The sequence below is a fragment of the Mycolicibacterium sp. XJ870 genome (assembly GCF_053483975.1).
Window position 1 is genome coordinate 114,774 of sequence record NZ_JBEFTI010000002.1, and the last position, 53,930, is coordinate 168,703.

The following is a 53,930-nucleotide window of genomic DNA, read 5'->3' on the forward strand; positions in this document are numbered from 1 at the left end:
ACCGCCCGAGTGACCCCGCTGCGCGTCGTCACCGCCGCCTCGGCGATCTCGCTCATCCGCAATCGCCGCTGCGGCGCCTCCGACAACAATCCGAGGACCTCATAATCGGCGAACGAGATCTCGGCATTGACGTCCAGCTCATGGTCCAACGCCCGTAACAGCAGCCGAGTGCTGTCGAGGTATCCACGCCACATCTGCTGCTCGGACTCGCTCAGCCATTCCGCCTCCGCCATCAGTCGACGCCCATACTAGTTGATAACGCAACTAATGCAACAGCAACCATAGTTGCCAACGATATGACGGTCGGCCCCGCCGCACCCAACCTGCCACGCGGAGAATCGCACCCCTGGGCGATGAACGTGCTGTGATGACATGGACTACGCGGTCATTTGCCCCATTGCGACATGGCACCCCCCGCGTGGTTCGGCACCCGCCGATGCCACTTCCCGACGCCCGAGCTCACCTCGCGCGCATGAGATACAGTTTCGGTGTCAACTAAAAACTCACCCGATAGATCTAGCAGCCACCCGAGGAGAGTTCATGACCGAGGCCATCTCCCGCTTGATGGAACGCAACCTGCTGGCCGTGTTCGACGAGCGCGATCCGCAACGGCGCGCCGCGGCGATCGCCGACACCTACTCGACAGACGTGCAATGGATCGACGACGAGGGCGTCGCGACCGGCCACGAGGAGTTGAACACCAAGGCCGCTGAACTGCAGGAAAAGCTGTCTGGCCTCCATTTCGTGAAGGTCGGCCCGGTCCGCCAGACCCGCGGCCTGGGTTTCCTGGCATGGGAGGTTCGGACACCCGACGATGCCACTGTGGCGTCCGGCTTCGACGTGGCGGAGATATCCAATGAACGAATCGTCCGTATGTGGACAGTGCTCAACTCGCCGGAATAGATGGCCGGCATGAAGCAGCCCGCTACAGATCGCATGACGAACCTGCCGGCGGCAACGTGAGGTCGATCAGGTAGTCGGCGGCTATCTCGTTGACGCACTGGTTGGTTCCGGCCATGACGATGGTGTGTCCTTCACCCTCCACGGTGAGCAAGGCACTGCCGAGCGTCTCTGCCAGTTTGACGCCGCCGGCATGCGGTGTGGCGGGATCACCGGTGATCGACACGACCAGCGTGGGCGGTAGTCCCACGATGTCGGCCGCGTACGGGAAGCCAAGCGTCGGCTCGGTCGGCCACTGCTCGCACCCGTCGCGGGCGCCGGTGAGCGCGAATCCGGGATCCATGAACGGTGCGGCATCGAATATTGCGGCGCGTAACGCAGTGCCCTGCTCCTCGCTGAGCCGTTCCTCGTCCATGCAGTTGATCGCGTAGAGCGCCTCGGCGAGATTGGGCCAGCGGCCCTCGGCGTCGCGGAGTGAGAAGTCATAGCCGAGCTGTAGCAGTTCGTCGCCGCGTCCCTGCTGTAACTGTGTTAGCCCGTTGATGATTCGGGGCCACGCTGCCTCGGTGTAGAGGCCGGAGATGACCCCGCCGATCGCCTCATCGAAGTCCAGGTCGGAGTTCAGCGCCGGCACTGGCTGCCCGTAGAGCGGGCGCGCGATCTCGTGAAATGCCTCAGTAGCCTTGGCCGGGTCGTCGCCCAGCGGACAGTCGACCTGCGTGGCACAGAATTCGGCCATCTGCTCGAAAGAGCGCTGGAACCCGGCATACGCCCCGACCCGGCGCTCGACGGTGCCCTGATTCGGATCGATCGCGCCGTCGAGCAGCATCGCGCGCACGCTCTGCGGAAACTGTTCGGCGTAGACGGCGCCCAGTCGCGTCCCGTAACTCTGCCCCAGGAAGGTGAGCTTTTCATCGCCCAGCACGGCCCGTAGAACGTCGATGTCACGCGCCGCGTCGCGGGTGCCGACACTGGTCAGTAGGTCGATGCCACCCGAGCGCTCGGCACACCGATCGAGAATGTCCTTCGTATCCTGTTCTGTCCATTGCACAGTGGTGCCCTGCGTGCTCAACAGGAACTCACCGCGATCGGCCTCGGCATCGGTGAAGCACTCGATGGCAGGGTCGGAACTGCCCACGCCGCGCGGGTCGAAACCGACGAGGTCAAAACTCCCGGTCAGCCGAGCATCCGGTAGCGACATCGCCGTCGCCGCGGTGGCGAACAACCCGGAACCGCCGGGCCCGCCGGGGTTTATCACCAACGAGCCGATGGATTGGCCCCGGGCGGGCACTCGTGCGACGGCGAGGCGCGCTGTCTTGCCTTCCGGATCCTGATAGTCCAGCGGCACCTCCAGGCGTCCACACTGAATGGTCGGCGTCTGCGCAAAGACGGCACCCTCGATCGAGGTGTTGGTATAGCTCTCGCAGGCCTCCCAGGCGATCTGTTGAGAGTAGAACTGCGCCAGGCCCGATGATGACGGCGCTGCTGGTGGTTCTGAAGCGCAGGCCGTCATCGTGATGACCAAGGCGAGAACCATGAGTCCGCCGAATGTACTTGAGCCACTGCACTTCTTGGCCCTAGCACACGTGAAAACCCTTGACAGCGACGGACGATCAGTTCGGTTCGCAGTCATGAAGTCCTTGTCCGCCCGTTCCGCTGTGGATAGCCGAGATCAGAATTGGCTGGCGCCACCGTCGACGTAGATCTCTGAGCCGGTCATGAAGGTGCTGCCGGCGGAGGCCAAAAAGGTGATCACGCTACCGATCTCCTCCGGCTGGGCACGGCGCTTCATCGGCACAGTGGCGGTCACCCCTGCTAGGGCGTCATCGGCGCCGATGAAAAGGCCGTTCAAACCGGGTGTCTCCGTGAGTCCCGGAGCGACGACGTTGACGCGGATCTTGCGGTCGACGAGTTCTGCTGCCCAGCTGCGGGCCAATGACCGGATGGCGGTCTTGGAAGCGGCGTAGACGCTCGTGCCGGGAGACGCCTTCACATCGCCGGCGGAACCGCACAGGATGACCGACGCGCCTTCATTGAGTAACGGAAGGGCAGCCTGGACCGTGAAGATGATCCCGCCGACGTTGGTGTTGAACGTGTGGGTGTAGTGCTCCCAGGTGATGTCCCCCAGGGGCGCGACCTCGGCGATACCCGCGTTGGCGAAGACGATGTCGAGCTTGCGTCCCGTCGCCTCGATGGTGGACGCGACGCGGTCGAGATCGGACTGCTCGGTCACGTCGGCACGAATGAAGCTGGCCTGACCGGCTCCGATGGCGGTGACAGCCTCTTCGAGGGCGTCTTCGCGACGTCCTACGAGGAACACGTAGGCCCCCTCCTTGGCGAGAGCGCGCGCCCCGGCGAGGCCTATGCCCGACGTTGCTCCGGTGACGAGTGCGGTCATACCTGCCAATGACGACATGCGGGCCTCCAAGTTTTGTACCGTACGGTTGCGGCTGAGCTTACACAGTTTTGTACCGTTCGGTTGCGATGTGCGCTCGGGGACTAATATCGCGTTCATGAGCACCGATCGGCGAAGCGCAGGGGGCCGTCCGCGCGCCTTTGACGAAGATCAGGCTCTCGATGCTGCCATCGAGGTGTTCTGGCGTCTCGGCTACGAAGGCGCATCAATGGCCGAACTCACGCAGGCTATGGGTATCAACAAACCGAGCCTGTACGCCGTCTTCGATAGCAAAGAGAAACTCTTCGTCCGCGCGCTGGAGCGGTACGGCCTTTTATATCGAGGACACCTGAATGCTGTGCTGGCCAAATCCACCACCTACGAGGTCATCGAGTCCTACCTGCGGTCCATTGCGGAGTCGGCGACCGAGGGAAGCGTGCCGGGATGCCTGTCCATCCAAGGCGGGCTGTCTTGTGGCCCCAACAACGCGCACATACCGCAACTGCTTGCCGAGTATCGCCAGGGCCTGGAGGACACGGTGGCGAAGGCACTGGCCAAGACCGCGGACGCATCCCGGTGCGCCCATGACCTCGGCTCCGCAGAGCTCGCGGGATACGTCGTGACGATCGGACAGGGGCTGGCGGTGCACGCCGCCGCAGGAGCAGCGAAATCAAGGCTGGACGCGATTGTCGACGTGGCATTGGCGTGCCTCACGAGTCTTCTTGGCGCCCAATCGGTTACGAACGTCAAGCCCAAGTCGGGAACGAGATAGCTTTCACCGACCGCGTAAGGCGGCGCGCCGGGCCAGCCCGGGCTAATCCTGTCGACGATTACCCTTCTCATCCCAGTGTTCGGCCACCTTCTTGCTGGGCTGCACCCGGGGCGGCTCCCCCGGCATCTTCGGATAGCTCGGCGGGTACGGCAGGTCGCCGAGGCCGCGTTCCTCGTCGGCGGCGACCATCTCCAACAGTGGCTTGAGTGACTGCTTCTTGGATTCGATGTCAGCCCAAGGATCTTCGCGGCCGGCAAGGAAATCCGGCACGGTCGCGATCGTGTAGTCATCGGGGTCCGCGTCACGCAGTTCGTCCCAACTCAGCGGCGTGGAGACCGTCGCGATCGGAGTCTTTCGCACCGAGTATGCCGAGGCGAAGGTCCGGTCACGGGCGTTCTGGTTGTAGTCGATGAACAACCGCTCGCCGCGCTCTTCCTTCCACCACGAGGTGGTGACCGCGTCGGGAGCACGCCGCTCAACCTCCCGGGCCAGCGCGATCCCGGCCCGGCGAACCTCCACGAAATCCCACTCTGGCTTGATCCGCAGGAAGACATGCACGCCGCGGCCTCCCGAGGTCTTCGGGTAACCGACCAGGCCGAGTTCGTCGAGCAACGGTTTGAGCACGTCGCACGTAATCGTGCTGGCTTCGCGAAATCCGGTGCCGGGCTGCGGGTCCAGGTCGATGCGCAGCTCGTCGGGATGGTCGGTGTCGGGACAGCGCACCTGCCATGGATGGAGCGTGATGGTGCCCATCTGCGCAGCCCAGATGATCGACGATGGATGCGTCACCTTCAGCGCGTCGGCGGTGCGCCCGGACGGGAACGTCACGACGCAGGTCTCCAGGTAATCGGGATGCTTTTGCGGAACCCGCTTCTGGTAGATCTCCTCCCCCTCGATGCCGTCGGGAAACCGCTGCAGATGTGTCGGCCGGTCTCTCAACAGCGTCAGCATCGGCCCGGACGCAACAGAGAGGTAGTACTCGACCAATTTGCTCTTCGTGCCGGCCTTGCCCAGCTTCGGGAAGTACGGCTTGTCCGGACTGGTCAGCCGGACCTTGATCCCGTCGACGTCGAGTTCGGTTGCGGGCGTGGGCATCAGCGCTTCTCCAAGACGTCATAGAGGTCGTAGTTCAACGGTGCGTCCAGCTGGTCGAACGTGCAGCTGGACGGCTCCCGGTCCGGCCGCCAGCGCAGGAACTTCACCGCGTGCCGGAACCGTTGGCTCTGGCTTGATGTCGCCGGCAGCCCGGCTCCGTGCACCGCGTTGCCCTCCATCTGGTCGTAGGCAACCTCGCACACCTTCTCCGGACGCACCGGGATCCAGCGCTTGTCGGCTGCCGAGTTCCACCGGCTTGGATCACCCTCGCGCATCGCATCGCCTTCGCGCAGCGGTTCCAGATCGGCCAGCAGCTTGAGCCGGTCTTTGGCCGTGAATGACGCTGCGCCACCGACCATTTGCAGTTCGCCGTCGTCCCGGTAGAGGCCAAGCAGGATCGACCCGATCCCTTCCCCGCTCTTGTGGATGCGATAGCCGATCGCCACGCAGTCGGCATCGCGGTGGTGCTTGACCTTGACCATCTCGCGCTTGCCTGGCAGATACGGGCCGTCAAGCCTCTTGGCGATCACGCCGTCCAGCCCGGCGCCCTCAAAAGTCTTGAGCCACTGAGTGCCGAGCTCCGGATCTTCGGTGGTGCGGGTGACGTGGCACCACTGTTTGGCGTTGACGGCCTCGGCCAACGCTTCGCGGCGCATCCGGAACGGCTCGCCCAGTAGCGAGCGGTCCCCCGTGGCCAACGCGTCGAATCCGATGAAGTGCGCCGGCGTCTGCTCGGACAGCATCTTGATGCGGCTGGCCGCCGGATGGACGCGTTGAGACAGCGACTCCCAATCCAGCCGGATGCGGCCGCTGATCTCCCGCGGCACCACGACCTCGCCATCGACCACACAACGCTCGACAAGCTCGTCCTGCAACGCGTCGAGCAGTTCAGGAAAGTACCGCCCCAGCTCCTTGCCGCTACGCGATTGCAGCACCACCTCGTCGCCGTCGCGGAACGCCAGCGCACGGAAGCCGTCCCACTTCGGCTCGTAAGACCACACGCCTGCCTCGTCGGGCACCTTCACCTGCGCCTTGGCGAGCATTGGTTCGATCGGGGGCTGCACTGGCAAGTCCACGGGTTCCATCCTGCATCTATCGGCCAACGGGTATCTAGACCGCCGCGCCTTCGAGAAATCATCGGACGGGTCTCTGATGTCGCGAGGCGGCCCCTGTGGCGAGTGTGTCGCTTCTTGCGGTTTTTATCCTCGGTCAGGTCGATAACCTGCACGCTCGGCACAGCGCCCACAACCGGGTATCGTCCGGGACGCGCGCCAGAACCACGCGCCGGCTATTCGTTGGTGCGCTCCGACACCACGTCGCCGTAGTTGTCGTGAAGCCGCCACCACTCATAGGGCGGACCTTGCGGCCGCCCTGGCGGCACATCCTGCCAATCCTCCTGCCGCCCGAGTGGCGTGATGTCGAGGAACGACCATGCCGGGCCAATCTCCTCGATGCCCCGTCCATTGAGGAAATACGTTTGGTAGACGCGATCGCCGTCGCGAATGAAGACGATGAGCCCGAACATCTCTTCGACACCGAAGTCCCGAGTGAATTCATCACCGACGAGGGAGTAGAACGGCATCTCCCACCCCATCCGCGCCTTGAGCGCCGTGATGCGCTCCTGCGGGGCAGCCGACACGAATACCAGGCTCGTGTCACGAGCGGCCAGGTGCGCCGGATGGACCACGGTGTCCGCGAAGAACGCGCAGCCGGAGCAGGACCCGTCCGGCCAGTTCTCGACATCGGGTGCATAGAAGAAGCGGTAAACGATCAGCTGACGCCGCCCGGCGAACAAGCCCAGCAAGTCCACCTCGCCGTCGGGGCCGACGAAGCGGTAGTCGCTGCGCACGGGCGTCATCGGCAGCCGCCGACGCTTTGCAGCGAGACCATCCCGCGCCTTCATCAACGCCTTCTCTTCGGTCAACAGGTCGTCGCGGGCGGCCTGCCATTCGTCGCGCGACACGATCTCCGGCAGCGCGATGTCCTTGTGCTCCATCGACGGTGACGGAATGCCGGGTCCTTCCTGTTTTGTCATAGATAGGGACTACCCACTATCCGGGGACAATGGGCCGATGGACCTTCCCGTCATGCCACCGGTATCGCCGATGCTGTCGAAACCGGTGAAATCGATCCCGGCAGGCATGTCGTATGAGCCGAAGTGGGACGGCTTCCGCACGATCTGTTTCCGCGACGGCGACGACGTCGAGTTCGGCAGCCGCAATGAACGACCGATGACGCGGTACTTCCCTGAACTGGTCGCCGCGGCCACGGCGGAACTGCCCGAGCGGTGCGTGATCGACGGTGAGATTGTCATCGCAACCGACCGCGGTCTGAATTTCGAGGCACTGCAATTGCGCCTGCATCCCGCGGCGAGCAGGGTAAACATGCTCGCCGAGCAAACTCCGGCGGCCTTCATCGCGTTCGACCTACTCGCGCTGGGCGACGAGGACTACGCGGGCCGACCGTTCAGCGAGCGCCGGGCTGCCCTTGTCGATGCGCTGGGATCGGGTCCGTCCATTCACGTCACCCCGGCGACCACCGATCCAAAGACCGCACAACGCTGGTTCGACGAGTTCGAAGGCGCCGGCCTCGACGGTGTGATCGCCAAGCCGCTCGACCTCGTCTATCAGCCGGACAAACGCGTCATGTTCAAGATCAAGCACGAACGGACCGCCGACTGCGTCGTCGCGGGATACCGCGTTCACAAATCAGCGGATGACGCGATCGGGTCGCTGCTGCTCGGGCTCTACACAGACGACGGCGAGCTGGCGTCCGTCGGCGTCATCGGCGCCTTCCCGATGGCCAAACGGCGCCAGCTGTTCGATGACCTGCAGCCGCTGGTGACCAGCTTCGAAAACCACCCCTGGAACTGGGCCGCTCAGGTGGCAGCCGATCCGGACATGGCGCGCAGATACGGCGGCGGGTCGCGGTGGAACGCCGGCAAGGACCTTTCCTTCGTTCCCTTAAAGCCCGAGCGGGTGGTCGAGGTCCGCTACGACCACATGGAGGGCAGGCGGTTTCGCCACACCGCCCAGTTCAACCGCTGGCGACCCGACCGTGATCCACAGTCCTGCACGTACGCCCAACTCGAGCAGCCGGTCACCTTCAAGCTCGGCGACATCATTCCGGGGCTGGGCCGGGGAGGAGACGATCGATGAGGGTCTCGGTGACCCAACCCTCGTATCGCTCCGGTGGCCACCCCCGGTCGACGACAAGTAGCCGATAGACCTCGGGGGACATCAGGGCGTAGATGACGTCGGCGGCATCGCGTTCCCGCAGGCCGGCGCGCAACGACCCGGCACGCGCCAGCGACCGCGCGAGCTGCCCTTGACCGGCGAAGCGCTGGCGGTTCAAGTCCTCGAGCAGGGTGGCGGCGTCGGCATCCGAACTCGCCGCCCCGACGAGGATGCGGTAGCTCGGCGCGGTCCTGGAATTCACGTCAGAAGCGACGGCGACGAAGCCCGCCAACTGATTCTTCGGGTCCGACTCGCCGACGGCATCGCGGACCGTCGAACGATCCGGTAGCGACACCGGCTCGTCGTCACCGGCGATCGACACATCGAGGATCGCCTTGAGGATTCCACGCTTCGAGGTGAAGAGCCTGTACACAGTGGCTGCCGGCACGTCCGATTGGGCGCTGATGGCCTCGATCGTCGTGCTCCCGTATCCGCGTTCGACGAAAAGGGTGCGGGCGGCCTCGATGACGGCGGCCCGCGCCAAGCGGGTTCTGGCCTGGCCGGGTCTGCTCGGCGATGACACTCACTGAGGCTACAACTCTCAAATTGAGAGTGCTACTCTCAAAACTATCAGGGCCCACGACGAAGGGAAGCAAGCCATGAGCCGCATCGAATACGTCACCGTCGAAACGCCCGACCCTGCCGAGGCCGACGCATTCCACAAAGCCGCATTCGGCCAGGACTTGCCGGTGCGCACCCGCGCGTCGGAGGCGCCGACGGAGGGATTCCGTGGACTCACGCTGTCGCTCGTGGTTGCCCAACCGTCCGCGGTCGACGCGCTCGTCGGCGCCGCTCTGGACGCCGGCGCCACCGAGTTGAAGCCAGCCAAGAAATCACTCTGGGGCTACGGCGGCGTCGTCCGCAGCCCCGACGGCACGATCTGGACGGTCGCGTCGTCGTCGAAGAAGGACCGCGGCGCGGCCACCCATCAGATCGATGAGTTCGTCCTGCAATTGGGTGTCGCCGACGTGGCCGCGAGCAAGCGGTTCTACGTCGAGCGGGGCCTCGAAGTGGCAAAGAGCTACGGCCGCAAGTACGTTCAGTTCGCCAGCGGACCCGTCACCCTGGCGCTGTTCGGTCACCGCAACCTGGCCAAGACCGCCGGTGTGTCACCGGACGGCACGGGATCGCACCGCATCGCCATCGGCAGCTCCGCCGGGACGTTCACCGACCCCGACGGATTCGCCTGGGAGGCCTCATGAGCGGGCCGAAGCTGCTCTCGGGCGGCAACCCTCAAATACCCAAGGGCGAGGGCAATGGCCCGGTGCGGGACTACATCGCGGCGATGCCCGGCTGGAAACGCGGTGTCGGACAACGCCTCGACGAACTCATCGTCGGCGTGGTCCCCGATGTGCACAAGGCGGTGAAATGGAACCAGCCGTTCTACGGAAACGAGGGCGACGGCTGGTTCCTGTCGTTCCGGTGTTACACGAACTACGTCCAGGTGGCGTTTCACAAGGGATCATCACTGAAACCGATGCCACCGAAGGCGTCCAAGCACGACGAGGTGCGCTACCTCGACATTCGCGAGGACGATGACCTCGACGAGGACCAACTCCGCTCCTGGATCACCCAGGCCGCCAAGCTGCCCGGTGAAAAGATGTGACGGGTTTATCGGTCGCCCGGACCGGGCACGCCACCCACATGTCTGTAACCGCATTTCAGGACCTGCCGCTCGCTGATCGTGACCGGGAGTGGGACGGCGACGCCGCCGACAAGCGTGTCCGGAAGTGGGCTGATGCGCAGGACGAACCCCCGTGGGAGCGCGATTAGCTAGATTGCGGGCGTGACCCTCGCCCCCGCCGGACGGTTTGCGCCGAGCCCGTCGGCCGATCTGCACATCGGCAACCTGCGCACGGCGATGCTGGCGTGGTTGTTCGCACGCTCGACCGGGCGCCGGTTCCTGCTGCGCGTCGAGGATCTCGACGACCGCACCTTCGCCGACGTCGGGACGCGCCAGATCGAGGATTTGGCGGCGATCGGATTGACCTGGGACGGTCCGGTGGAATGGCAGTCCGGGCATCGGGCCCGCTACGACGCCGTCATCGAGCAGTTGACCGCCGACGGGCTACTGTACGAATGTTATTGCAGCCGAAAGGATATCGCCCAGGCACCGCAGGCCCCGCACGCGCCGCAGGGCGCATACCCCGGAACCTGCCGGGATTTGTCCGATGCCGACCGCGAGGAACGCCGGGCCGAGACCGGTCGGCCGCCGGCATTGCGGCTGAGGACCGACACGTTCGTCTATACCGTCACCGATCTGGTGCACGGTTCCTACACCGGCATCGTCGACGACTTCGTGGTCCGCCGCGGCGACGGCGTGCCCGCCTACAACCTCGCGGTCGTGGTCGACGACGCAGATTCCGGCGTCGATCAGGTGGTGCGCGGCGATGACCTGTTGAGCTCGTCGCCGCGGCAGGCGTATCTGGCCCGCCTGCTGGGCTACGCGGAGCCGACGTACGCCCATGTACCGCTGGTCCTCAACGAGGACGGGGCCCGCCTGGCCAAGCGGGACGGCGCCGTGACGCTCGCCGAAATCGGCGTCGACCGCGCCTTCGAACAGATCAGTACGTCGCTGGGCTGGCCGTCCGCGACGATGGACGACTTGTCGGCGCAGTTCGATCCAGCACAACTGCCGCGCCACCCGTGGATATACATCCCGGACTGACCAGAACCGTTCTCCGACGGGCGAGACCTTGTTAGCGTCCGACGATGCGCCCTCTACGAAGATCCCTGCTCGGGATCCTGCTGATCGCGATGGTCGTGCTGTCGGCGTGCGGAGGCCCGGCGGAGACCACCGAAGACCCGATCAAGTCCGCCGGGGTGCTGCGGGTCGGTACGGAAGGTGTGTACGCACCGTTCAGCTACCACGACGCAAGCGGACAACTGGTTGGATACGACGTCGATGTGGCCCGCGCCGTCGGCGAAAAGATCGGCGTACGAGTCGAATTCGTCGAGACTCCATGGGATTCGATCTTCGCCGCGCTCGAGGCGAACCGGTTCGACGTGGTGGCCAACCAAGTCACGATCACGCCGGAACGGCAGACCAAATACGACCTGTCCCAGCCGTACACAGTCGGTGAGGGCGTTATCGTCACCCGCGCGGACGACGACTCCATCAGCTCACTGGCCGACCTGAAAGGCAAGGTCGCCGCGGAGAACGCCACCAGCAACTGGTCGGAGATCGCACGCAACGCCGGGGCCCGGGTGGAGGCCGTCGAAGGATTCACTCAGGCCATCACGCTGCTCAACCAGGGTCGCGTCGACGTGGTGGTCAACGACAGCATCGCGGTGTACGCATACCTGGCCGAAACCAACGACACGTCGGTAAAGATCTCCGGCACTGTCGGGGAGAAGAGCGAGCAGGGTTTCGCCGCCCGCAAGAACAGCGGCTATCTGCCCGAACTCGACCGGGCCCTCGAGGAACTTCGGCAGGACGGCACGCTGGCCGACATCTCGCAGCGCTACTTGAAGGCCAACGCGTCCGGTGCGCCTGAGCCTGCTGACGTGCAACCACGTTCCACGTGGCAGCTCATCGCCGACAACCTGTGGCCGCTGGCGAAAGCGGCTCTCACGATGACGATTCCGCTGACGATCATCAGCTTCGTCATCGGTCTGGTGATCGCGCTGGCAGTGGCGCTGGCCCGGCTGTCGCCGAGTGTGGTGCTCAGCAATATCGCCCGGTTCTACATCTCGATCATCCGCGGCACCCCGCTGCTGGTGCAGTTGTTCATCGTGTTCTTCGCGTTGCCGGAGTTCGGCGTGCGGATCGACCCGTTCCCCGCTGCGGTGATCGCGTTCAGTCTGAACGTCGGCGGCTACGCGGCAGAGATCATCCGGTCGGCGATTCAGAGCATCCCGAAGGGCCAGTGGGAGGCGGCCGAGACGATCGGCCTCAACTATGCGGGTGCGCTGCGCCGCATCATTCTGCCGCAGGCAGCACGGGTGGCAGTGCCGCCGTTGTCGAACACGTTGATCTCACTGGTCAAAGACACCTCGCTCGCCTCGACGATTCTGGTTACCGAACTGTTGCGGCAGGCCCAGATCGTCGCGGCACCGACATTCGAGTTCTTCGCCCTGTACGGGACGGCGGCGGTGTACTACTGGGTGATCTGCCTGGTGCTGTCGTTCGGACAGAGTCGCATCGAACGCCGACTGGAAAGGCACGTGGCGCGATGACCACTGCATCGGAAAACCGGATCGTTGCCGAAGACGTCCGAAAGGCATTCGGCGACAACAAAGTATTGAAAGGCGTGTCGTTCACCGTGCCGCAGGGTACGGCCACGACGGTCATCGGTCCGTCGGGGTCGGGAAAGACCACGCTGTTGCGTGCGTTGAATGCCCTCGACGCTCCGGATGCGGGTGTCATCCGAGTCGGTGAGGTCGAGATCGATTTCGCCAAACCCGTTGCCAAGGAACAGCTGCGCCGTTACCGGGCACAGAGCGGGTTCGTCTTCCAGAGTCACAACCTGTTTCCGCACAAGACCGTGCTGCAGAACGTCACCGAAGGCCCGCTGGTGGTGCAGAAACGCCCGCGCGACGAGGTCGAGGACGAAGCCAACGAACTCCTGTGCCAGGTGGGGCTGGCTGACAAGCGCGACCAATACCCGTATCAGCTTTCGGGCGGCCAGCAGCAACGTGTCGGCATCGCGCGGGCCCTGGCGCTCAAGCCGAAGGTGGTGCTGTTCGACGAACCCACCTCGGCGCTGGACCCTGAACTGGTCGGCGAGGTGCTCTCGGTCATCAGGGATCTCGCCGTCGAAGACTGGACCCTGGTGATCGTGACGCATGAAATCCAGTTCGCCAAGCAGGTTTCCGATCAGGTGCTGTTTCTCGACCAGGGAGTGATCCTGGAGAAGGGGCCGCCGGCCGCGGTGATCGGCGACCCGAAAGAGGACCGCACGAGGCAGTTTCTGCAGCGGATTCTCAACCCGTTGTAAAACTTTCACGTCTGTTCGGCGGGGATGGCTGCCGCCCAGGCCACCAGCGAACGCAGGTAGGACAACACGAGGTCATCAGGGTGACCGGCTGGGTCCTCGAGATGTATGCGGGCCATTTCCTCGATGGCGGACAACAGGATTCGTACAGTGGGCCCGTCGGGATCGACTGCCACACCGGCGGCCGCAGACAACGGCCGGGCCGCCACCTTTCTGGCGTAGGCGCGGCCCAGTTCGATGCGCTCACGTACCTCGGGCGGTGCGCCGTCAGGCGGGCGCAGGATGATGCGCCAACTCGTCGGCGCGGCGTGCAGATAGGCCAGGATTCCGCGGCCCATGCTGTCGGGATCCGTGTCCGGCTGGTCGACACTGCTCATCCCGGCGAAGGCGATGGCCGATTCCCGGTCGAGCAACGCGGTGGTGAGTCCGGCCAGATCGGTGAACTGTTGGTAGATCACAGTCCGGGTGACCTGTGCCCGGGTGGCGACGCGGTCGATGGACAGCTCGGTGAATCCGTCGGCCGCCACGATATCGCGGGCGACGTCGAGCAATTGGGCGCGGCGCTGCGGGCCGGACATCCGCTTGGTCATGGCGCTTGCCCGATAAGCAGATCCACCGCCTTCGCGGCGCTTTGGACCGCACTTTCCATGGTGGCCGACCAATCGGTGGCGGTCCAGTCACCGGCGAGCACCAGTGACGGCACCGACGTGCGCTGCGGTGGGCGCAGCGCATCGGTGCCCACCACTTGCGAGAACGTAGCCTTCGGCATCTTAACGACCTGCGCCTCAAGCACTTTCGCATCGTGCGCGTTGGGATAATAGCGACGTAGCAACGCCATCTGCTCGTCGACGATGTCTTCGTTGGACTTATGGATCTGTTCGTAGGCGCCGCTGGTGGTCAGGCAGTACAGCCACGCCTTGTCGGTGCGGCGGCCGTGCATGATCTGGCGATCGAAGACCTCGTCGATGACCCCCGTGCCGCCGATCAGCCCTTCGAACGCCGACTCGGTGCCCAATGGCCGGTCCAGGTAGAGGTTGGTGCTGACGATCGGGGTGTAGCCGAGCTTGTCTGCAGCGGCATAGATTTCGGGATGTTCGGGCAGATCGTCCAACAGCCCGGCGATGTTCGAGTTCGGCACGGCGCAGACGACGGCGTCTCCCGGAATCTCAGTCCCATCCGCGAGCAGCACGCCTGCGACAGCACCGTTCTCGATCCGGATCCGGCGTGCGACGCTGCGGTACCGGACATCGACGCCGCGTTCCTCGAAGACTTTCACTGCGCCGGTGATGTAGAGGGTGTCGAGGTCGACGGTCGGATAGCCGATGGTGACCGGGACACGGTGCTTTATGCCGAGCCGGATTCCGGTACCCAGCACGTTGGCGAAGACCTTCGCCGATTCCCGCGACACTGGTTCGGCCGCGATGCCCAGAGCAAGCCAGTCCCACAACGCTTCTCGCGCAAGCGCGGGCATACCCACCCGCTCGAACCACTGCTCGGTGGTCAGGTCGGCGAGATCGTCCGGTTGCCTCAGCGCCTGCCAGCCCAGTCGCATGGTGGCACGCGCTGCCCGCAGGCGGTCGCCCCACCCCGCGTCGGGGTGCACGCCGAACAGGGTGCGGATCGCCCCGGCACCGGTAGTCTGCATGGTGACCTTCCGTCCGTCCTGCCAGCGCAGAGTCGAGGACTTCGGAAAGGCGATGTGTTGTCGGGTACCGACACTCGTCAGGTAGCGGTACAGGTGTTGATAGCCGCTGGCGATCACGTGCTGACCATTGTCCGGTATGTCGTCGACGGCATCGGCGTGCATCGCGTGCGTGCGGCCCCCGAGACTGCCGCGCCGCTCGAGCAGAGTGACCTGCTTGCCGGCCTCGGCCAACCACACCGCCGAGGCAAGTCCGGCCAGCCCACCGCCGATCACCACGAACCGTCTCGGATCTGTGGCCATGTCCATTGCTCCGCCCCCCGCCTAAATTACAAATTGTAAGTTAGGTTGGCTCCGTCACCCAGTCAACCCCACTGCATAGTCCGATTCCCGCCAGCGTTGGTACTCGGTGCGCCCATAGCGTCGCGAGCATGAAAACCGCAGCGGACACGCGCGTCACAGTCCTGCACCGAACCACCGTGTGGTTCATGGCATTCGCCGCCGCGCTCGGTACCGCGACCATCTATCCTTTGCAGCCTGCGATCGCGGAAGTCGCTGCAGCCCTTGATGCTTCCATTGCTCAGGTTGGTATCGCACTGGCCCTGGGGCCACTCGGCTACCTGTTCGGGCTTGCGGTGCTTGTGCCGCTCGTCGATCGCTTTCCGCCCAGGTACGTCCTGGCTACTCAATTCGGTGTGCTCGCGATTGCTTTGGCAGCCAATGCCGCAGCGAACACGCTGTGGCTGCTGGGCCTGGCCATCGGGGTGATCGGCGCCGGTTCGACAGTCGGGGCGCAATTGAGTTCGGCTGCTGGGCGGTTCTCAGCCGTGTCCCGGCGAGCCACCGTGCTCGGGACAGTGACTGCCGGGATCTCGGCGGGCATCATCGGTGGACGGGTCATCGGTGGGTGGCTTACCGAGGTGTTCGGTTGGCGCGGAACCGTTCTCATCTTCTCGCTGGCCTGCGCCGTGGTCGCATTCGGCGCGCTCAGCGTCTTGCCATCAGAGAGAGGCAGCGTCACGACGAGCTATCTGGCGACGCTGCATGGTCTGCCGGGCCTGTACGTGCGGTTCCCGGCGCTGCGGGTCGCGGCAGGACGCGGCGCGTTGTGGTTCTTCGCATTCTGTGCGGTGTGGTCGGGGATTGCGGTCGCCCTGGCTCAGCCGCCGTTCTCGTACTCACCCGAACGGATCGGCCTGTTCGCGGCGGCCGGACTTCTCGGCATCGTGGCGACCCGAGTCGCGGGCGTCTGGACGGACCGTGTGGGTGCGCGCAGGGTCATCCTGGTGGGCCTGACCATCGCTGCCCTGTCCACGGCGATCCTGGCGTCGTGCTTGTCGAACACCGCCATCACACTCATGTGCCTCGCACTTTTCGATGCGGGCTTGTTTGCGGCGCAGGTAGCAAATCAAAGCACAGTGTTGGCAATCGAACCCACCGCGCCCGCCCGCTTCAACAGTGCTTACATGGTGGTGTATTTCATCGGCGGCAGCCTGGGGACCGCGTTCGGAGCGGCCGCCGTGGGCTGGATGGGCTGGCCGGCGACCGCAGCCATCGCTGCTGCCTCGATTGCGCTCGCGCTGGTGCTGTCCCTCAGATACCCGACCAGCGCGTCCTAGAGCGCGACGGACAGCGTCGACATGCCGCGCAACGTTACGTTCCGCTTGTACTCCGGTTCACCGGCCAGCCGGGCCTGCGGGAAGCGTCTGGTCACGGCAGACAGCGCGACCGCCGCCTCCAACCGGGCCAACGGTGCGCCGAGACAGAAGTGCGAGCCCTTGCCGAAGCCGAGATGCCGAATGGTCTGGCGATCCGGGTCGAACTCGTCGGCCCGGTCCACGGCGGCGGGGTCGCGGTGCGCGGCGGCCAGCAACAACAATATGGTGTCGCCCTTGACGATGGTGCGATCGCCAATTGTCATGTCGTCACCGGCAAATCGCGACACCATTTGCACGGGAGGGTCGAAGCGCATGGTCTCCTCGACCACCGCGGAGGCCGGCACGGAGCCCATACCGAGCGCCGCCCACTGGGCCGGCTGACGCAGCATCGCCAGGATCGCGTTGGCGATCAGATTCACCGTCGTCTCATGGCCGGCGATGAGCAGCAGATTGCAGGTGGCGATGATCTCGTCCTCGGTGAGCTGATCGCCGGACTCCTCAACCGCGATCAACCCCGACATCAGGTCTTCGCCCGGTGCCCGCCGGCGCTGTTCGATGAGCTCGCGCAGATAGTCGCGCAGCCACATCCCGGCCTTCATCTGTTCGTCGAAGAGGTCTGAGCTCTCGCCGGTCAGCGTCAGGAACGGATCAAGCGCGGCGGCCAACAACTCCGAGGCGTGGCTGAACTTGGGCACGTCTTCGATCGGGACCCCGAGCAGCCGGCAGATCACCGCCACCGGCAGCGGGTAGGCCAGGTCGGTGATGACGTCGAAGGTGCCCTTCTGCTCGACGGCGTCCAGCAGCTCGTCCACCAGCGCGGTGATATCCGGCTCGAGCGCGTTGATCACCTTGGGCACAAAGGCTTTGCTGACCAGCCTGCGCAGCCGGGTGTGGTCGGGCGGATCGAGAAACAGGAAGCTGGAGGTGCTCTCTGGCCGGGGTTCGGTCTCGGCACTCAACTGCCGTTGCGCGATGGTCGCTTTCATCCGGTCACTGCTCGATGACGGATGCCGCAACACCTCGTCGCATTGAGCGAACGACGAGTACACCACCAGATTGGCCTCGGGCATGTGCAGCGGACCGCATTCGCGGATCCGGTTGTACGACGGATACGGGTCGGCCCGGTTGGCCGGGTCCAGCAGCTGCAGCAACAGGGCCTGCGGGGCCTCACCTTCTGCGACGGTCGTCATCCTCTTATTGTGCACACGTTGAAGAACAAGGCAGGTCAGTGCCGTCTCTTCTTCGCGCAAGCGCTCATCAGCGCTGCCTCTTCTTCGCGCAAGCGCTCATCAGCCTACGGGCGCCCCGTAGTACCGGCCCAACACATGCGCGCGCAGTTCGTCGAATTCACCCGCGACGATGGCAGCGCGGATCTGGTCGACGAGCCGGATCACGAACCGTTCGTTGTGGATCGTGCACAGGGTCGCCGAGAGCATCTCCTTGGCCTTGAACAGATGCCGGATGTAGGCGCGGGAGTAATTGGCACAGGTGTAGCAATCACATTCGGCATCGATCGGGGTGAAGTCGCGTTTGTACCGCGCTCCGGTGATGTTGAACCGCCCGGTCGCCGAGTACACGGCGGCATTGCGGGCCACGCGCGAGGGCGACACGCAGTCGAAGGTGTCAGCGCCTGCGGCCACCGCGTCGAACAGATCGTCGGGCTCACTGATCCCCAGCAGGTGCCGGGGCTTGTCGGCGGGCAACTCACTGCTGACCCAGCCGACGATGGTGGCGAGGTTCTGCTTCTCCAGTGCCCCGCCGATGCCGTACCCGTCGAAGCTCAGCCCGGCCAGACCGCGTGCGGCCTGACGACGCAGATCCTCGTACTGGGCGCCCTGCACCACGCCGAACAGTGCCTGCCGGGGTCGCTCCGGTGTCTGGGCCTGCAACCGCTGATGTTCGGCAACGCACCGCACCGCCCACTCGTGGGTACGCTGCACCGAACGTTCTTGGTAGCTACGGGTATTGACGAGCGTGGTCAGTTCATCGAACGCGAAGATGATGTCCGCGCCGAGCTGATGCTGGATGCCGATCGACACCTCGGGTGTGAACCGGTGGGTGGAACCGTCGAGGTGTGACCGGAATGTCACCCCGTCGTCGTCGACCACGGCCAGGCGTTCTTTGCCCTTGGCGATGATGTCGTCTGTCTGCAGCCGCGCGGTGTCCATCGCGAGGACCTTCTTGAACCCCACACCCAGCGACATCACCTGGAACCCGCCACTGTCGGTGTAGGTGGGCCCCGGCCAGTTCATGAACGCGCCGAGCCCGCCGGCCTCTTCCACGATGTCCGGGCCCGGCTGCAGGTACAGGTGATACGCGTTGGCCAGTACAGCCTGGGCGCCAAGCTGTTTCATGGTTTCCGGCAATACCGACTTGACGGTGGCCGCGGTGCCGACGGCGATGAACGCAGGGGTGTGGATGTCGCCGTGCGGAGTATGGATGGTGCCGACCCGTCCGTGCCGGCCGGCCAACTCGGCCTCCACGGTGAAATACGGCTGATCCACAGCTGGTATTCAACACCGATGGGCGCCCGATTTCCGTCAGGGGGGCAGACACGACCATACTGCTGCTCGTGAAGCACCGATTCGCCGCCGCCGCCGGGTGCGTGGCAATACTGGCCGCAGTTGTCGGATGTTCGTCGCAAGGATCCGATTCGTCGGACGCCTCGCAGAGCGGTCAAGGCAAGGTGACGTTCGGTAGCAACGACGCCGGGCCCGTCACCGGCGTCGCCTGCGAGACGAAGGAAGGCTTCACCACGATCAACATCGAGGGCAGCCTGCACGCCACGGTGATCGTCACCGACGGTGAGTCGCCGGTGGTCGACTCGGTGAGTATCGGCGAGGTCGGCTCCGACAAGCCGTCGCTGACCTACATCGACGGGCTGTCCAGCTCACCCGTGGTGGCCTCGCGCGACGCCAAGAACTACACCGTCACCGGCACGGGCATGGGCACCGACGCAGCCAATCCGGGTATGCCGGTGGACATGCCGTTCGACATCGCGGTCACCTGTCCCTGAAAACCGGGCAGCCTCGCAAGCAATTCGCCAAATCGCGTACCGGCGAAAACAGCAAACCCCATACTTCTCCGTGACGACCCGCCGATCATGACGGGCCGCGCAACGGTGAGGAGAACTTGGTGAAGCGTGGGTTCCTGGTAGCTGTCGGCGGCGCTGCGATCGTCATCGCCGGCCTGTCCGGCTGTTCGTCGGATGAGAAGACAGATGCGGCAAGCGACGCATCGGCAACCGAGACGGTATCCCCAACTGCCTCAGCATCCCCGCCGGCCTCGGTCGAGGCGGGCGATGCCACGGCAACCACCGGAACGGGCACCGCCCGCGTCGTCATCGACGGCAAGGAAACACCAGTGCAAGGCAGCGTGGTGTGCGCAACCGTTGCGGGCAATGTCTCGGTGACGGTCGGTCAGGGCACGTCGGCGGTAAGCGCCACCTTGTCCGAGGGCGACCAGCCAACGGTCAGTGCAGTCGCACTCGGCAATATCGACGGAGTTTCCCTCGGCTTCACCCCGGGCGTGCCCGGCGGCAATGCCGAAGCCACCAAGGACGGCAACAAGTACACGATCAAGGGCAACGCCACCGGTGCGGACATGGCCAATCCGATGGCGGGCGCCATCACCAAGCCATTTGAGCTCGAGGTCTCCTGCCCGTAGTTTCCAAGCGGTCGAATGTGGGCCGGGACATCCCGGCCCACATCCCGTTTCTATTCAGTGAAACCGAGGAGCACGCGGTGGCAAGACATCTCAAACCCCGGCGCCAGTCCGCCGTCATGGTGGCCGGAGCCGCCGCAGGAATCACCACCGCACTGGCGTTCGGGCATGCCACCAATGCCACTGCCGCCACAATCCCGACAAACGACATCGTCATCGGTGTCGGCGGGGCGGGCGATACCACCGGTGCTCGGATTCCGGCCAAGTTCCAGGGCCAGTTGGTCGCCAACAATCACCCGTACGCCCCGGTGCCCTACCCCGCCCTTCTCCCGGTTGACCCGAGCGTGGAGGAAGGCGTTCCCGTCCTGCGCGACGTCGTCAACGGTGCTGTCGAAGACGACAAGATCGTGCTCATCGTCGGGTACTCGCAAGGCTCACTGGTTGCAGAGACGTACAAGCGCAGCCTGGTCGAGGCCGGCAGCCCGAACGTCGACAAGATCCAGTTTCTGTTCCTCGCCTCACCGTTCGTCCCCAATGGCGGTATCTACTCGCGCTTCCCCAATATGGCGATTCCCGGGTTCGTCAGCACAGGCACCGCAACGCCGTCGCCGTATGACGAGCTCTTCGTGACGCTGGAGTACGACCTGGTCGGCGACTTCCCCGCCTATGCCAATCCACTGTCGTTGGCCAACGCGGTCGTCGGCTTCCGTTACGTGCACGGCGATCAGGGCCCGGACAACGTCAACCTGGAAACCGACGGGCAATCCGTACTGATCACCGAAAGAACCGACGAGGGCGGCCAAGACACCTACGTCCTGATCCGCGCCGAACACCTTCCGCTGCTGCAACCGGTGCGTGACGTATCCGCGGCCTTCCAGACGACGGCATTCACCGAACCCATCCTGGTGGCCGTCGAGCCGACGTTGCGTCTGGCGGTCGACATGGGCTACACCGACCGCGACTATCAGGATGCCGACAAGCCGACCAGGTTCTCTCTGTTCACCCCGCCCGAACGGATCGCCGAGACCCTCGCTGCGCTGCCCGACGCGATCGAGGAAGGCGCCGACAACTTCGTCAACGAATTGCCGTCTGCGCCTTCACCATCGGTGGACAAGCCCACTGAGCCGCAGCAACAAGAGCCGGAGAAGCAGGAGTCGCCGGTGAAGCAGGACGAGCCGCAGCCGGAGAAGCCCAAGGCCAAGAAGCCGCACATCCGGAAACCCGACGATCGGTCCAACCCGCTGAAGAACGCGGTGTCCCGTACCCTGAAGAACCTCAAGCCCAAGCCCCACCAGGAAAAGGATCAGGACAAGCCCGACGCGCCCGCCAAGAAACAGGCCAAGAACGACGCGGCGTGATGTGCTTGGGCCATGGCTGCCAAGCGGATTCTGTGTTTCGGTGACTCACTGACCTGGGGTTGGATTCCCGTCGAGGATGGCGCGCCGACGGACCGGTTTCCTGCCGATGTGCGGTGGACCGGCGTGCTGGCCGAGCAGTTGGGCGGCGACTACCAGGTGATCGAGGAAGGGCTGAGCGCCCGCACCACCAACATCGACGATCCGGCAGATCCCCGGCTCAACGGCGCCAGTTACCTGCCGTCCTGCCTGGCCAGTCACCTCCCGCTGGACCTGGTCATCGTCATGTTGGGCACCAACGACACCAAGGCCAACTTCCGGCGCGAACCCATCGACATCGGGGTGGGCATGTCGCTTCTTGTGACGCAGGTGCTGACCAGTGCCGGTGGCGTGGGCACGCTCTACCCGGCGCCGCAGGTGCTCGTCGTCTCACCACCTCCGCTGGCACCGATGCCCCATCCGTGGTTCGAGCTCATCTTCGAGGGCGGCCAACGCAAGACGACAGAGTTGGCCAAGATTTACAGCGCACTCGCCTCGTTCGTGAAGGTCCCGTTTTTCGACGCCGGGTCGGTGATCACCACCGACGGGGTCGACGGCATTCACTTCACCGAGGCCAACAACCGCGACCTGGGGGTGGCCCTGGCCGAGCAGGTGCGGGCACTGCTGTAAAGCTGGTGGGTATGACTCGACCCACGTGTGCGTGGCTGCTGGTGTTCGGCCTGCTGCTTTCGATGGTCGGTTGTTCGTCGTCGCCCGACCCGGCCGACCGGTTCGCCGCATTCGCCGATGCGTTGCAGCGCAAGGACGCCCACGCCGCGGCGGCGCAGACCAGCGACCCCGCGGCGGCTGAACCGGTGATCACCGCGATGTTCGGCGGGATGGGTGAGGCGGCCAACGTCAAAGTCAGCGCGGAGTCCACCGACGACGAGGCCGGCTCCACGTTGCGCTATCAGTGGTCGTGGGGAGAGGGGCGCGATTTCGAGTACGAGACGGCCGGCAACGCCGCCAAAGCCGGCGACGACTGGCAGATCACCTGGGACCCGACATTGCTGCACCGCGACCTGCAACCCGGACTGACGTTTCAGTACAGCCAGGACAGTGAGTTGCAGACCCCGGTGCTCGACCGCACCGGCCAGCCGCTGATGACCTGGCAGACCGTCGGGGTCATCACGCTCGACCGGGCGCACCTGAACTCGGCAGGCCCGCTTGCCGCCCTGCTGGCGCGCTTCGATGCGACCACCACCGCGGATTCGATCGGGGCGCAGTTCAATTCGACGCCAGACGATCGCGTGACCGTGATGAAACTCCGCGAAGGCGACCTCGCCCAGGTGCGCGATCAGCTGGCCCAGATCCCCGGCGTGACCGTCGCCGAACAGGGTGAGCTGCTCACCGCTGATCGGCAGCTGTCCTCGCCGGCGATCAGTGGGCTCGCGCAATTTTGGCATGACCGCATCACCAAGAACGCCGGCTGGTCGGTGTACCTGGTCGACGGGGACGGCGCTCCCGCGGAGAAGTTGACGTCCAAACCGCCCGCGCAGACGGACCCGGTGCGCACCAGCCTGGAGCTGCGACTGCAACTGCTCGCCCAACAAGCCGTTGCGCAGGAAACCCGGCCCGCCGTGCTGGTCGCGATCTCCGGCTCAACGGGCGGGATCCTGGCGGCCGCGCAGAACGCTGCCGCGGATCCGCAAGGAGCTATTGCATTTTCGGGCCTGTACCCGCCGGGGTCGACGTTCAAGACCATCACCACCGCAGCGGCGCTGGAGGCGAACCTGGCCACCCCGGACACCCCGGTGGCCTGCCCCGGTCAGTTGACCATCGAGAACCGCACCATTCCCAACGACGACAATTTCGACCTCGGGACGGTCCCGCTGACGTCGGCGTTCTCGCATTCGTGCAATACCAGCATGGCCGCACTCTCGGAGAAGTTGCCTGCCGATGCGCTGACCAACACCGCCCGCGAATTCGGCATCGGCGTGGACTTCCACATCCCGGGTCTGACCACGGTGACCGGGCGGGTTCCCAACGCGGACACCGCCGCCCTGCGGGTGGAGAACGGCATCGGTCAGGGCACCGTGACGGTCAGCCCATTCGGTCTGGCGGTCGCCGAGGCGAGCCTGGCGCACGGCTCGACGATCCTGCCGAGCCTGGTCGAAGGTGAGAAGACCACGGCCGACACCGAGTCAGTGACGTTGCCGCCCAACGTCGTCGAGGCGTTGCGCGCGATGATGCGTGGCACCGTGACCGAAGGAACCGCAAGGGAACTGAGCGATATCGCCGACCTCGGTGGTAAGACCGGCACCGCCGAATTCGGCGATAACACGCATTCGCACGGGTGGTTCGCCGGTATCGCCGGTGATATCGCTTTTGCGACGCTGGTGGTTGGTGGGGACTCGTCGGGGCCGGCGGTCAAGCTCTCCGGCGACTTCCTACGTCCCGCCCTCGCCGGCTGACGCGGCCAGGTGCACCAAGCCTGAAGCCACCGCGAACCGGGGTCCGTGCACGCCGTCGATGTTGGCGCGTCCCACCACTACTCCGGCGGTTCGCATGGACTCGCCGACCGTGCGCAGCAGTTCGTCGTCGAGTGCCCCGCCGCCGGCCAAAACCACTGCGGTCGGCGGCTTCTCGAACGCCTTCATGCAACGGGCAATGTTCGCCGCGACGGTCTCCTGCTTGATGGCCAGCCGCAGGCTGCGCCATTCCTCGGCGGCCAGCTTGTTGGAGAACGGCACCAACCCGACGGTGCCACGGGCGCACAGCCGCCCGATTGCGTCGGCGGGCGCGGGAGCGTCAAGGAACAGCCGCCGGCCATCCTCCTCATGTGCCACGTGTGGGCCCTCGACGCGGATCGCTGGGGTGCGTTTGACCCGCTCGGCCAGCGCCCGGGGAATGTTGAGCATGCGTGCGACGGCCACGGTGATGGTCTCCCCCGCCCCTGCCGCCGTGACCGTGCGATCGTTACCGATGAGATCGATGGTGCCGCCGCCGATATCGCACACCACGGAGTCCGGCGGTAGGCCGGGAGTGGTCCGCGCGCCGCGTGCGGCCGCGTCGGGCTCACCTGCGATGGTGCGGGCCGGGCGTCCGGTCAGCTCGCTCAGGGTGGCGGCGGCGTCCGCGACGTGGTCGGCGGCCAGCAGTGCGACGACGGTGCCGCGGGCGTCGGCCACGCCGCGGCGCAGCCATGCGCCGTTGTCGAGGGCCGAAAGGTCGGTGAAAAACGCGTCGTCGACTGCGATTTCGTCGTCTGACCGCAATCGGATCCGGACCACGCTGCCCGGGGGTTCGCGGCGCAGGATGCTGTGGGCTTGCGCTGGTGAGTACCGAACCACCTCTCCCGCGACGCGGAACTCCACATAGTCGTCGTCCACGGCAGGCGGATCCGGCGGTCCGGTGCGTACCGTTACCGCCATGGCCGGGGAATCGGCGAGTTCCCTGGTGAATTCGGCCACCTCGCGGATCTGCTCGTGCCCCAGTTCCAGGGCGGCGCACAAGGCTATGGGATCGGCCAGCGCCCGGTAGGCGCGGCCTTCGGCCACCACCTCGACGGCGATCAGCGCACCGGGATCGAGCCCGTCGAGGTCAACCTCGTCCACAACCGGCACGTCGACCGGGATGCGGTTGCGGATCAGTACCGCGTCGTCCTGCACGGCGATGACCCCGACGATGTTCCAGCCACGGCCGAGCGCGTCGCCGATCGCGGCGGCAGCCACCTCGAAGTCGGTGTCTGAATCCACCGAAACGATTGCCGCGCTGTCTTTTACCGGGCCGGCCAGGCCAGCGAGCGGCACATGCCGCCCCACTGCGAATCCGCTGCCTGCCGGGGTACTGGCATCGGGCCTGCGCAGGCTGCGCACGGGTGCATGCGGCGACGCGGCCGGCGCCAGGGGGGCGGTCTCGGTGTCGACGGGGCGGATCGCCGGGAGCACGAGTTCGTCGGCGCGCACCTGCGTTTCGACCTCGATGCGGTGCAGCAGCGCCGCCGCACCCGTCAACGACTCCGGCGATCCCTTGCGTCCGCGCGTCGGTGCCTGGCCGTGGCCGACGGGATGCACGGCACCGCCGTCGACGCGTGCCAGAACGATCTCGGTGGTGTGGTTACCGACATCGATTCCAGCGATAACCCTCACCGCAACAGGCCCCGGCGTCCGTAGACGGCGGCGGCCTGGCGCACGAGCTCGGCGCAGCGCACGGCACCACGGGCGGCCAGGGTCCTCTGCAGTGCTTGGAGTTCGGCGGCGGTCGAGCGGTGCGGGCGCAGCGCCTCGTACAGACCCATCACGTCTTCGTCGTCGATGATCGCCAATTCCGCTGCACGCAGGAAATTCTCGGCCAGTTGCGGGTTGCCGTTCTCCTCGGCGACCACGGCCTGATGGGCGAGCACGGCGGGATCCATCCGCAGATCCGACAACCCCAGCTTGCCGTCGACGGCGGCCTCCACGGTGAACTTCTCGCTCATGCCCTCCGCACCTCCACCGTGACGGGCGGCTGGCCCGCTTCGCTCGCATCACGTTCCAGCGCGACCAACGCGACCGCACGGGCGTGGTAACGCGCCGAGATCGACTCGTCGGTACCGCCGGTCAGTATGGGCACCGGCGCCATGCCCTTGGCGTGTCTGGCCGCGTTGCGGCCCAGTTCGCGGTAGTTGCGGGCGCTCAGTAGCGGCGCGACGCTGAACAGCTCGAGGTTCGCCAGTGGTGCCAGGTCACGGCGATGGATCAGCGCAGTGCCCTTGCCCTGCAAGCCGATTCCGATACCCGATCCGGACAGTTTGGCGGCGGTGAGCCCGATCAGCCCGACGTCGATGGTCGAGCGGATCCGCACGAATCGCGGCACGCAGCCCTCCTCTTCCAGCCCGGCGCTGAGCTGGCGGATCACTTCGCCCACGGTCAGGCCGCACAGCGTCAACCACACACTGCGGCCCAGTGCGGGCGACAGCCCGATGCACACCTCACGCGGATCGCTGCCTTGGCGTGCGGGTTCGATGTCGGTGACGGCGATGTGGCCGGCGTGCTCGTTCTGGTCGGCGGTCAGCTCAGCGGCGGTGCGCTGCTGGCGGATGTTGTCGATCTCGGCTCGGCGCTGCACGGTCGGCGTGTAGCCGGTACCCGGCCCGGCGTAATCGTTGGGGTCGGTGATCTTCGAAAGCACCCGGAACTGCTCGTCGAAGATGGCGGAGGTCTGCAGCTGGTCACCACGCAGGCGTTCGGCGGTCAGCCGCATGATGGCGTCGGCCTCCGCGTCGTATCCGGTGCGCTTGAGCGCGGCGACGACGTCGAACACCGTCAGCTGCTTGGCCTCGATCGCATTGGCCGCCTCCGCGACAGCCTTCGGATCGCCGGGCGGCAGATCCCGGGATCCGTTGGCCGCCACCACCTCCTCGATATGACTGTCGTCGAAATCGGCTAGGCCGAGGTCGCGGTACACCGCCTGCACGGCACGCGCCGCGCGCCGCCGAACGGCGGCGAGGTGTTCGGCCGACACCGTGCGCAGCCCGCCGTCGGCTCCCCAGTCACGTTGCAGGACAAGGAAGTCATCCATGTCGTCGGAATTGAAGTTGGACAGCGCGAACGCGTTGTCGTAACGCGGGATCGACCCGAACCCGGAGAAGATGAAGTCGGCGCCTGCGAGCAGAACCGGCAAGGTGTGCGCGCTGCGGCGGATGTCGGACTCCGAGATGAGGTTGTCGTTACCGGCGCAGGATTCGAGATCGCGCATCATCACCATGAGGTTCTCGGCGAGCAGTTCCTTCATGCCCTCGGGCACCGAGGCCACCACCCCGACCCCGTCGATCCCGCCGTTCTGCACGCCCTGGGAACCCAGCGCGCGGGCCAGCGACACACAGCGCGATTCCAGGTACAGGATCGAGCACTTCTCGGCCGCGCCCATCAACACCTCGGCCCCGCCGCCGCTGGTGACCCGCATCTTGAGCCCGCGCGACGCGTAGGCACTCGTCAAGATCGCCTTGGAGAACGGGGTGTCGTCACCGTCGACGAACACCTGCTCGGTGCCGTAGATCGAGATGGTCTCGGCGTAGCTGGTGAGCCCGCGCAGGCCGAGCCGCAGCTCCAGCGCCTCCTCGATCGAGCACTGCGCCATCGCGCCCGGCACGCCGACCTGCGAACCGATCAGCAGCGCAACGGCATTCGACGGAGCGTCGCCCAGCACGGGCACCGTCGTCTCGACCTCCCGGAACCCGTAGGCCACCGCGCTGGCCGCATCCGCGGCGATCAGGAGCGGATCGTCGAGTTGATTGGTCACGTGGGCCTGGTTGCTGGGAGTGCGCCGCGCCCGCATCTTGGCCATCGCCATCTGCATCTCAACCGGGGTGAGCACGGCGATGACCTTGGCCAGTTTGGCCGGCGTGGTCCCGCCGATCAGCCTGACCACCTCGGCGCGCGGCACCGTGGGGTCGACGGCCTTGCGGGCCAGTTCGACGTCGGACAACGCCATCGCCTCGGGTGCGACGTCGAGGTCCAGCCCGTAGTGGGCGATGAACTCGTCGATGACGTCGAAGTCCGCGGCGGCCTTGCCGTCCATCTCGATGATCACGCCGTCGCGGAGTACCAGCGACGGTTCCGGATCGTTCGGGCTGCTCATCGCGGCCAGTCCCAGGTCCGGGTTCGCCACGCTGAAACCGTCGAGATTCACCGGTTTCGCGTCGAGAATGCGCATCCGGCCCAGAGCGTGGGCGTCGTTGTCCGTCACGGCAACCATTTTGCGTTAAAGGTCGCTTTTGGTCTACCCATTACGGAATTGCCCTCAGACTCCCGTGGCGACTTCCAAACCCTTGAGCGAATCCTCCAGATGGCTGAGCATCCGCTGCAGATGCGGCACGCTGCGGCGGCAGCCCACCAGCCCGAAATCGAGGTTGTCGGCATTGCTGACCAGCGTGATGTTCATTGCCTGACCGTCGAGGACGATCGACATCGGATAGTTGCCGTCCAGGCGGGCGCCCTTCCAGTACAACGGCTTTCGCGGTCCCGGCACGTTGGAGATCACCAGGTTGAACGGCGGCGCCGTCGCCTTGACGAAACCGGGTACCGCGTTCAGCCCGAGCGGGGCGATCGCCATCGCCGACAGCGCCAGCGCCTGGATCCGCGGCAGTTCGGAGAACACCTTCTTGTTGCCGCGCATCGACTCGCTGATGACACTGAGCCGGTCCGCTGGATCGTCGACGTCGGTGGCGAGATTGCACAGCACCGACCCGGTCAGGTTGCCCCCGGAGTCGGCCTCGTGCTCCGCGCGCAGGCTCACCGGAACCATCGCGATCAGCGGGCGGTCCGGCAACGCATCCTGCTCCAGCAAGTAGGCCCGCAACGCTCCGGCGCACATGCCGAGCACCACATCGTTGACCGTGACACCGCTGGCATCCTTGACCCGGTTGAACCGCTCCAGCGGCCACGACTGCGCGGCGACCCGGCGCGCGCCGCCGATCGAGACGTTGAACATGGTCTTGGGTGCCCCGAACGGCAGGGTGAGTTGCTGTTCGAGCAGGGCCAGGCGAGCCAGCTTCAGCGTCGACGGCGCCATGCCTGCGATCGCTGTCGCCGTGTCCGCAGCCGTGCGCAGCAACGATGAATCCTGCTTGGCCCGATGCTTACGCGGCAACATCCACGGCACCCGGACCTCGGTGTCGTCGGGATCCTCCGACAGCGTGCGCATGACCAACTTGAGCGCCGAGACACCGTCGATCAGCGAGTGGTGCACCTTGGTGTAGACCGCGAACCGGCCATCGGCCAGACCCTCGATCAAATGGGCCTCCCACAGCGGCCGGTGCCGGTCGAGCAGGCTGCTGTGCAACCGCGACGTGAGCTCCAGCAGATCACGCACGCGGCCCGGGGTCGGCAACGCCGAGCGGCGCAGGTGATAGTCGAGGTCGACGTCGTTGTCGAAGGCCCAGCCGACATTGGCGATACCGCCGAGAAGAGTCGCCGGGTGTTTACGGAACACCGGCTGAAAATCTGTGTGCGCGGCCATCTCCTGGTGCAGTTCACGTACGAAATCTGCACCGGCGCCCCGGGGCGGCTCGTACAACGCGAGTCCGCCGACGTGAAACGGGTGCTCACGCGTCTCGGCGATCAGGAACATCGAATCGGTCGGCGACATGAGCTGCATGTGTCCATTGAACGCGGATCCGTACGGTCCGGCAGCAAAACAGGTAGCCGACTACTCGTTCGCCCGGCCCGCAACAGACGGAGGATCAGTGCCATGCCGACTCCGAACGCTGCACGCAAGACACTTGCGGTGATCCGAATCGTGAACGGGGCGGCAGGGCTGTTGGCGCCGGAGAAGTTGTTGGCCCGCCTCGGCGTCGATACCATCGCTGACACCTCGGGTACCTATCCGTTCCGGATGTTCGGCATTCGCACCGTGCTCATCGGACTGGACCTTCTCGTGCTCACCGGCGATGAACTGCGTCGGGCCGAGAAGCTCGCGGTCCTCATCCACGCCACCGACACCGTCTCTGCCGCCGTCACCGCAGCCCGCGGCGATCTGCCACGCAAAGAGGGCGTGGTGGCCATCGTCATCTCCGCGGTAAACACCGCGCTAGCCATCACCGCTTGGAAAGGAGGCCGGGATGCCATCGCTGCTCACGAGGTTGTCCATCAAAGTCAGTGAGGTCGTCGACCGCCGGATCGGATGGGACAAACTCCCATCGTGGTTGGGGCTTCTCACGCTGATCGGGCTACGAGACGCACTGCGCGAACACAACCTCAAGGACTCCTACGCGGGGAATCCACCGCAGGCGCCGCCGCGTACCCCTGCCGAATACCTCACCGTCCGGACCGCCGACGGTTCATACAACGACCTCGCCTCCCCATCGATGGGCATGGCAGGCACCCGATTCGGGCGCAACGTCGCCCTCGCCAAGGGACATGCCGAAGACCTGCCGCAGCTGATGGATCCCAATCCGCGCCTGATCAGTACCGAACTTTTGCAGCGCAAGGCATTCCGGCCGGCCGAGACGCTCAACGTCCTGGCCGCCGCCTGGCTGCAGTTCGAGACCCGCGACTGGTTCAGCCACGACCCCCGCACCGAACGCACCATCGACGTTCCGCTGCCCGATGGTGAAACGGAGTGGGATGGGGGCGCCATTCGGATCCCTGCCACGCCGGCGGACCCGACCGCGACTCCTGGACAGCAGCCGAAAACGTTCCTCAACACCGAGACCCACTGGTGGGACGCCTCGCAGATCTACGGCAGCAACCAACAGTTCCAGGACGCCGTTCGCAGCCACGAAGACGGAAAGGTGCGTGTCGACGCCGACGGGTTCATCGACATCGACCCGGCGCTGATCGGTGCCTCCGGCGGAGCCGACGGCTGGTGGCTGGGCCTGGAAGTGATGGGCACGATCTTCATGCGCGAACACAACGCGATCTGCGACCGGCTGAAAGCCGCGTACCCGCAGTGGACGGACGATCAGCTGTTCAACAAGGCGCGGCTGGTCAACGCCGCACTGATCGCCAAGATCCACACCATCGAATGGACGCCGGCGATTCTCGGCCATCCAACCTTGCAGATCGGCATGCGGGCGAACTGGTTCGGGCTGGCCGGCGAGCGGGTCAAGGAGCTGTTCGGGCGGCTGAGCTCCAGCGAGGTCTTCAGCGGCATCCCCGGATCGCTCACCGAACATCACGCCGCGCCGTACTCCATCACCGAGGACTTCGTCACGGTTTACCGCATGCACCCGCTGGTTCCCGACGACTACGAGTTCCTGAGTCTCACCGAAGATGGCCCGCCGCAGGAACTTTCCTTCGACAAGATCCATGGTGGCGCGAACTCACGCGGGGTGCTCAAGAGCGTGGGAGTTGCGGATTGCCTGTATTCGCTGGGCGTCGCACACCCCGGCGCAGTCACCTTGCACAACAGTCCCAAGTTCATGCGTCGCTTCGATCGCACCGACGGAACTGTGCTCGACCTGATCGCCGTCGACATCATCCGGTCCCGGGAGCGAGGTGTGCCGCGCTACAACGAGTTCCGCCGCCAGCTGCGGCTGAAGCCGGCCACCACGTTCGAGGAGATCAGCGGCGGCAACTCGGAGACCGCGGCGAAGATGCGCGAGATCTACGGCGGTGACATCGAGAAGGTCGACGCGATGGTCGGCATGTTCGGCGAGAAGCTGCCCGAGAAGTTCGGGTTCAGCGACACCGCGTTTCGCATCTTCGTGCTGATGGCGACCCGACGGCTCAAGAGTGACAGGTTCTTCACCGTCGACTTCACTCCGCGCGTCTACACCCCCGAGGGCATGGACTGGATCGACAAGAACGACATGAGCTCGGTGTTGATTCGTCACTATCCCGAGCTCGAACCAGTACTGCACGGGCAGCGCAACGCTTTCGCGCCGTGGCCACGCCTCAGCCGGGCCGGGCGATGACACGTCCCGAGCCGGAATTGAACCGGGCCACGCCGCTCAACGAGGCGGCGTTGCTCGGCTACAGCGACGGCACGCTCGACATGTTGTTCCGGCAATCGCCTGCAGGCGCCATCCCCGACGGCGACACCAGGGGCACGCTGCTGGCGTGGCCGGGCACGTGGGTGACCAAGCCCCTGGCGTTTCTCGTGCGGGTCATCGTGTGGCAGGGCAAGGTGCTCGACCGCCGGAACGCGGTGCTGCGCAACAAGATATCGCCTATCGGTCTGCACCTGATCAAAGCCCGGCTGTCCGTCGCGCACAGCTGGGTCGACGGGCAGGATTGCGTCCTGATCGACTACTCCAAGACCTCGACGCTAGCCCGGATGGTGCGCGACGAGATTCGACTGGTAGGGCCAGGACTCTATCTCGGTGTCGTGTGGCTCTGGCGGAAACGCGTCGGATGGTTCATGATTCGCTCGACGGGGTGAGTGCGATGCCGCACCAGGAAGCCTTCACGGTGCTGGCCGAGGTCAGCCGGGATCGTTTGGCCGCGCTCCGAGAGCTGCTCGGCCGCATACCCGACCATGTCGAACAATGGGACGTGATGTCCTTCGAGGAGCTGAGCGGACTTCACTTCGCCAGGCTCGTGTTGTTCGACCCGACGGTGGATCTCGACGGACACCCGGTGCCGGCCCAACTCGCGTTACTCACCGATGTCGACGCACCGCTGCGCGATCATGTCGATGAACTGACCACGATCTGCGGCCCCGGTCTCGATGCGGTGTTCTCCCACTGCATCGGCTATCCGGTTGCCGCGACGGCAGAGACCCGGCGAGCCTTCCTGCAGGCCCATCAGGCGAAGGCCGCCGCCGCGCACATCAACCGGCGCGGACGCTCCGTCGCGCAGATCCAGCAGGAAGATCTACTGCAGCGCGAGATCAACCGGTTCCTGGATGCCGGTGACTTCGGTGCGCTCGACCCGCCGAAGATGAAGAGGGCGATCGTCGACTTCGTGTGTGACCGCGAGGATCTGGCCTGGGCGATGCGCCCGGCTTTGGCTCCTGCACTGTCATGGCGGGTGAAAGAGGCTGCCCACCAGTACTTCTGGGCTGCGGCTTTGGCGGTGGTGACCATTGCGTTCCTGCCGCTGGTCGTGCTGGGGCTTGGCGTGTTCGTGGCGCTGCTGCGCTACCACGAGAAGCGTGACGAGCCCGACACCCGGCCTGCTGCCCCCGACGCGGTCCGCGCGTTCCGCGACGACGAGGACTATTGGGCGCACAACCAGATCGTCGCCGTCGGGTTCCTCAAACCAGGGCTGTTCCGACGGTTCACCACCACCGCGATCCTGTTCCTCACCGACTACGCGACCCGGCACATCTACAACCGCGGAACGCTTTCGGGGTTGAACACGATCCACTTCGCCCGGTGGGTCCGGATGAACGGCAACCGCGGCCTGTTCTTCTCCAGCAACTACGACGGCAGCCTGGAGAGCTACATGAACGACTTCATCGACAAGGCGGCCTGGGGGCTCAACGCCATATTCAGCAACGGCGAGGGTTTCCCGCGCACCCGCTTCCTGTTCCTCGGCGGCATCACCGACGAGAAGGCCTACAAGCGGCTACTGCCCACCCGCCAAGCCCCGAGCAACGTCTGGTACAGCGCCTATCCGCACCTGACCACCAAGAACATCGCCAACAACGAAGCCATCCGCGCAGGGCTTTCGGAGAAGATGGATGACGCCCAGACGCGTCGCTGGCTGCGCCGATTCGGCTGTGGCAATGATCTTCCCGAGTCCAACTGGGTCGCCCGACGACTCGACAGCATCCCCTGGGACCGGCTATGACGTTGCAACTGGACGACATTCAAGGCGTCATCCTGCACGGCTACGGCGCGCTGGATAATGCGGCGTTCCTGCTCGTGGCGATCGATGATGTCGCTTCGGCCAAACGCTGGTTGTCACAACTTCCACTGCGGGACAGCATCACTCGACCGACCATCACGGACACCTGCACGAACATCGCCTTCACGCCGGCGGGACTTGCCGCGCTCGGACTGCCGGCTGAACATCTGAACATGCTCGCCGGCGAGTTCCGGGAGGGCATGACCGGTACCGAGCATCGTCGCCGCATCCTCGGGGACCGCCCGTCGACTTGGCGCTGGGACGGCGGTGCGGTTGATCTTCTCTTGATGCTCTACGGGCGCGACGCCGCGGCCGTTCGGGATCTCGAAGCGCGCCACGATCTGCCCGGCGCCGGGTTGCGGATTGTTGAGCGGCTTGACTCGTTGACTCTGCCGGGACGCAAGGAGCACTTCGGTTTTCGTGACGGCATCTCGCAACCGCTGATCGAGGGCTACGACGGCGGCCCGCCGGGCAACACCGTGGCGCCAGGGGAATTCGTGCTCGGCTATCCGAACGCCTACGGGCAGTTCACCGACCGGCCGCTCGTCGATCCGTCGGCCGACCCACACGGGCAGCTACCTGAGGCACCCGATGATCCCGCGCGACGCGACTTCGGCAAGGACGGCAGCTATCTGGTGTTTCGTCAGCTCAAGCAGGATGTGGCTGAATTCTGGAACAGCCTGGCCGACAAGGCGATGCTCGGTGCTGACCGGGTGCCGGAATGCGTCGGCCTCGCAGCCAAGATGGTCGGTCGATGGCCCAGTGGCGCGCCGCTGGTGAAGGCGCCTGCCGTCGACAATCCCGCGCTGGCCGACGACAACGACTTCATGTACTTCCGCTCCGAGGACCCCGACGGCTTGAAATGTCCGATCGGTTCGCACCTGCGGCGGACCAACCCGCGTGACGCGCTCGACCCGTTCCCCGGCTCCGACCGCTCTATCGATGTCGGCAAGCGGCACCGCATCATTCGTCGCGGCCGGGTCTACGGGGCGCCGTTCGCGCCGTCGATGGATCCCGCCGACATGATCGGCAAGCCCGACGACGACGTCGACCGCGGCCTGCACTTCATCTGCTTCAACACCCAACTGGGCCGGCAGTTCGAGTTCATCCAGCACACCTGGGTGAACAGCACCAAGTTCGACGGCGGCTACGCCGAAGACGATCCGATCACAGGCGCTCGCGGGGACGCGCACAGTGGGACCTTCACCGTGCAGCAGGATCCGATCCGCAAGCGCGTCACGGGACTGCCCCGCTTCGTGCACACCGTCGGCGGCGCCTACTTCTTCATGCCCGGTCTGGCTGCCACGCGCTATCTGGCGGCGCTGCCATGATGGCCTGGCGGGAGTGGGCACCCGTGCCGTTGCGAATCTTCCTCGGCGGCGGGCTGATCCTGCACGGCGGCATCAAGTTGTTCGCCTCTGGCGGCCACGCCAACATCGCCCATCTCGTCTCACAACTCGGGGTGCCGTTCGCCGACGCGGTGGGCTGGCTGGTGGGGATCGTCGAGTTCGGCGGCGGGCTCGGCATTCTGCTCGGCGTCTTCTTCCGGTTCGCCACCATCGTCAACGCCCTCAATGTCGCCGGGCTCTTGGTGCTCGGCTTCATCGCGGGCGGCATCCCCGCGCCGCTGCCCGGCGGTGATCCATTGCCCGGTTTCCGGGAGGCGCTGCTGATCTTGGCCGGCGTGGTGAGCCTGCTGCTGAGCGGGCCCGGCCGGCTCGTTCTGGCGACGAAGTTAGGAGTCCATCGTGCTCAAGACACTGCCCGCTCTGCGACGTAGACAACGGAGCGTGGACATCCCCGTCCTGATTTTGACGTCGATCGGCGCGCATAGCGGTAGGCGATGCCGGTCGCCGCTCGCCTACATCACCGACGGTGACGACGTCGTCCTCGTCGCATCGAACTTCGGCCGCGACCGCCATCCCGCCTGGTATCACAACCTGCTCGCTCATCCGGAATGCGAATTGCACTTCGGGCGGCGCGGCGGGAGCTTCGTGGCACGGGAAGTCGAAGGCGCTGACCGTGATCGGCTGTACGCACTCGCGGCCACTCGCCTGCACCAGGCCTGGACGTTGTACGAGCAGCGGGTCAACAGGATGAGGAGCATTCCGGTTCTGCGGCTCACGCCAGTGTCGGTCCATGAAAAAACTCCCCAACGGGGGTAACCGGTGAGGAGTTATGGCGGTGGCGGAGGGATTTGAACCCTCGGACGGGGGTTACCCGTCACACGCTTTCGAGGCGTGCTCCTTAGGCCGCTCGGACACGCCACCGTGTGGCAGCTTACCGGCCGAGCGCCGCAGCCCATAATCGTGCTCGACAAGCGAGCCGACCATCGAGATTGCACTCAGGGACAGATTCGGCGCGGATTTTGTCCCTGGGTTCAATCTCGGCGAATACGTGCCACATCGGGCGCAGCCACGCTCACCTCTGGCGAGCGAAAAACTCCTCCAGCAAGCCCGCGCACTCGGACGCCAGCACGCCACCAACGACTTCGGGCCGGTGGTTGAGCCTGCGGTCGCGCACGACGTCCCACAAGGAACCGACCGCACCGGTCTTGGGCTCCCACGCGCCGAACACCACCCGCGCCACCCGCGCCAACACCAGCGCACCCGCACACATCGTGCAGGGCTCGACGGTCACCGCCAGCGTGGTCCCTTCCAGCCGCCAGCCGTCGCCGAGCACCACGGCCGCCGCGCGCATCGCCACCATCTCGGCGTGTGCGGTCGGATCGCCCAGCAATTCGCGGACATTGCCCGCCCGGGCCAACTCGGTGCCGTCGGGCGCGAAAACGACCGCGCCGATCGGGACGTCACTAGGGCCTGCCGATCCGGCGGCGCCCAGGGCTGCGCGAATCAGCTCTTCGTCGGATCTCACCGATTGAGGCGGTCGAGGACTGCCGACAACTCGTCGGCGAAACCCATCTCCCGCGCGATCCGGCCGATCTGTTCATCGGCGTAGAGGTCGGTCTCGTCGAGGATGACGCTCAGCACGTCGTCGGGCAGCCCGATGTCGGACAGCAGCCCGACGTCGCCCTCCTCGAAGGGGTCGGCGTCGTCGAGGTCGTCCGCCTCGATGTCGGCGTCGAGTTTCTCCAGCACCTCGGCGGCGATGTCGTAGTCAAGTGCCGCTGTGGCGTCCGACAGCAGCAACCTGGTCCCGGCAGGTGCGGGCCGCACGATGACGAAGAATTCGTCGTCGATGTCCAGCAATCCGAACACCGCCCCCGCGCTGCGGAGCTCACGAAGCTCGGTCTCCGCCGCGGTCAGGCTGTTCAGCGCGGCCGCGCGCATGGGCGCACACCGCCACTTGCCCTCCTCGCGGACAACGGCGACGCCGAAACCGTCTGGCAGGTCCGCCGGCGCGCGTTGTGCTTCCATGTGCGCATACGGTAGTCGCCGACCAGCGATTTTGACCAGGTATCCCCTCGGCCACCACGCGGACGGTGTGCCAACCTTTAAAGGTGACGAACACTCCCGTGTGTGTGGTGGGCCTCGGCCTGATCGGTGGCTCGGTGATGCGCGCGGCCGCGGCGGCCGGGCGGGAGGTGTTCGGTTACAACCGGTCGGTGGATGCGGTCCAGGCCGCCAGGTTCGACGGCTTCGACGCCACCGAGGACCTCGACGCGGTCCTGCACAGGGCGGCCGGCAGCGACGCGCTGATCGTGCTGGCGGTGCCGATGCCGGCGCTGCCGCTCATGCTGGACCACATCCGTGACACCGCCCCGCAGTGTGCGCTCACCGATGTGACCAGCGTCAAAGGCGCGGTTTTGCGGGAGGTGGAGGCGTTCGGACTGCGCGATCGCTTCGTCGGGGGCCACCCCATGGCCGGCACCGCATACTCGGGCTGGGCCGCGGGCAACCCGAGCATGTTCGTCGGCGCGCCCTGGGTGGTCAGCGTCGATGACCACGTCGACGCGCACGTGTGGTCGCTGGTGACGCAACTGGCGCTGGACTGCCGGGCGGTTGTGGTGCCGGCCCGGTCTGACGAACATGACGCGGCCGCCGCGGCAATCTCGCATCTGCCGCACCTGTTCGCCGAGACCTTGGCCGAGATCGCCGGTGATGTGCCGCTGGCGTTCGCGCTGGCGGCGGGCTCCTTCCGGGACGGCACCCGGGTCGCGGCCACCGCACCCGGCCTGGTCCGCGCGATGTGCGAAGCCAACGCGGAACAGCTGCTGCCTGCGCTGGAACGCAGTATCGAGCTGCTGACCAAAGCGCGCGACACCCTGGCGACCAGCGGATCGGTTGCCGAGTTGGTCGAGCCGGGTCACGCCGCCCGGATGCGGTACGACAGCTTCAGCCGGCCCGACATCATCACCACAGTCGTCGGCACGGAGAACTGGCGTGACGAACTGGCCGCCGCCGGGCGGGCCGGCGGGGTGATCAGATCCGCTCTGCCAGTCCTGGGTAGTCAAGGATGAAGCCGTCGGGATCGACCGTGATGGTGGTCTCCGCGACGGGTGAGTGCAGCTTGATGCCGTCGCCGGCACTGCTGTAGCTGATGGTGGCTGTTTCCACGGTCAGCTCCGGCAACCGGACATAGGCCACCGGCAGAGTGATCGAATCACTGCGCTGATGCAGGTCGGTCCGCCGGATCGGCAATGCGTTGAAGAACGGGCTGAAGACCACGTCGACATCGAGCGCGCCGCCATAATCGGAACGCTTGGTCTGGCTGTGGTCCTGCACCAGCCACATGCTCTCTTCATCCCGCGCAATGGAGAGCTGCCGTTCCCGCTCGGCCAGGGTGACGGTGAGGGAGAGCCGCTTCGTCGCGCCGGTCTCGTCGGTGACCAGGTCGTAGGACGCCGAGAACGCCGGGTGCGATGCGGTGGCGGCAGCGACTATCCGGCCGTAAGCCTTGATCCGCTTGCCCGACAGCTGCACGCGTACCGATTCCATCCTCGGCACGTCGTGTGCCCGCCAGGTCAACACGGCCGGCCAGGCCGCCTCTTCACTCACCCTTCTACCGTATGCGACGGAGGATCGGCTTCGTAGCGGACTCCGGAACTCCCGCGTGATGCCACCGGCGTCCGTGATTCCAACGCGACCTCGTCGCCGAGCAACGGTTGCGGTATCCGACGCCAACGCGTCAACCTGCCTGTCCCGGGAACCGACAGCCATACCGCGAATGCCAGCGCGGCATCGAGGATCAGCGCCAGCGCGGTCACCATGAGCGCGCCCACCAACGCGATGTGGAACTGACGAACCTTGATCCCGTCGATGAGGTAGCGGCCCAGCCCGCCGAGGCTGGCGTAGGCGGCCACCGTGGCGGTCGCCACGATCTGCAGGGTCGACGTCCGCAGCCCGCCCAGGATCAGCGGCAGCGCATTGGGCACCTCGACCCGCAGCAGCACGCGCCTCTCGGTCATCCCCATCGACCGTGCCGCGTCCACCACCGACCGGTCCACGTTCGCGATGCCTGCGTAGGTCCCGGCCAGCAGCGGCGGGATGCCCAGCAGCATCAGCGCGACCGTCGGTGGCACCAGACCCAGGCCCCAGAGCAGGACCCCGAGCAGCAGGACGCCGAGCGTGGGCAGGGCCCGCAGTGCGTTGACTCCGGTGACGACGAGAAGAATGCCCCGGCCCGTGTGCCCGATTAGCATCCCGATCGGCACCGCGATCACCGCCGAGACCACCACGGCGATCACCGTGTACTGCAGGTGCTCGACGATACGAGCGCCCAGTCCGGCCGGTCCGCCCCAGTTGCTCGCGGTGAAGATGAACTCCAGCGCCTGCTGCAGGAAGTTCATGCGGCCACCTTGATGCGGGACGTCCGGGGCGTTCGGGTCCAGGGAGTGATGGCCTTGCCCGCCAGCATGATGAGCGTGTCGATGACGATCGCCAGCACGAAGATCGCGATGATCCCGGCGATGATCTGATCGCTCTTGTTGGCCTGGTAGCCCTCGGTGAACCAGGTGCCCAACCCACCGATGCCGATCACCGAGCCGACCGACACCATCGAGATGTTGGTCACCGCGACCACCCGCAGCCCGGCCACCAGAACCGGGATTGCCAGTGGCAGCTCGACTTTCAGCATCCGCACCAGCGGGCGGTAGCCGACGGCGGTGGCCGCGTCCCGCACCTCTTCCGGCACTGCGTCCAGCGCTTCGGGCACCGCTCGCACCAGCAGCGCGGTGGTGTAAAGAGTCAGCGCCACAATGACATTCGCCTCATCAAGAATGCGCGTCGGGATGATCAGCGGCAGGACCACGAACAACGCCAGCGACGGGATGGTGAAGATGATGCTGGCGGTAATGGTGGTCAGTCTCCGCAGCGTGGTGGTGCGCTGTACCAGCGCCCCCAGCGGTACCGCGATCAGCAACCCCAGCACGATGGGCACCAACGACAACCGCAGATGGATGATCGTCAGCGCCCACAGATCGTCGAGGTGGGTCAGCAGATACCGCATCAATCCCCCAGGTCGGGTATCTGCCGCTGCTTGTCCAGCGCTGCGAGCACGTCGCCGGCTTTAACCCCGCCGACGACATGGCCGTCGGCGTCGACCGCGACGCCAAGCCCCGACGGGCTGGACAGCGCCGCGTCCAGGGCCAGGCGCAGGGTGCCGTCCGGCCGGAACAGCGATCCACCCGCGATCGTGCTGTCGTACAACGACTTTCCCCTTCGGTGCACCTCGACGCCATCGGCGTTGATCCAGCCGTACGGGCCGCCGTCGGGTTTGGTGACCAGCGCCCAATCTCCCGGGCCGAGTTCGAGCGCGTCGATCAACGGCTCGGGGACGTGACGGATGTCGTGCAGCGGCAGTCCCGTGGCGTGGAAGAACTGCAGCCCGCGGTAGCCGCGGTCGGCGCCGACGAAACCCGCGACCATATCGCTGGCCGGGTTGGACAACAACCGGGCCGGGGCGTCGTACTGCTCCAGCACTCCGCCGCGGCCGAACACCGCAACCTTCTCCCCGAGTTTGATCGCCTCGTCGATATCGTGCGTGACGAACACGATCGTTTTGCGCAATTCGCTTTGCAGGCGCAGGATTTCGGTCTGCAGATCCTCCCGCACCACGGGATCGACTGCGCTGAACGGCTCGTCCATGAGCAGGATCGGCGGGTCGTCCGCCAGCGCGCGGGCGACCCCGACCCGCTGCTGTTGTCCGCCGGACAATTGCGCCGGGTAGCGGTCGGCCAGCTTCGGATCCAGGCCCACCCGCTCCATCACCCCGATCGCGGCTTTGCGGGCGCTGCGCCGGGATTCACCACGCAGCACCGGCACCGTCGCGACGTTGTCGACCACCCGCAGATGCGGCATCAGCCCGGCACTCTGGATCACGTAGCCCATCCCCAGGCGCAGTTTGACCGGGTCGACCTTGGTCACGTCCTCGCCGTTGACGGTGAGGGTGCCCGACGTGGGATCGATCATGCGGTTGATCATCCGCATCGAGGTGGTCTTTCCGCAGCCCGACGGTCCGACGAACACCGCCAGCGTGCCCTGCGGCACCTCGAGGCTCAGGCTGTCGACGGCGACCGTGCCGTCGGGGTAACGCTTGGTGACCTCGGAGAAGGTGATCATCGCGCTCCCGTCATCCGGTAATGGCCTTGTCAAAACCGTTGTCGGCCACCCACTTCCGGGCGGCCTCGTCGGGGTCGACGCCCTGGTTGCCCTCTACCGACGTGTTGAGTTCGATCAGCGCCTCGGTGGTCAGCTTCGCGCTCACCGCGTCGAGCACCGTCTTGAGATCGGTGGACATCTTCTGCGACGCCACCAGCGGAACGACGTTGGCGGCCAAGAACGCGTTCTTCGGATCCTCGAGGACCACCAGGCGGTGCTGCTCGATCGCGGGCGAGGTGCTGAAGATGTTGGCGGCGGTGACCGCGCCGCTGTTCAGGGCCTGCACGGTGGCCGGTCCGCCGCCGTCGCTGATCGAGACGAAATTGGCGGGCGCGATATCCAGGCCGTATCGGGATTTCAGGCCAACCAGACCCGTCTCGCGGGTCTGAAACTCCGAAGGCGCGCCGACTTTCACCTCGGGTGAGTGCGTCGCGAGATCCGCGATGGTCTTCAGGTTCCACCGCTGCGCGGTCTCCTCGGTGACCGCGAGGGTGTCCTTGTCTTCGGCGGGTGACGGATACAGGATCGACAAGTCGCCGGGCAGCGCCTTGAGTAACGCGATCAGCACCTCATCCGAGGTGGTCGCAGTGCTGTCAGCGTCGAAGTACTGCAGCAGGTTGCCGGTGTACTCGGGGATGAGATCGATCGAGTGGTCCTGCACCGCAGGCACGTAGGTTTCCCGGCTGCCGATGCCGAACTGCCGTTTGATCTCAAAGCCGTTGGCTTCCAGCGCCTGGGCGTAGATCTCGGCGATGATCTTCGACTCCGTGAAGTCCGCGGATCCGACGGTGATGGACTTCAGGTCACCCGAAACTGTGCCGCCACCGAGTGGATTCGAACTGCCACACGCCGTTGCCGCACCGAGCACAACGGCAAGCAGCGTCGCGAGTATAGCCAGGGTCCGATGGTGCACGCGCACGTCCTTTCGGCGACGGCTCCTTCTCCGAAACCCTAACGGCACGCCCGACATGCCGTCGCGCTTTACCCCGTGGTGGTTTGCTTTGACGCCGATCCGGGCAAAGATGACAGCATGACCAGCGATCAGCCTGTATCGCCCGATTTGCCGGAGCCGACGCCTGGCTCGTCCCTCCCGCCGGAGCCGGATCGCACGCCGGAGACGGGCAAGCACAGCGAGGTGTCCGCCCAGCCCAAGTTCACCCGCGCGGGAGCGCTGTGGTCAGCGCTGATCATGGGTTTCCTGGTGTTGATCGTGCTGCTCATCTTCATCGCACAGAACACCGCGTCGGCCGAGTTCGCGTTCCTCGGGTGGCACTGGAGCCTGCCTTTGGGCGTGGCGATCCTCGGCGCCGCGGTGGCCGGCGGCCTGCTTACGGTCGCCGCAGGCACCGCACGGATCTTCCAGTTGCGCCGGGCCGCGAAGAAGAACCTCAAGGCCGCGCTGCACGGCTGAAGCTGCCCTGCTTACCCCAATGCGCGCAGGCCGGCGGCGATCAGCGGTGCCACCGCCTCACCCACCTGCGCAGGGGCGTCGGCTCCCTCGCGTCGGCGGTAATCGATTCCGGCCGCGATGATCGCCAGCTTGAAATAGGCCAGCGCCATGTAGAAGTCCCAGTGCGCCAGCTCCTGGCCGGATTGCACAGCGTAGAGCTGGGCCATGTCCTCGGCCGACGGCAGCAGCGGCGAGGTCCAGGCGGCGTCGGAATGGACGTATTCGAACATCGGGCTGCGGTAGACGCACATGAGCGCGGCGTCGCTGAGCGGGTCGCCCAGCGTCGACATCTCCCAATCCAGCACCGCGCGCACGACGGTCGCGTCGTCTGCGTCCAGGATGGTGTTGTCGATGCGGTAGTCACCGTGCACGATCGCCGAGCGACTCTGTTCGGGCACGGTCTCCCCCAGCGCCGTGTGCAGCCGGCGCACGTCGTCGTCGCGCGGATCGTCGGCCAGCCGCACCAGGTCCCACTGAGAGCCCCAGCGTCGAACCTGACGTTCCAGGTAGCCGGTCGGCTTGCCGAAATCGTCGAGGCCGACGGCGGCGGGGTCGACGGCATGCAGATCGGCGAGTACGCGAATCAAGGTGTCGACGCAGGCGCCGACGGTGTCCTTGTCGCCCAGCGTGTTGAGCTCGTCCTGGGTACGGATCACCCGTCCCGGCACGTGTTCGACCATCTGGAACGGTGCGCCCAGCACCGAGTCGTCGTTGCGCATCGTCACTGCCCGGGCGACCGGAACCGGCGTGTCGGCCAGCGCCGCGACCACCCGGTATTCGCGTGCCATGTCGTGTGCGGACGGGGTCAGGCCATGCAGCGGGGGCCGGCGCAACACCCACTTCGAGGCATCGTCGAACACCAGGAACGTCAGATTGGAGCGGCCGCCGGCGATCAGTTCGGCACGCAGTTCACCGGTGCGGTCGATGCCCTCGGTACGCAGGTGGCGGTCCAACGCGGCCAGGTCGAGGCCTTCCAGAGATGTCACGGGAAATGTCTACCACCGGACATTTCTGGGCAGCAGGTCCCATACGTGCTCGGTGCCGTTGACCGACGCCACCGCGAGGCGACCGGAGCGCGACGACAGCAGGCGGGTGATCGACGCGTAGTCGACATGGAAGGACAACAGCCGCTCGGTGCCCAGGATCTGGTGCAGCAGCACGTTGATCACCCCGCCGTGGCTGAACACCGCGACGGTGTCGTCGTGTTCACCGGCGGCCACCAGGTCCGCGACCGCCGCACTGATGCGGGCCTTGAACGCCTCCTCGTCGACGCTGCTGGGCAGATGCCCGCTGGCCAGCCGCGCCAGCTCCTCGGGATTCTCCTTGGCGATGTCCTCGATCGGCACGTAGTGCGACATGTCCCGGTCGTACTCGGCCAGCCTGTCGTCGACCTCCACGGTCAGCCCCAGCGAGGCCGCGAGCGGATCTGCGGTCTGCACGGCACGGCGCTGCGGGCTGCTCACCACCCGTGTGACGGGGAACCGGGCCAGCGCCGCGGGCAGGCGGCCGGCCTGTTCGGCGCCGGCCTCGGACAGCACGGGATCGGAACCTTGACCTGGTTCGCTGCGCAATGGCAGCGCATGTCGGACGAGAAGCAGTTGCACCGTGACACCATATGGCCGCAGCAGCGGACCGCCGGAGAGGGTCAAGACATGGGTTATGCCGACCAGCTTTTCGACCTGACCGACCGGGCGGTGCTGGTCACGGGTGGCAGCCGGGGCCTGGGCCGGGAGATGGCGATGGCGGCCGCACGTTGCGGCGCCGACGTGATCATCGCCAGCCGCGACTTGGAGTCGTGCGTGCTCGCGGCCGAGGAGATCGCCGCCGCGACCGGCCGGCGCGCGTTCCCGTACCAGGTGCACGTCGGACGCTGGGATCAACTCGACGGTCTCGTCGAGGCCGCCTACGACCAGTTCGGCAAGGTCGATGTGCTGGTCAACAATGCCGGCATGTCCCCGCTGTACGAGTCGTTGGGGTCGGTCACCGAGAAGCTGTTCGACGCGGTGGTCAACCTCAATCTCAAAGGCCCGTTCCGGTTGTCGGCGTTGATCGGTGAGCGCATGGTGGCCGACGGCGGCGGCTCGATCATCAACGTCAGCTCGTCAGGGTCGCTGCGGCCGGACGCCCACATGCTGCCCTATGCGGCCGCCAAGGCCGGCCTGAACACGCTGACCGAAGGGCTGGCCAAGGCATACGGCCCCACGGTTCGGGTCAACACCTTGATGGCGGGGCCCTTCCTCACCGATGTCAGCAAGGCGTGGGACATGGCCGGTGAACCATTCGGCCATCTCGCGCTGCGACGAGCCGGCGACCCCGCCGAGATTGTCGGCGCCGCATTGTTTCTGATGTCCGACGCGTCGAGCTTCACCACCGGTTCGATCCTGCGCGCCGACGGTGGGCTGCCCTAGGGCGTCGAAATAGCTGGTTACTATGCATATTGACTTGTCATGACAACTGGCCGAAAGGGGTGGTGCGCGATGGCCTCTTCGGTTTCGCTGCCGCGTCACACCCATGTGGCGGGCGAACTGCGTCGGCGCATCATGCGCCGTCACTACGCGATCGGTCAGTCACTGCCTGCAGAGAGCGCGTTGTGCGCCGAGTTCGGGGTGTCGCGAGGCCCGGTGCGTCAGGCGCTGGCCACGTTGAGAAACGAAGGCCTGATCCGGCTTTCACAGGGCAAGCCCGCGGTGGTGCGCAGCCACGACGCCACCCAGACGCTGGACACCTTCACGCCGTTCACGCAGTGGGCCGAGCGCAACGGCCGCATCCCCGGCAGTCGGACCATCGAGGTCGCCCGCCGCCGGGCGTCGGAAGCTGCGCTGGTGGCGCTGGACCTGAACAGTGACGACTTCGTGGTCGAGGTGGTGCGTGTCCGCTTGCTCGACGGTGAGCCGGCGATGATCGAGCGCAGCACCTTCATCGACTCCGTGGGTTCGTTGTTGTTCGATTTCGACACAGATTCCGGTTCGATGACCGACTATCTCGCGAGCCGTGGCGTGTACTTCGACTCGATGGAGCACATTCTCGACGCTGTCGCCGCTGCCCGGGTCGACGCCGAGAATCTCGGTATCGACCCGGGCAGTCCGCTCCTGCGGGAACGACGCACCACCCGCGATCAGGACGGGCGGGTGTTCGAGTACGCCGACGATCGGTATCGGCCGGATCGGGTCTCGTTCAGCATCGTCAACGCCCGAACCATCGACGCCCGCGCCTAGTCGGCCGCAGGCATCCGGTTCCAGTGCGGGATGAGTAGCAGCATCGCGATGAAGGCCGCTACCGCGAACCCGTAGAACAATGCCGAGGTACCCAGGTAGCCGGGGAGCAGGCCACCGAGGATCGCGCCGGTCGATCCGCATCCGTTGACAAAGCCACTCGCGGTGCCGGCGTGCTTGGACGTGCCGAAGTCGACGGCGGCAACGCAGGAGATCATCGCATCGGCACCGTAAATGCTCAGCCCGATCACGCCCAGCACCGCAGTCATGATCCAGGCATTGCCCGTGGCGGTCAGCGGCGCGAACAACGCCAGCACGGCGACCAGAACCCCCAGGCTGATCACACACGCCGGGATGCGGCGCGCCTTGAACACGCGGTCGGAGATCCGGCCGAGCAGGATCGGGGCGAGGATGCCTGCGATGCCGAAAGCCACCGGAATCGCGACAGCCTGGAACTTGCTCCCATCCACCAGGCGCTCGGCGACGATCACCGGGCCCCACAGCAGAATTGCGTACCGGGCCGGCTTGAGCAGGAAGTACGATGCGCCAAGGGTTCTCACCATACGGTCGCGCAGCACAACCGCCAGCGACTCGCGCCACGACGACTTCGGTTCGGCGATCGCCTCCGCCACAGGAGAATCATCGAGCGGCGCGATCTCCTCTTTGGCGTGGTACTCCTCGATCGGCGGCAGCCCGATATCCGTGGGGCGGTTGCGCTGGAACAGCAGCACCACCACGAAGATGACGAGCACGATGGCCGCACCGGTGAAGAATGCGGCGCGCCAGGTGCCGAACACCGAGTAGGCCGCCCAGCCCAGCAGCGGTGCCGCCACCAGACCGCCGAACGCGTAGTTCGTGCTCCATAGTCCGAGCACCCGGCCACGTTCCCCGATCGAGAAGAACTGGGCCATGTTGTTCAGGGTCCCGGACCACCCGGTGGACTGGGACAAGCCCTGCACGATCATCAGCGGGAGCAGGAAGACGAGCGCGGGCAACAGTCCCATGAACAGCGTGGCGATCGCCGAAATCGCAAGGCCCCCAAGGACGACCACTCGGGGCCCGTACCGGTCGGAGACCTGGCCCCAGACGAACTGCCCTACCGCGTAGGCGGCGAGGTAGGCGGCGTCGAGGTTGGCCATCATGCTTTTTGTCAGCGTCGTGCTGAGTATCGGATCCTCGAGGATGCCGAGTTTGGCGACGGAGAAGGCCTGCCGGGTGAAATAGAAACCTGCGTAGGCGATCCAGGTGACCGCGAAGATCTGGATGCGCCAGCGTTCGTAGCGCGGAATTGCCGTTAGGGGCGTGGAAGTCGTTGTGTTAGACATGAAATGCACCTCTGATGGGCGTGATGCAGACGGTGTGCTGGTGCGGGCCAGTGGCGGGTTTCTCAGTCGAGAACAAGCGATTGTGGTGGCGCGGCGGTCGGGAGGAGCGGCCTACGACCGACCGCCGCGAACAGTTGGTGTCGGATCAGTTCAACGTTGCCACCAGGGCTGGCAGATCAGCAACACTCTTGATGATGTGAGTGGCTCCGCCTTCCGAGAGTTGTGCGGTGTTGTGCGCGCCGGTGAGGACGCCGATCGAGGCACGGGCGCCGGCGCGCACGCCGCTGGTGACGTCCGACGAGGTGTCGCCCACGACGATCATCGAACGGACGGAGTCGGTTTCGGTGCGCATCAGGGCGGTGAGCGGCATATCGGGGTACGGCCGGCCCCGCACACCCGGTCCCGGGCACAACACCACGTCAGCGAGATCGTGCCAGCCGAGGGCATCGATGATCGCCGACTGGGTTGGGGCGGCGAACCCGGTGGTCAGCGCGGTCCTGATGCCGCGTGACCGCAGCGAGGTGATGACGTCCTCGGCTCCGGGGATCGGGCTACAGTTGCCCTCGGCGACCAGTTGGGCATAGCAGCGTTCGAACTCCTTGTTCGCGGACTGCGCCTGTTCTTCGTTGCCGCGGGCGAGATGCCGAAAGACGACGATCTTCGACTGACCCATGGTGTCGGTGACGTAGCGCAGCATCTCCTCGCGGTCGGCCTCGGTTTTCGACAGACCGGCGTGGCTGTCCGCTGCCAGGAACGACTGCTGGACCAACCCGGTGTCCTCGACGGTGGTTCCCGCCATATCGAACACGACGAGGGTGATGGGATCAGTTGTGGTCATGGAGTTTCCCTTCATACGGATGCGACGACGCTGTCGCGGGTGAATGCGTTCTGGACGCTCTCTTGGGCGAGGCCCATGCTGGTGGTCATGCCGATTCCGGTCGTGACGGTGACGACGTGCGTCCGCTCGATCGGCTCTTCGATGAGGAATTCCTTGTCCGGTGCCGAGCTGTAAACGCCCTGCCACCGTTCACTGACCTCAATTTCAGTGACTCCGAACAGTTTTCGCGCCTCCTCGATGAGGACGTCGAATCCCTCCTCGGACTGAAACGGCGGCGCGGAGATGTCGCGATAGTGGGTGTCGCCGATCAGCAGGGAGCCATCAGGCTGCGGGGTGTACATCTGGTGCAGGTCTATCGCGACGTACTCGGGATGCTCGGCAAGCAGCCGCTCGGCGAGCGCCGGGGTGGACGGCAGGTTCTCGAAACCGGCGTAGCGCACCAGGGACCAACCGGTGAACAGCGGTGCGGGAAGGCAGAAGGACAGCGGCAGCCGCGCGCGCAGCATGTGCAGTCGGCAGCGCAGCAGGCCGTCACGCTCGGCCAGCCGCGGGAAGAGCCGGTCGACGTCGTAGTTGACGGTCACGAACGTGGTACCGGCGAGCAGCGGCCCGCGCGACGTGTACACCACGCCTGGCTCGAATCCTGTTGCCGCGGTGCGCCAGTGGAAGTCGACGCCGACCGACGCGAGCCAGCGCGCGATCGACGGCGCAGCCGTCCGAGGGTCGACCTGAAGATCGTTGGGTAGGTACATGCCGCCGGTGACGGTGGCGCCGTCCACGGGGATTCGGTCGAGGATCTGTTCGCGGCTCAGCAGCACCACCTCATCGGCGGCCCGGGTGGTGGCGAACTCACGCATCACCGCAAGTTCATCCTCGTGCCGGGCCACGCAGTAGGTGCCGGCCTCGGCCGACCAGAAGCCGGCCTTGCGTGACAAGTCCAGCCAATGGCCGCGCCCCGCACGGGCATAGTCGAGTGCGACCCCGGCCTGCGCGGTGATGCAGGCGTGGCCGAAGTTCTGCACAGATGCCCCGACGACACCATCGGCATGATCGACGACTGCCACGGTGAGCCCACGTTGATGGGCGTGATACGCGTGCGCCAAACCCACAATGCCTGCGCCGACCACGACGACGTCGTAGCGCTGTTGTTTTGCCATGCAGACACTGTGGTCCACATCACGGCACTTGTCAATACAAGTATCGGATACGGCCTACTTCTCTATCTAGGTGTCGCTTCTCCACCGATCCAAGGCGTGCAGGGTGACGTCGGTGAGGACACCGAGCGATACGTTCGCGGTCATGTACGTGCAGAACGGTTGACGCCGACGATCGGTGGGCGAACCCGGATTCAACAGCCGCAAACCGGTTTTCGCGGTGGTGTCCCACGGTATGTGGCTGTGCCCGAACACCAACACATCGGTGTCCGGGTACTCCCTGGCCATCCTGGCTTCCCTGCCGGTGGCCGCGCCCGTCTCGTGCACCACGGTGAACCGCAGGCCCGCCAACGTCACATCCGCCCGTTCGGGCAGGCGGCGCCGCAGCTCGGCTCCGTCGTTGTTGCCCCAGCATGCGACCAGCCTCGCGGCGCGCATACTCAATGCATCGAGCAGTGCCGGTTCCACCCAATCGCCCGCGTGCAGAACGACATCGGAACCGTCCACCTCTTCCCATACTCGCGGGGGCAGGTCGCGCGCACGCTTGGGTACATGGGTATCGGCGATGAGCAGCAGCCGCACCATGCCGACTTTACGTGGCACAAAGCGCGTTCCGCGGAAGGCCCAGAAGCGTAGCCTTAGCCAATCTTCCGGCGATGACAGGGGGACCCATGAAGGCTGCCAGTCGGGTGCTGATCGCGATGGTGACTGTGATGGTTGGAGCCGTCGCGACATTGTTCGTAAGCACAGGCACTTCTCACGCAGGCCTGGACAACGAAATGAGCCTGGTCGACGGTCAGGACCGCACCCTGACGGTTCAGCAGTGGGACACCTTCCTCAACGGTGTGTTCCCCCTGGACCGCAACCGCCTGACCCGTGAGTGGTTCCACTCCGGCCGTGCCCGCTACATCGTGGCCGGCCCCGGTGCCGACGAGTTCGAGGGCACCTTGGAGCTGGGCTACCAGATCGGCTTCCCGTGGTCGCTGGGCGTCGGGATCAACTTCAGCTACACCACCCCCAACATCCTGATCGACGATGGCAACATCACCCAGCCGCCGTTCGGTCTGGAGTCAGTGATTACCCCGAACCTGTTCCCCGGTGTGTCGATCTCGGCTGACCTGGGCAACGGCCCCGGCATCCAGGAAGTCGCCACCTTCTCGGTGGACGTCACCGGTGCAGCCGGTGGGGTCGCGGTCTCCAACGCCCACGGCACGGTGACCGGTGCGGCCGGCGGTGTGCTGCTGCGCCCGTTCGCCCGCCTGATCGCCTCGACCGGTGACAGCGTCACCACTTACGGCGAACCCTGGAATATGAATTGATTCGGGTTTACTCTGGGCCGCAGTTGGCGCGCCCCGCTCCTCCCCTAGCTGGAGCGTGGTGCGCCGACGCGTTTCTCGTCAAGATTGCTGGAGCAGCTCGGCCATCCGCGGCATGACGGCCTGCAGTGCCTTGAACGGGCGCAGCATCACCTTGAACGAGACGATCTCGCCGGTCTCGTTCCACTCGATCATGTCGATACCGTTGACATGGATCCCGTCGATCACGGCGGTGAACTCCAATACGGCCGAGGTGTCGGCGAACCATTGTCCGACATACCGGAAATCGTTGTTGCCGAAAAGCTTTGCCGCGGCGGTCAGGTAGGCGAGGGTCTTGTCGCGGCCCTCCTGTGGCGTGAACACCGCCGGCGAGTAGAAAACCGCGTCCTCGGACAGCAACTCGGCCAGCCCGTCGGTGTGGTCGCCTTCGATGATGTCGATCCAGCGTTGGATCACCGGTGGTGGTGTCATGCGTTCATCCTGCCTCTACAATCCGCCCATGGAGCTACTACGCAATGTAGTTGTATATCTGCATCTGATCGGCTTCGCGGTGATGGTCGGGGCGTGGGTCGCAGAGGCCGCCGCGCGCCGCTTCACGATCACCAGGGTGATGGACTACGGAATCACGCTGTCTCTCGTCACCGGACTGGCGCTGGCCGCACCGTGGCCGGCCGGAATCGAGCTGAACTACCCGAAACTCGGTGTGAAGCTGGTGATCCTGATCGCGCTCGGTGCAGTACTCGGCATCGGCAGCGTGCGGCAGCGCCGGTCGGGGCTCCCGGTCATGCCGCTCTTCATCGCCGCAGGCATTCTGCCTCTGCTCGCTGCCGGGATCGCCGTCCTGTGGACGTGAGCACCGGCAACATCTGATCTTGACCCATACGGGCGCCTTGACGATCACGTAAGGTCGACGTCACACCGAATATTTGTGGGACAGGCACGGGTTCATGGGTCATAGACACGCCATGTCGAGCGCGAAGGTGATGCGGACTGCCGCTTTCACCGGGTGCAACTCGCCACACGGGGACGTCAGAGACAGAGCCAGATCTCGGCCGCGTGCGCTACCGCGGCAGTCTCATCATCTGGCGGATCCGGGCCGATACCGGTACTCGGGGCACATGCGGACGTCGGCGACGGCGGTGACCGGCCGTTCTCCTTGGATGAACGACCGCGTCACCGCGCTGTTGCGGCTCCTCGAAGATCATCACGGGCTTCACGTGCCGCGGGAAATGGCGCGTGTCCAGATCGCCTGCCATATCGATCTGCTGGTCTCCATCTTGCGACTCGACCGTCAGGCCGCCCGTCGCTTCGTGTCCGACGAGGTGCTGTACGAGATTGCCTGCGACATCGCGGCGACTGTCACCTGACGTAGGCGGCCGAAGAGGGTTTCGTCCACGGATACCGGGTACCCCACGTATTGGTTCAGTCCGAGCCAGCATTTGAACCAACACGCGAAGGGGTTCTCCTATGGGCGCCGAAGACAAGGTCAGCAACAAGTTCGACGATGTGGCCGGCAAGGCAAAAGAAGGACTCGGAAGGGCGACGGGCGACAAAGACACTGAGAACGAAGGCAAGGTCGACCAAGCCAAGTCAAGCCTGAAGGACGCCGGTGAGAAGGTGAAAGACGCCTTCAAGAAATAGCTGACACACAAAACGAGGCGCGGTCGAAAGACCGCGCCTCGTTTTCGTGTGTGCGCCCGAAGGGATTCGAACCCCTAACCTTCTGATCCGTAGTCAGATGCTCTATCCGTTGAGCTACGGGCGCATGCATATTCAGTTGTGCGGTTGACGGTGTCAACCGTGGCGGAGGCGAGAGGATTTGAACCTCCGGTCCCCTGTAAGGGGGACAACTCATTAGCAGTGAGTCCCATTCGGCCGCTCTGGCACGCCTCCTTGAGCTTCTGTGAGGGTACCGGACCCCGCCCTGGTGCCCGAAACCGCCGAGGGCACAGAGTACACAGCCTGCCCTATGCTGGCCAAGTGAGTATCCGGTTGCGGCCCGAAATGGCAGATCTGCCCGCCTACGCACCAGGCAAAACCGTCCAGGGCGCAATCAAGATCGCGAGCAACGAAACCGTGCACGGGCCGCTGCCGAGCGTGCGCGATGCGATCATCAAAGCCACCGAGAACATCAACCGCTACCCCGACAACGGCTACGTTGACCTGCGCGAACACCTCGCCAAGCACGTCAACTTCGCGCCCGAGAACATCGCGGTCGGCTGCGGCTCGGTCAGCCTGTGCCAGCAGTTGATCCAAATCACATCGACCGTCGGCGACGAAGTGCTGTTCGCGTGGCGCAGTTTCGAGATCTATCCGCTGCAGGTCCGCACCGCCGGCGCCACCGGCGTCCAGGTCGCGTTGCGTGACCATACTCACGATCTCGACGCCATGCTGGCCGCGATCTCCGATCGCACGCGACTGATCTTCGTCTGCAACCCGAACAATCCGACCAGCACGGTCGTCGATCCTGACGCGTTGGCCCGGTTCGTGGCCGCGGTCCCACCGGACATCCTCATCGTGCTGGACGAGGCCTACGTGGAGTACATCCGTGACGGGCTGGCCCCCGACAGCTTCGGGTTGGTCCGGGCACATCGCAATGTGGTTGTGTTGCGGACGTTCTCGAAGGCCTACGGGCTGGCCGGGCTGCGGGTCGGCTACGCCGTCGCCGATCCGGACATCATCACCGCGCTGGGCAAGGTCTACGTGCCGTTCAGCGCCACGAGCATTTCGCAGGCCGCCGCCATCGCCTGCCTCGACGCCGCCGAGGAACTGCTGGCCCGCACCGACGCCGTCGTCGCCGAACGGATCAGGGTCAGCGCGGCTCTACGCGATATCGGCTTCGAGCTGCCGCCGTCACAGGCCAACTTCGTCTGGCTGCCGTTGGCCGAACGCACCCTGGATTTCGTGGCGAGGGCCGCCGACAACCGGATCATCGTGCGTCCGTACGGTGAGGACGGCGTGCGGGTCACCATCGGCGCGCCGCACGAGAACGACGCATTCCTGGAATTCGCGCAGCGCTGGATCTAGCCCGCCGGGCATCGAGGAGACGACACATGGCCGACGCACGCGGCACGTTCGACGCGTTCAAGAACCGCGACGGGCAGATTCCCGACGCAGAACTCGACGCGTTCTGGGCCGTCCTCGCACCGGCCGGCATCGACTTCAT

The 53,930-nt window shown here is 65.7% G+C and carries 61 protein-coding genes and 3 tRNA genes (2 of these 64 cut by a window edge); 32 read left to right on the plus strand and 32 right to left on the minus strand.

Annotated elements, in window-relative coordinates:
* Positions 1 to 233: the beginning of a MarR family winged helix-turn-helix transcriptional regulator gene (locus ABQF30_RS11900; RefSeq protein ID WP_448463839.1), read on the minus strand. The gene continues 241 nt to the left of window position 1, outside the view; only the first 233 of its 474 coding nucleotides appear in the window; its start codon is at positions 231 to 233; its stop codon lies off the left edge, out of view.
* 307 nt (positions 234 to 540) lie between these two features.
* On the opposite strand from ABQF30_RS11900, the gene ABQF30_RS11905 reads away from it, so the two are divergent.
* Positions 541 to 903 carry a nuclear transport factor 2 family protein gene (locus tag ABQF30_RS11905; RefSeq protein WP_448463841.1) on the plus strand — a complete coding sequence of 121 codons (363 nt, stop codon included), beginning with the start codon at positions 541 to 543 and terminating at the stop codon, positions 901 to 903.
* Positions 904 to 925: 22 nt separating this feature from the next.
* On the opposite strand, the gene ABQF30_RS11910 is transcribed toward ABQF30_RS11905, so the two are convergent.
* On the minus strand, positions 926 to 2,437 hold the full coding sequence (locus ABQF30_RS11910; protein WP_448463843.1) for an alpha/beta hydrolase: 1,512 nt from the start codon (positions 2,435 to 2,437) through the stop codon (positions 926 to 928).
* Positions 2,438 to 2,572: 135 nt separating this feature from the next.
* Complete coding sequence (locus ABQF30_RS11915; RefSeq protein ID WP_448463845.1) at positions 2,573 to 3,316, minus strand: SDR family NAD(P)-dependent oxidoreductase; 744 nt, start codon at positions 3,314 to 3,316, stop codon at positions 2,573 to 2,575.
* A 97-nt stretch (positions 3,317 to 3,413) separates the two neighbouring features.
* On the opposite strand from ABQF30_RS11915, the gene ABQF30_RS11920 reads away from it, so the two are divergent.
* Complete coding sequence (locus tag ABQF30_RS11920) at positions 3,414 to 4,067, plus strand: TetR/AcrR family transcriptional regulator (protein WP_448463847.1); 654 nt, start codon at positions 3,414 to 3,416, stop codon at positions 4,065 to 4,067.
* 42 nt (positions 4,068 to 4,109) lie between these two features.
* On the opposite strand, the gene ABQF30_RS11925 is transcribed toward ABQF30_RS11920, so the two are convergent.
* The 3 genes from ABQF30_RS11925 to ABQF30_RS11935 form a co-directional block, all read right to left on the minus strand.
* The gene (locus ABQF30_RS11925; protein WP_448463849.1) at positions 4,110 to 5,162 is read right to left on the minus strand and encodes a DNA polymerase domain-containing protein; all 1,053 of its coding nucleotides are present in this window, start codon (positions 5,160 to 5,162) and stop codon (positions 4,110 to 4,112) included.
* Positions 5,162 to 6,247, minus strand: coding sequence for an ATP-dependent DNA ligase (locus ABQF30_RS11930; protein ID WP_448463851.1), 1,086 nt, complete (start codon positions 6,245 to 6,247; stop codon positions 5,162 to 5,164). The genes ABQF30_RS11925 and ABQF30_RS11930 overlap by 1 nt, the downstream gene beginning before the upstream one ends.
* A gap of 203 nt (positions 6,248 to 6,450) precedes the next feature.
* Positions 6,451 to 7,197: a DUF899 domain-containing protein gene (locus ABQF30_RS11935; RefSeq protein ID WP_448463853.1), complete on the minus strand. Its 747-nt coding sequence runs from the start codon at positions 7,195 to 7,197 to the stop codon at positions 6,451 to 6,453.
* A 37-nt stretch (positions 7,198 to 7,234) separates the two neighbouring features.
* Between ABQF30_RS11935 and ABQF30_RS11940 the strand changes: the two genes are divergently transcribed.
* Positions 7,235 to 8,320, plus strand: coding sequence for an ATP-dependent DNA ligase (locus tag ABQF30_RS11940; protein ID WP_448463855.1), 1,086 nt, complete (start codon positions 7,235 to 7,237; stop codon positions 8,318 to 8,320).
* Here ABQF30_RS11940 and ABQF30_RS11945 read toward each other — a convergent pair.
* Entirely contained in the window at positions 8,283 to 8,921 is a 639-nt protein-coding gene (locus tag ABQF30_RS11945) for a TetR/AcrR family transcriptional regulator (protein WP_448463857.1), read from the minus strand. The genes ABQF30_RS11940 and ABQF30_RS11945 overlap by 38 nt on opposite strands.
* Positions 8,922 to 8,997: 76 nt before the next feature.
* On the opposite strand from ABQF30_RS11945, the gene ABQF30_RS11950 reads away from it, so the two are divergent.
* From ABQF30_RS11950 to ABQF30_RS11975, 6 genes are read left to right on the plus strand one after another with little or no spacing between them, the layout of a single operon-like run.
* Positions 8,998 to 9,600, plus strand: coding sequence for a glyoxalase (locus ABQF30_RS11950; RefSeq protein WP_448463859.1), 603 nt, complete (start codon positions 8,998 to 9,000; stop codon positions 9,598 to 9,600).
* Positions 9,597 to 10,004, plus strand: coding sequence for a DUF1801 domain-containing protein (locus ABQF30_RS11955; protein WP_448463861.1), 408 nt, complete (start codon positions 9,597 to 9,599; stop codon positions 10,002 to 10,004). The genes ABQF30_RS11950 and ABQF30_RS11955 overlap by 4 nt, the downstream gene beginning before the upstream one ends.
* 38 nt (positions 10,005 to 10,042) lie before the next feature.
* Complete coding sequence (locus tag ABQF30_RS11960) at positions 10,043 to 10,171, plus strand: hypothetical protein (RefSeq protein WP_448464998.1); 129 nt, start codon at positions 10,043 to 10,045, stop codon at positions 10,169 to 10,171.
* 13 nt (positions 10,172 to 10,184) lie between these two features.
* Positions 10,185 to 11,066: a tRNA glutamyl-Q(34) synthetase GluQRS gene (gene gluQRS, locus ABQF30_RS11965; protein ID WP_448463863.1), complete on the plus strand. Its 882-nt coding sequence runs from the start codon at positions 10,185 to 10,187 to the stop codon at positions 11,064 to 11,066.
* A 44-nt stretch (positions 11,067 to 11,110) separates the two neighbouring features.
* Positions 11,111 to 12,577 (plus strand): ABC transporter permease subunit, encoded by a 1,467-nt coding sequence (locus tag ABQF30_RS11970; RefSeq protein ID WP_448463865.1) that lies wholly within the window; start codon positions 11,111 to 11,113, stop codon positions 12,575 to 12,577.
* The gene (locus ABQF30_RS11975; protein ID WP_448463867.1) at positions 12,574 to 13,338 is read left to right on the plus strand and encodes an amino acid ABC transporter ATP-binding protein; all 765 of its coding nucleotides are present in this window, start codon (positions 12,574 to 12,576) and stop codon (positions 13,336 to 13,338) included. Before ABQF30_RS11970 ends, ABQF30_RS11975 begins: the two co-directional genes overlap by 4 nt.
* A gap of 5 nt (positions 13,339 to 13,343) precedes the next feature.
* Here ABQF30_RS11975 and ABQF30_RS11980 read toward each other — a convergent pair whose 3' ends face one another.
* Positions 13,344 to 13,925, minus strand: coding sequence for a TetR/AcrR family transcriptional regulator (locus ABQF30_RS11980; protein ID WP_448463869.1), 582 nt, complete (start codon positions 13,923 to 13,925; stop codon positions 13,344 to 13,346).
* Positions 13,922 to 15,280: a hydroxysqualene dehydroxylase HpnE gene (gene hpnE, locus ABQF30_RS11985; protein WP_448463870.1), complete on the minus strand. Its 1,359-nt coding sequence runs from the start codon at positions 15,278 to 15,280 to the stop codon at positions 13,922 to 13,924. The genes ABQF30_RS11980 and hpnE overlap by 4 nt, the downstream gene beginning before the upstream one ends.
* A 128-nt stretch (positions 15,281 to 15,408) precedes the next feature.
* Here hpnE and ABQF30_RS11990 point away from each other — a divergent pair, with 128 nt between their 5' ends.
* Positions 15,409 to 16,596 carry an MFS transporter gene (locus tag ABQF30_RS11990; protein WP_448463872.1) on the plus strand — a complete coding sequence of 396 codons (1,188 nt, stop codon included), beginning with the start codon at positions 15,409 to 15,411 and terminating at the stop codon, positions 16,594 to 16,596.
* Here ABQF30_RS11990 and ABQF30_RS11995 read toward each other — a convergent pair.
* Both ABQF30_RS11995 and tgt read right to left on the minus strand, forming a co-directional pair.
* Positions 16,593 to 17,825, minus strand: coding sequence for a cytochrome P450 (locus tag ABQF30_RS11995; protein WP_448463874.1), 1,233 nt, complete (start codon positions 17,823 to 17,825; stop codon positions 16,593 to 16,595). The genes ABQF30_RS11990 and ABQF30_RS11995 overlap by 4 nt on opposite strands.
* Before the next feature lie 99 nt (positions 17,826 to 17,924).
* A complete protein-coding gene (gene tgt / locus ABQF30_RS12000; protein ID WP_448463876.1) occupies positions 17,925 to 19,139 on the minus strand; it encodes a tRNA guanosine(34) transglycosylase Tgt in 1,215 nt (404 codons plus the stop codon).
* Between the two features lie 68 nt (positions 19,140 to 19,207).
* On the opposite strand from tgt, the gene ABQF30_RS12005 reads away from it, so the two are divergent.
* The 5 genes from ABQF30_RS12005 to ABQF30_RS12025 all read left to right on the plus strand — a co-directional run bounded on the left by ABQF30_RS12005 (position 19,208) and on the right by ABQF30_RS12025 (position 24,106).
* The gene (locus ABQF30_RS12005) at positions 19,208 to 19,651 is read left to right on the plus strand and encodes a lipoprotein LpqH (RefSeq protein ID WP_448463878.1); all 444 of its coding nucleotides are present in this window, start codon (positions 19,208 to 19,210) and stop codon (positions 19,649 to 19,651) included.
* A gap of 119 nt (positions 19,652 to 19,770) precedes the next feature.
* Positions 19,771 to 20,301: a lipoprotein LpqH gene (locus ABQF30_RS12010; protein ID WP_448463880.1), complete on the plus strand. Its 531-nt coding sequence runs from the start codon at positions 19,771 to 19,773 to the stop codon at positions 20,299 to 20,301.
* 77 nt (positions 20,302 to 20,378) lie between these two features.
* A complete protein-coding gene (locus ABQF30_RS12015) occupies positions 20,379 to 21,656 on the plus strand; it encodes a PE-PPE domain-containing protein (protein WP_448463882.1) in 1,278 nt (425 codons plus the stop codon).
* A 12-nt stretch (positions 21,657 to 21,668) separates the two neighbouring features.
* Positions 21,669 to 22,322, plus strand: a complete 654-nt coding sequence (locus tag ABQF30_RS12020) for an SGNH/GDSL hydrolase family protein (RefSeq protein WP_448463884.1) — start codon at positions 21,669 to 21,671, stop codon at positions 22,320 to 22,322.
* A gap of 11 nt (positions 22,323 to 22,333) precedes the next feature.
* Complete coding sequence (locus ABQF30_RS12025; protein ID WP_448463886.1) at positions 22,334 to 24,106, plus strand: penicillin-binding transpeptidase domain-containing protein; 1,773 nt, start codon at positions 22,334 to 22,336, stop codon at positions 24,104 to 24,106.
* Here ABQF30_RS12025 and ABQF30_RS12030 read toward each other — a convergent pair.
* The 4 genes from ABQF30_RS12030 to ABQF30_RS12045 all read right to left on the minus strand — a co-directional run bounded on the left by ABQF30_RS12030 (position 24,083) and on the right by ABQF30_RS12045 (position 29,771).
* Positions 24,083 to 25,783 carry a diol dehydratase reactivase ATPase-like domain-containing protein gene (locus ABQF30_RS12030; RefSeq protein ID WP_448463888.1) on the minus strand — a complete coding sequence of 567 codons (1,701 nt, stop codon included), beginning with the start codon at positions 25,781 to 25,783 and terminating at the stop codon, positions 24,083 to 24,085. The two genes, ABQF30_RS12025 and ABQF30_RS12030, sit on opposite strands and share 24 nt — an antisense overlap.
* Positions 25,780 to 26,112 (minus strand): diol dehydratase small subunit, encoded by a 333-nt coding sequence (locus ABQF30_RS12035; protein WP_448463890.1) that lies wholly within the window; start codon positions 26,110 to 26,112, stop codon positions 25,780 to 25,782. Before ABQF30_RS12035 ends, ABQF30_RS12030 begins: the two co-directional genes overlap by 4 nt.
* Positions 26,109 to 28,328 carry a propanediol/glycerol family dehydratase large subunit gene (locus ABQF30_RS12040; RefSeq protein WP_448464936.1) on the minus strand — a complete coding sequence of 740 codons (2,220 nt, stop codon included), beginning with the start codon at positions 28,326 to 28,328 and terminating at the stop codon, positions 26,109 to 26,111. The genes ABQF30_RS12035 and ABQF30_RS12040 overlap by 4 nt, the downstream gene beginning before the upstream one ends.
* A gap of 87 nt (positions 28,329 to 28,415) precedes the next feature.
* Positions 28,416 to 29,771 carry a WS/DGAT/MGAT family O-acyltransferase gene (locus ABQF30_RS12045; protein WP_448463892.1) on the minus strand — a complete coding sequence of 452 codons (1,356 nt, stop codon included), beginning with the start codon at positions 29,769 to 29,771 and terminating at the stop codon, positions 28,416 to 28,418.
* A gap of 93 nt (positions 29,772 to 29,864) precedes the next feature.
* Here ABQF30_RS12045 and ABQF30_RS12050 point away from each other — a divergent pair, with 93 nt between their 5' ends.
* From ABQF30_RS12050 to ABQF30_RS12080, 7 genes are read left to right on the plus strand one after another with little or no spacing between them, the layout of a single operon-like run.
* Entirely contained in the window at positions 29,865 to 30,275 is a 411-nt protein-coding gene (locus tag ABQF30_RS12050) for a hypothetical protein (RefSeq protein ID WP_448463894.1), read from the plus strand.
* A complete protein-coding gene (locus ABQF30_RS12055) occupies positions 30,235 to 32,031 on the plus strand; it encodes a peroxidase family protein (RefSeq protein WP_448463896.1) in 1,797 nt (598 codons plus the stop codon). Before ABQF30_RS12050 ends, ABQF30_RS12055 begins: the two co-directional genes overlap by 41 nt.
* A complete protein-coding gene (locus tag ABQF30_RS12060) occupies positions 32,001 to 32,498 on the plus strand; it encodes a hypothetical protein (RefSeq protein ID WP_448463898.1) in 498 nt (165 codons plus the stop codon). The genes ABQF30_RS12055 and ABQF30_RS12060 overlap by 31 nt, the downstream gene beginning before the upstream one ends.
* A gap of 5 nt (positions 32,499 to 32,503) precedes the next feature.
* The gene (locus ABQF30_RS12065; protein ID WP_448463900.1) at positions 32,504 to 33,853 is read left to right on the plus strand and encodes a hypothetical protein; all 1,350 of its coding nucleotides are present in this window, start codon (positions 32,504 to 32,506) and stop codon (positions 33,851 to 33,853) included.
* The gene (locus tag ABQF30_RS12070) at positions 33,850 to 35,241 is read left to right on the plus strand and encodes a Dyp-type peroxidase (RefSeq protein ID WP_448463901.1); all 1,392 of its coding nucleotides are present in this window, start codon (positions 33,850 to 33,852) and stop codon (positions 35,239 to 35,241) included. The genes ABQF30_RS12065 and ABQF30_RS12070 overlap by 4 nt, the downstream gene beginning before the upstream one ends.
* The gene (locus tag ABQF30_RS12075; protein WP_448463903.1) at positions 35,241 to 35,690 is read left to right on the plus strand and encodes a DoxX family membrane protein; all 450 of its coding nucleotides are present in this window, start codon (positions 35,241 to 35,243) and stop codon (positions 35,688 to 35,690) included. The genes ABQF30_RS12070 and ABQF30_RS12075 overlap by 1 nt, the downstream gene beginning before the upstream one ends.
* Positions 35,691 to 35,700: 10 nt before the next feature.
* Complete coding sequence (locus ABQF30_RS12080) at positions 35,701 to 36,075, plus strand: nitroreductase family deazaflavin-dependent oxidoreductase (protein WP_448463905.1); 375 nt, start codon at positions 35,701 to 35,703, stop codon at positions 36,073 to 36,075.
* A gap of 14 nt (positions 36,076 to 36,089) precedes the next feature.
* Here ABQF30_RS12080 and ABQF30_RS12085 read toward each other — a convergent pair.
* The 3 genes from ABQF30_RS12085 to ABQF30_RS12095 form a co-directional block, all read right to left on the minus strand.
* A tRNA-Ser gene (locus ABQF30_RS12085) sits at positions 36,090 to 36,180 on the minus strand.
* Positions 36,181 to 36,331: 151 nt separating this feature from the next.
* Complete coding sequence (locus ABQF30_RS12090) at positions 36,332 to 36,784, minus strand: nucleoside deaminase (protein WP_448463907.1); 453 nt, start codon at positions 36,782 to 36,784, stop codon at positions 36,332 to 36,334.
* A complete protein-coding gene (locus ABQF30_RS12095) occupies positions 36,781 to 37,287 on the minus strand; it encodes a tRNA adenosine deaminase-associated protein (RefSeq protein WP_448463909.1) in 507 nt (168 codons plus the stop codon). Before ABQF30_RS12095 ends, ABQF30_RS12090 begins: the two co-directional genes overlap by 4 nt.
* 83 nt (positions 37,288 to 37,370) lie before the next feature.
* On the opposite strand from ABQF30_RS12095, the gene ABQF30_RS12100 reads away from it, so the two are divergent.
* Positions 37,371 to 38,330, plus strand: a complete 960-nt coding sequence (locus ABQF30_RS12100; protein ID WP_448463911.1) for a prephenate dehydrogenase — start codon at positions 37,371 to 37,373, stop codon at positions 38,328 to 38,330.
* Here ABQF30_RS12100 and ABQF30_RS12105 read toward each other — a convergent pair.
* The 5 genes from ABQF30_RS12105 to ABQF30_RS12125 are packed head-to-tail and all read right to left on the minus strand — an operon-like array spanning position 38,293 to position 42,388.
* Entirely contained in the window at positions 38,293 to 38,808 is a 516-nt protein-coding gene (locus tag ABQF30_RS12105) for a putative glycolipid-binding domain-containing protein (protein WP_448464938.1), read from the minus strand. The two genes, ABQF30_RS12100 and ABQF30_RS12105, sit on opposite strands and share 38 nt — an antisense overlap.
* Positions 38,809 to 38,864: 56 nt before the next feature.
* The gene (locus ABQF30_RS12110) at positions 38,865 to 39,659 is read right to left on the minus strand and encodes an ABC transporter permease (RefSeq protein ID WP_448463913.1); all 795 of its coding nucleotides are present in this window, start codon (positions 39,657 to 39,659) and stop codon (positions 38,865 to 38,867) included.
* Positions 39,656 to 40,318 carry an ABC transporter permease gene (locus tag ABQF30_RS12115; RefSeq protein ID WP_448463915.1) on the minus strand — a complete coding sequence of 221 codons (663 nt, stop codon included), beginning with the start codon at positions 40,316 to 40,318 and terminating at the stop codon, positions 39,656 to 39,658. The genes ABQF30_RS12110 and ABQF30_RS12115 overlap by 4 nt, the downstream gene beginning before the upstream one ends.
* The gene (locus tag ABQF30_RS12120; protein ID WP_448463916.1) at positions 40,318 to 41,430 is read right to left on the minus strand and encodes an ABC transporter ATP-binding protein; all 1,113 of its coding nucleotides are present in this window, start codon (positions 41,428 to 41,430) and stop codon (positions 40,318 to 40,320) included. The genes ABQF30_RS12115 and ABQF30_RS12120 overlap by 1 nt, the downstream gene beginning before the upstream one ends.
* A 10-nt stretch (positions 41,431 to 41,440) precedes the next feature.
* Positions 41,441 to 42,388, minus strand: coding sequence for an ABC transporter substrate-binding protein (locus tag ABQF30_RS12125; protein WP_448463918.1), 948 nt, complete (start codon positions 42,386 to 42,388; stop codon positions 41,441 to 41,443).
* Between the two features lie 111 nt (positions 42,389 to 42,499).
* Here ABQF30_RS12125 and ABQF30_RS12130 point away from each other — a divergent pair, with 111 nt between their 5' ends.
* Complete coding sequence (locus ABQF30_RS12130; protein ID WP_448463920.1) at positions 42,500 to 42,880, plus strand: LapA family protein; 381 nt, start codon at positions 42,500 to 42,502, stop codon at positions 42,878 to 42,880.
* A gap of 11 nt (positions 42,881 to 42,891) precedes the next feature.
* On the opposite strand, the gene ABQF30_RS12135 is transcribed toward ABQF30_RS12130, so the two are convergent.
* Both ABQF30_RS12135 and ABQF30_RS12140 read right to left on the minus strand, forming a co-directional pair.
* Positions 42,892 to 43,905: a phosphotransferase family protein gene (locus ABQF30_RS12135; protein WP_448463922.1), complete on the minus strand. Its 1,014-nt coding sequence runs from the start codon at positions 43,903 to 43,905 to the stop codon at positions 42,892 to 42,894.
* A gap of 9 nt (positions 43,906 to 43,914) precedes the next feature.
* Positions 43,915 to 44,523 carry a histidine phosphatase family protein gene (locus ABQF30_RS12140; protein WP_448463924.1) on the minus strand — a complete coding sequence of 203 codons (609 nt, stop codon included), beginning with the start codon at positions 44,521 to 44,523 and terminating at the stop codon, positions 43,915 to 43,917.
* Between the two features lie 48 nt (positions 44,524 to 44,571).
* On the opposite strand from ABQF30_RS12140, the gene ABQF30_RS12145 reads away from it, so the two are divergent.
* Both ABQF30_RS12145 and ABQF30_RS12150 read left to right on the plus strand, forming a co-directional pair.
* Entirely contained in the window at positions 44,572 to 45,327 is a 756-nt protein-coding gene (locus ABQF30_RS12145; protein ID WP_448464940.1) for an SDR family NAD(P)-dependent oxidoreductase, read from the plus strand.
* Positions 45,328 to 45,396: 69 nt separating this feature from the next.
* Positions 45,397 to 46,134, plus strand: coding sequence for a GntR family transcriptional regulator (locus ABQF30_RS12150; protein ID WP_448463926.1), 738 nt, complete (start codon positions 45,397 to 45,399; stop codon positions 46,132 to 46,134).
* Here ABQF30_RS12150 and ABQF30_RS12155 read toward each other — a convergent pair.
* The 4 genes from ABQF30_RS12155 to ABQF30_RS12170 all read right to left on the minus strand — a co-directional run bounded on the left by ABQF30_RS12155 (position 46,131) and on the right by ABQF30_RS12170 (position 50,030).
* Positions 46,131 to 47,456, minus strand: a complete 1,326-nt coding sequence (locus ABQF30_RS12155; protein ID WP_448463927.1) for an MFS transporter — start codon at positions 47,454 to 47,456, stop codon at positions 46,131 to 46,133. The genes ABQF30_RS12150 and ABQF30_RS12155 overlap by 4 nt on opposite strands.
* A 145-nt stretch (positions 47,457 to 47,601) precedes the next feature.
* Positions 47,602 to 48,294 (minus strand): phosphonatase-like hydrolase, encoded by a 693-nt coding sequence (locus ABQF30_RS12160; protein WP_448463929.1) that lies wholly within the window; start codon positions 48,292 to 48,294, stop codon positions 47,602 to 47,604.
* Between the two features lie 11 nt (positions 48,295 to 48,305).
* Positions 48,306 to 49,451 carry a TIGR03364 family FAD-dependent oxidoreductase gene (locus tag ABQF30_RS12165; RefSeq protein ID WP_448463932.1) on the minus strand — a complete coding sequence of 382 codons (1,146 nt, stop codon included), beginning with the start codon at positions 49,449 to 49,451 and terminating at the stop codon, positions 48,306 to 48,308.
* 66 nt (positions 49,452 to 49,517) lie between these two features.
* Positions 49,518 to 50,030, minus strand: a complete 513-nt coding sequence (locus tag ABQF30_RS12170; RefSeq protein WP_448464942.1) for a metallophosphoesterase family protein — start codon at positions 50,028 to 50,030, stop codon at positions 49,518 to 49,520.
* An 89-nt stretch (positions 50,031 to 50,119) separates the two neighbouring features.
* Between ABQF30_RS12170 and ABQF30_RS12175 the strand changes: the two genes are divergently transcribed.
* The gene (locus ABQF30_RS12175; RefSeq protein WP_448463933.1) at positions 50,120 to 50,767 is read left to right on the plus strand and encodes a porin MspA; all 648 of its coding nucleotides are present in this window, start codon (positions 50,120 to 50,122) and stop codon (positions 50,765 to 50,767) included.
* A 78-nt stretch (positions 50,768 to 50,845) separates the two neighbouring features.
* Here the strand turns inward: ABQF30_RS12175 and ABQF30_RS12180 are convergent, their stop codons facing one another.
* Positions 50,846 to 51,235: a nuclear transport factor 2 family protein gene (locus ABQF30_RS12180; protein ID WP_448463935.1), complete on the minus strand. Its 390-nt coding sequence runs from the start codon at positions 51,233 to 51,235 to the stop codon at positions 50,846 to 50,848.
* Between the two features lie 28 nt (positions 51,236 to 51,263).
* On the opposite strand from ABQF30_RS12180, the gene ABQF30_RS12185 reads away from it, so the two are divergent.
* The 3 genes from ABQF30_RS12185 (at position 51,264) to ABQF30_RS12195 (ending at position 52,405) form a co-directional block, all read left to right on the plus strand.
* Complete coding sequence (locus tag ABQF30_RS12185; protein ID WP_448463937.1) at positions 51,264 to 51,617, plus strand: Fe-S protein; 354 nt, start codon at positions 51,264 to 51,266, stop codon at positions 51,615 to 51,617.
* A 265-nt stretch (positions 51,618 to 51,882) separates the two neighbouring features.
* Complete coding sequence (locus ABQF30_RS12190; protein WP_448463939.1) at positions 51,883 to 52,131, plus strand: hypothetical protein; 249 nt, start codon at positions 51,883 to 51,885, stop codon at positions 52,129 to 52,131.
* Positions 52,132 to 52,231: 100 nt separating this feature from the next.
* Positions 52,232 to 52,405 carry a CsbD family protein gene (locus ABQF30_RS12195; protein ID WP_448463941.1) on the plus strand — a complete coding sequence of 58 codons (174 nt, stop codon included), beginning with the start codon at positions 52,232 to 52,234 and terminating at the stop codon, positions 52,403 to 52,405.
* Between the two features lie 51 nt (positions 52,406 to 52,456).
* Here ABQF30_RS12195 and ABQF30_RS12200 read toward each other — a convergent pair.
* Together ABQF30_RS12200 and ABQF30_RS12205 are read right to left on the minus strand one after the other, a co-directional pair.
* A tRNA-Arg gene (locus ABQF30_RS12200) sits at positions 52,457 to 52,529 on the minus strand.
* A 36-nt stretch (positions 52,530 to 52,565) separates the two neighbouring features.
* Positions 52,566 to 52,657 (minus strand) — tRNA-Ser (locus ABQF30_RS12205).
* A gap of 87 nt (positions 52,658 to 52,744) precedes the next feature.
* On the opposite strand from ABQF30_RS12205, the gene hisC reads away from it, so the two are divergent.
* Together hisC and ABQF30_RS12215 are read left to right on the plus strand one after the other, a co-directional pair.
* Complete coding sequence (gene hisC, locus ABQF30_RS12210; RefSeq protein ID WP_448463943.1) at positions 52,745 to 53,791, plus strand: histidinol-phosphate transaminase; 1,047 nt, start codon at positions 52,745 to 52,747, stop codon at positions 53,789 to 53,791.
* A 26-nt stretch (positions 53,792 to 53,817) separates the two neighbouring features.
* Positions 53,818 to 53,930 carry the start of a DUF4334 domain-containing protein gene (locus ABQF30_RS12215; protein ID WP_448463945.1) on the plus strand. The gene runs 355 nt beyond the window's last position, so 113 of the gene's 468 nt are visible here — the first part of the coding sequence; the start codon lies at positions 53,818 to 53,820; its stop codon lies beyond the right edge, outside the window.

Bases quoted from the DNA above. Each gene is read 5' to 3' on its own strand.
- ABQF30_RS11990 (WP_448463872.1), top strand. From the start codon at position 15,409: ATGAAAACCGCAGCGGACACGCGCGTCACAGTCCTGCACCGAACCACC.
- ABQF30_RS12110 (WP_448463913.1), bottom strand. From the start codon at position 39,659: ATGAACTTCCTGCAGCAGGCGCTGGAGTTCATCTTCACCGCGAGCAAC.
- ABQF30_RS12160 (WP_448463929.1), bottom strand. From the start codon at position 48,294: ATGACCACAACTGATCCCATCACCCTCGTCGTGTTCGATATGGCGGGA.
- ABQF30_RS12075 (WP_448463903.1), top strand. From the start codon at position 35,241: ATGGCCTGGCGGGAGTGGGCACCCGTGCCGTTGCGAATCTTCCTCGGC.
- ABQF30_RS11940 (WP_448463855.1), top strand. From the start codon at position 7,235: ATGGACCTTCCCGTCATGCCACCGGTATCGCCGATGCTGTCGAAACCG.
- ABQF30_RS12095 (WP_448463909.1), bottom strand. From the start codon at position 37,287: ATGGAAGCACAACGCGCGCCGGCGGACCTGCCAGACGGTTTCGGCGTC.
- ABQF30_RS12020 (WP_448463884.1), top strand. From the start codon at position 21,669: ATGGCTGCCAAGCGGATTCTGTGTTTCGGTGACTCACTGACCTGGGGT.
- ABQF30_RS11950 (WP_448463859.1), top strand. From the start codon at position 8,998: ATGAGCCGCATCGAATACGTCACCGTCGAAACGCCCGACCCTGCCGAG.
- ABQF30_RS12105 (WP_448464938.1), bottom strand. From the start codon at position 38,808: ATGGAATCGGTACGCGTGCAGCTGTCGGGCAAGCGGATCAAGGCTTAC.
- ABQF30_RS11935 (WP_448463853.1), bottom strand. From the start codon at position 7,197: ATGACAAAACAGGAAGGACCCGGCATTCCGTCACCGTCGATGGAGCAC.
- ABQF30_RS12130 (WP_448463920.1), top strand. From the start codon at position 42,500: ATGACCAGCGATCAGCCTGTATCGCCCGATTTGCCGGAGCCGACGCCT.
- ABQF30_RS12195 (WP_448463941.1), top strand. From the start codon at position 52,232: ATGGGCGCCGAAGACAAGGTCAGCAACAAGTTCGACGATGTGGCCGGC.
- ABQF30_RS11930 (WP_448463851.1), bottom strand. From the start codon at position 6,247: ATGGAACCCGTGGACTTGCCAGTGCAGCCCCCGATCGAACCAATGCTC.
- ABQF30_RS12065 (WP_448463900.1), top strand. From the start codon at position 32,504: ATGCCGCACCAGGAAGCCTTCACGGTGCTGGCCGAGGTCAGCCGGGAT.
- ABQF30_RS12050 (WP_448463894.1), top strand. From the start codon at position 29,865: ATGCCGACTCCGAACGCTGCACGCAAGACACTTGCGGTGATCCGAATC.
- ABQF30_RS12115 (WP_448463915.1), bottom strand. From the start codon at position 40,318: ATGCGGTATCTGCTGACCCACCTCGACGATCTGTGGGCGCTGACGATC.
- ABQF30_RS11970 (WP_448463865.1), top strand. From the start codon at position 11,111: ATGCGCCCTCTACGAAGATCCCTGCTCGGGATCCTGCTGATCGCGATG.
- ABQF30_RS12190 (WP_448463939.1), top strand. From the start codon at position 51,883: ATGCGGACGTCGGCGACGGCGGTGACCGGCCGTTCTCCTTGGATGAAC.
- ABQF30_RS11980 (WP_448463869.1), bottom strand. From the start codon at position 13,925: ATGACCAAGCGGATGTCCGGCCCGCAGCGCCGCGCCCAATTGCTCGAC.
- ABQF30_RS11995 (WP_448463874.1), bottom strand. From the start codon at position 17,825: ATGACGACCGTCGCAGAAGGTGAGGCCCCGCAGGCCCTGTTGCTGCAG.
- ABQF30_RS12070 (WP_448463901.1), top strand. From the start codon at position 33,850: ATGACGTTGCAACTGGACGACATTCAAGGCGTCATCCTGCACGGCTAC.
- ABQF30_RS12185 (WP_448463937.1), top strand. From the start codon at position 51,264: ATGGAGCTACTACGCAATGTAGTTGTATATCTGCATCTGATCGGCTTC.
- ABQF30_RS12055 (WP_448463896.1), top strand. From the start codon at position 30,235: ATGCCATCGCTGCTCACGAGGTTGTCCATCAAAGTCAGTGAGGTCGTC.
- ABQF30_RS12025 (WP_448463886.1), top strand. From the start codon at position 22,334: ATGACTCGACCCACGTGTGCGTGGCTGCTGGTGTTCGGCCTGCTGCTT.
- ABQF30_RS11955 (WP_448463861.1), top strand. From the start codon at position 9,597: ATGAGCGGGCCGAAGCTGCTCTCGGGCGGCAACCCTCAAATACCCAAG.
- ABQF30_RS11910 (WP_448463843.1), bottom strand. From the start codon at position 2,437: ATGGTTCTCGCCTTGGTCATCACGATGACGGCCTGCGCTTCAGAACCA.
- ABQF30_RS12180 (WP_448463935.1), bottom strand. From the start codon at position 51,235: ATGACACCACCACCGGTGATCCAACGCTGGATCGACATCATCGAAGGC.
- ABQF30_RS12175 (WP_448463933.1), top strand. From the start codon at position 50,120: ATGAAGGCTGCCAGTCGGGTGCTGATCGCGATGGTGACTGTGATGGTT.
- ABQF30_RS12145 (WP_448464940.1), top strand. From the start codon at position 44,572: ATGGGTTATGCCGACCAGCTTTTCGACCTGACCGACCGGGCGGTGCTG.
- ABQF30_RS12150 (WP_448463926.1), top strand. From the start codon at position 45,397: ATGGCCTCTTCGGTTTCGCTGCCGCGTCACACCCATGTGGCGGGCGAA.
- ABQF30_RS12045 (WP_448463892.1), bottom strand. From the start codon at position 29,771: ATGCAGCTCATGTCGCCGACCGATTCGATGTTCCTGATCGCCGAGACG.
- ABQF30_RS11925 (WP_448463849.1), bottom strand. From the start codon at position 5,162: ATGCCCACGCCCGCAACCGAACTCGACGTCGACGGGATCAAGGTCCGG.
- ABQF30_RS11975 (WP_448463867.1), top strand. From the start codon at position 12,574: ATGACCACTGCATCGGAAAACCGGATCGTTGCCGAAGACGTCCGAAAG.
- ABQF30_RS12035 (WP_448463890.1), bottom strand. From the start codon at position 26,112: ATGAGCGAGAAGTTCACCGTGGAGGCCGCCGTCGACGGCAAGCTGGGG.
- ABQF30_RS12040 (WP_448464936.1), bottom strand. From the start codon at position 28,328: ATGCGCATTCTCGACGCGAAACCGGTGAATCTCGACGGTTTCAGCGTG.
- ABQF30_RS12120 (WP_448463916.1), bottom strand. From the start codon at position 41,430: ATGATCACCTTCTCCGAGGTCACCAAGCGTTACCCCGACGGCACGGTC.
- ABQF30_RS12155 (WP_448463927.1), bottom strand. From the start codon at position 47,456: ATGTCTAACACAACGACTTCCACGCCCCTAACGGCAATTCCGCGCTAC.
- ABQF30_RS11915 (WP_448463845.1), bottom strand. From the start codon at position 3,316: ATGTCGTCATTGGCAGGTATGACCGCACTCGTCACCGGAGCAACGTCG.
- ABQF30_RS11920 (WP_448463847.1), top strand. From the start codon at position 3,414: ATGAGCACCGATCGGCGAAGCGCAGGGGGCCGTCCGCGCGCCTTTGAC.
- ABQF30_RS11960 (WP_448464998.1), top strand. From the start codon at position 10,043: ATGTCTGTAACCGCATTTCAGGACCTGCCGCTCGCTGATCGTGACCGG.
- hpnE (WP_448463870.1), bottom strand. From the start codon at position 15,280: ATGGCCACAGATCCGAGACGGTTCGTGGTGATCGGCGGTGGGCTGGCC.
- ABQF30_RS12165 (WP_448463932.1), bottom strand. From the start codon at position 49,451: ATGGCAAAACAACAGCGCTACGACGTCGTCGTGGTCGGCGCAGGCATT.
- ABQF30_RS11905 (WP_448463841.1), top strand. From the start codon at position 541: ATGACCGAGGCCATCTCCCGCTTGATGGAACGCAACCTGCTGGCCGTG.